Source organism: Tabrizicola sp., from assembly GCF_016792905.1.
Lineage (GTDB): Bacteria > Pseudomonadota > Alphaproteobacteria > Rhodobacterales > Rhodobacteraceae > Tabrizicola.
This window is the reverse complement of record NZ_JAEULP010000020.1, coordinates 1-53786: the sequence shown is the minus strand read 5'-3', so window position 1 is coordinate 53786 and position 53786 is coordinate 1. Positions and strand designations below refer to the sequence as shown.

Sequence of the window (53786 nt, the reverse complement as noted above, 5' to 3'; positions counted from 1 at the left end):
AAGCCGCCGAGTAGAAAATCCTGTCGGCATCCGCCAAACCGGCGGCAAAGGCGTTCACCAGGCAGTTGCCGTTGTAGCTGCGGTGGAACCGCACCTCGCCGCCCACCGTCGGCACCCCGAAGGCATTGCCGTAGGAGCCCACGCCCTCGACCACGCCCTTGACCAGATGCGCGGTCTTCGGATGGTCGGGCAAACCGAAGGACAGCGCATTCATCGCCGCAATCGGCCTCGCCCCCATCGTGAACACGTCGCGCAAGATACCGCCGACGCCCGTCGCCGCCCCCTGATGCGGCTCGATGTAGGAGGGGTGGTTGTGGCTCTCCATCTTGAAGATGACTGCCTGCCCGTCGCCGATATCGACGACACCGGCATTCTCGCCCGGCCCGCAGATCACCTGCGGCCCCGTGGTCGGCAGCTTCTTCAGATGGATTTTCGACGACTTGTAGGAACAGTGTTCGTTCCACATCGCCGAGAAGATGCCGAGTTCGGTGAACGAAGGCTGGCGCCCCAGTATGCCCAACAGCCGCACCCATTCATCGGGCTTGATCCCATGCGCGGCGACAAGTTCCGGCGTGATGGCGGGCTCGGTCATGACATCCCCTTGGGCAGGCGCTTTCGCGGCTTGGCCCGCCTCATAAGGGAAAGGGCAGGGAAGGGCAAACCGCCGCACCGCGCCCGACCCCAAAATATTTGCGAGAATCTTCGTGGCCCGTCGCGCGCAATGTCGAAATCGCCCCTCCGCGAGCGTCCTTGGCATACTCTCAACCCGAAACGGCCTGCAAAGGAGACACGCGATGCAATACATGGCCCTGATCTACACCGACCCCGCCCTGACCCCGCCGATGGGCAAGGCGATGAACGACGACTATTTCGCCTATACCCGCCGGGTGAAAGAGGCCGGGGTGATGAAGGCGGGCGATGCGCTGCAACCCGTCACGACCGCAACCTCGGTCCGCGTCCGGGACGGCAAGGTGGAAACCATCGACGGCCCCTTCGCCGACACCAAGGAACATCTGGGCGGCTACTATCTTCTCGACTGCGCCGATCTGGACGAGGCGCTGAAATGGGCGGCGCAAATCCCCGGCGCGAAATACGGCACCATCGAGGTGCGCCCCATCGTGGTCTTCGGGTGATCCGCGACACCCCAGCCAGCACCGCGCTTGACAAGGTGATGCGCGAAGACCGGGGGCGGTGTCTCGCCGCCCTCATCGCCCGCTTCGGCGACTTTCAACTGGCCGAGGATGCCTTGCAGGACGCCCTTGCCGAGGCGGCCCGGCATTGGGACCAGAGCGGCGTGCCGGACAGGCCGCTCGGATGGCTGCTGAAGGTCGCCGGGCGCAAGGCCGTCGACCGCCTGCGCCGCCGGAACCGGGAGGGGGCAGGGGCCGCAGCGCTTGCCATTCTCGCGTCCGACCCCGTGGAGGAGGAAGCAGAGATGATCCCGGACCAACGGCTTCGCCTGATCTTCACCTGCTGCCACCCGGCGCTGGAGCCGAAGACCCGCGTCGCCCTGACCCTGCGGACGCTGGGCGGTCTGACCACCTCGCAGATCGCCCGCGCCTTCCTCGACAGCGAACCCGCGATGGGCCAACGCCTGTCGCGTGCCAAAGCCAAGATCGCTGCGGCTGCAATCCCGTTCAAGCTGCCCGAACCCGAGGACCTTGCCGAACGGCTCAACTCCGTCCTGACCGTGGTCTATCTGATCTTCAATGCGGGTTACACGGCGGGCCCCGCCCTCGACCGCGATCTGTGTGACGAGGCGATTTTTCTCGCACGGCTCCTGAACCAGTTGCAGCCCGCCACGGCCGAGGTTGAAGGCGCGCTGGCGCTTCTCCTGCTCACCCACGCCCGCCGCGCCGCTCGCGTGCTCGGTGGAGCCAGCGTGGCGCTGGCCGATCAGGACCGCGCGCTCTGGGACGGGCCCATGCTGGCCGAAGGGCAGGCGCTTCTGGATCGCGCCGTCGCCCGCAGGCGCTCCGGCCCGTTCCAGATCAAGGCGGCGATTGCGGCACTGCACTCGCAGCATGCGCCGGACTGGCCCCAGATCACCGCGCTTTACGCCGGGCTCCTTTGCCACGAGCCCACGCCGGTCGTCCGCCTGAACCATGCTGTCGCTCTGGCCGAATCCGGCGCGTTGCAAGAGGCCCTGGAACGGTTGGGCGCCCTGTCCGACGCGCTGGACGGCTACCAGCCCTTCCATGCCGCCCGGGCCGAGCTTCTGGCCCGCAGCGGCCAGACAACTGCCGCCTTGGTTGCCTACGAGCGGGCGATCGCGCTGGCCTCTTCGCCCGCCGATGCCGCCTTCCTGACCCGGCGCCGCAACCGGAATCTGTCGTGAGGCCAAAAAAAAGGCCGAGCTTCCGCTCGGCCAAGTCCAACAGGGAGGTACGAAGGGGCGAGAGCACGCTCATCGCCGCTTCGAGGGTTCAATTAATGCCGCCTGCTTGCGCAAACAAGTCTGGAATGCCCGACGTTTGGGCATTGCCGTTATGCAAATGCTGCATAGCAGCATTTCAGGCCGCCGCATCCTCGGTCTGCCGCCGCCGGAAGGCCATGATCTCCTCGGTCACGAAATCCCGGAAGGCCGCGACGCGCTTGGAGTGGCGCAGTTCCTCGGGATAGGCCAGGAACACCGGCACCTCGCCGCTTTGCACATCGGGCAAGACGCGGACAAGATTGGGGAAATCGTCGGTCAGGTAATCCGGCAGCACCCCGATTCCCAGATGGTTCAAGACCGCTTGCAACACGCCGAAGTAGTTGTTCACCGTCAGCGTCGACGGAATGTCATGCGTCATGAGTTCCGCCACCAGGCTCGCCCCCGCCGCCACCTGCGGCGTGCCCGCATGTTGCGCGATCAGCCGGTGGCTGCTGAAATCGTCCATCGATTCCGGCGTGCCATGTGCCGCCAGGTACTCAGGCGTCGCGAAAAGCTGCATCCGGATGTTCATCAGCCGCTTGCGGATCAGGTCCGCCTGGCTGGGTTCCTTCATCCGGATCGCCACGTCCGCCTCGCGCATCGGCAGGTCCAGGACGCGCTCCTCCAGCATCAGGTCGATCTTCAGCGCCGGGTACTTCTCGTACAGCCGTGCCAGCCGGGGTGCGAGCCACAGCGTCCCGAACCCCATCGTCGTCGTCACGCGCAGCTCGCCGAAGACCTCGTCCTCGCTGTCCCGGATCCGCGCCGCCGTCGCATCCAGCCGCCGCACCATCTGCTGCGTCGCGTCGAACAGAAGTTCCCCCTGCTCCGTCAGGATCAGCCCCCGCGCATGGCGGTGGAACAGCGTCACCGACAGGCTCTCTTCCAGCGCGCGGATTTGGCGGCTGACCGCCGACTGCGACAGGTGCAAGACGTCCCCGGCATGGGTCAGGCTGCCCTTCTCCGCGACCGCGTGAAAGATCCTCAGCTTGTCCCAGTCCATCCCGTCACCCTCTTTCAAACCCGAAGCACATTAGCACGAGCCATGCTTCTGGTGAAAACCTGTTCTGATGTAAATGCCGTGACAGGCCGAAAAAGCCCTTCCAAGTGTCGCAGCCCTTCCGAAACCGGGCCGCCCTGCCTATGATGTGACCGACAAGCGGGCAGGATGACCCGCGGCCGGGCGAAAGGGCAGGACATGGCGGTCGGAATCTTCGATTCGGGTCTGGGCGGTCTCACGGTTCTGGACGCCGTCGCGCGGCGGCTGCCCGACGTGCCCTTCGTCTACTTCGGCGACAATGCCCATGCCCCCTACGGCGTCCGCGACAGCGACGACATCTTCCGCCTGACCTGCGCCGCCACAGAACGGCTCTGGGCCGAGGGCTGCGATCTGGTGATCCTGGCCTGCAACACCGCCTCTGCCGCCGCGCTGAAGCGGATGCAGGAAACCTGGGTACCCCCGGAAAAACGCGTCCTCGGCGTCTTCGTGCCGCTGATCGAGGCCCTGACCGAACGCCACTGGGGCGACAACACCCCGCCGCGCGAAGTGGCGGTGAAACACGTCGCTCTTTTCGCCACCCCCGCCACCGTCGCCTCCCGCGCCTTCCAGCGCGAACTGGCCTTCCGCGCGATCGGCGTCGATGTCGAGGCGCAACCCTGCGGCGGCGTTGTCGACGCCATCGAACAGGGCGACGAGATCCTGGCCGAAGCCCTGGTCCGCTCCCACGTCGAGGCCCTGAAACGCCGGATGCCGAACCCCGAGGCGGCGATCCTCGGCTGCACACATTACCCCCTGATGGAAAAGGTCTTCGCCGAAGCCCTGGGGCAGGGGGTCAAGGTGTATTCCCAGGCCAACCTCGTTGCCGAAAGCCTCGCAGACTACCTGGTCCGCCGCCCGCAATTCGCGGGCACCGGCACGCAGTCCAAGTTCCTGACCACGGGCGATCCGGCCTATGTCTCGAACAAGGCAACACAATTCCTGCGGCGAAGGATCAGCTTCGAGGCGGCGTGACCCCCGTCCCGTAGAGTGCGCTACAGCGCACCGCTCCCACACCTCCATCTTGACAATTTTCTGTAGTAACATTAAATAGACATCGAGTTCGACCTCGCCAAACGCCTTGCGACCATCGCGAACCGTGGCTTGGACATGGCGGATGCTGCCGAGGTCTTTGCGGACGCTGTTCTCACGGTCGCCGATACCCGGCTGGACTATGGCGAGGACCGTTTCATGACGGTCGGCTATCTGAAAGGTCGGATGGTCATTGTAATTTGGACGATGCGGGGAACCAGCCGCAGGATCATAAGTCTGAGGAAGGCCAATGAACGTGAACAAGACGCCTATCGTCCACCCTTACGATCCTGACACCTATGGCGACGGCGCCTTCGATCCGATTGACGACGCGCCCGACCTTTCCACGCCCTACTGGATCGAACAGTTCTCCAAGGCCAAGGTTCAGCGCGGTCGACCCAAAGAGATGCTGACAAAGGTCTCCACCACCATCCGCCTCGACCCTGCCGTGATCGCCTTTTTCAAGGCACAGGGCCCCGGCTGGCAATCCCGGATCAACGACGCGCTGAGGAAGGCTGCCGGTCTCTGAATGCTGTCCCTGACCGACCACCGTGCTGCCCGGCTGGCCGCGCTGACCGCCCCCGATGGCTGGCTGAATCTCGTCGCCCGGATTGAACTTTCCCCCGGCCGCCACGACGTCGGCAACGCGCAGGAGGTGCAGCTTCCCTCCGGTCCCGACCTCCTCGGCACGCTCGACCTCACGGCAACCGGCGCCAGTTTCGCCCGACCGGGTGAGGCTCCGCAGCCGTTTCATCCCGTCCCCGATGCCTTTCCGCAACTTCGCGTCGATCCGTTCCTCCTGGAAATCCACACGGTCGACGGCGTCCCGGCCCTTCGCGTCCGCGACCTGACCCAACAGCCGACCATCGACCTGCGCTACTTTCCGGGCGCCCCGGACTGGGTGATCCGGGCGAGATGGGAAAGCCTCGCCCCGCAATCTGCGGAAGTCACAATGAAAGACGGCTCCACTGCTCCCGTCACCGTGACCCACCGCGCCACGTTCCAGCATCAGGGCAAGACCATCACCCTGACGCCCACGCACATGAAATCCGGCAAGCCGATGTTCGTCTTCCGCGACGCGACGGCGGGCGAGACCTACCCGGCCTGCCGGTTCCTTTTCGGCGAGGACCCGTCCGAAACCGAAATCACCCTCGACTTCAACCGCGCCATCTCGCCGCCCTGTGCCTTCACCGATTTCGCCATCTGCCCGCTGCCGCCCCCCGGCAACATCCTGCCCTTCCGCATCGAGGCTGGGGAACTTGCGCCATGATCACCGGGGCCTTGGACTCACCGGAAATGTAGGTCGGGGCTTGCCCCGACTCTCTCGCCCTTACCCCCGCATTGCTCCGTAAGCAAAGCGATAGGCCAGTGCCACGCCCCCCGCGCCGCCGACGACATTGCCCAGAGTGACCCAAAGCAGGTTCGCCGCGACTCCGGCCCAACTGGCCTCGGACCCCGCCCAAAGTCCCGCCGGAAACAGGAACATGTTCGCCACCGAATGCTCCAGCCCCAGGGCCACGAATGCCGTGACCGGCCAGAGCACACCCAGAATCTTGTCCGTCGCCGACCGGGCCGCGAAACTCAGCCACACGGCGAGACAGACGAGCGCATTGCACAGCGCGCCCCGAACGAAGGCTTCGAGCGAGGGAAGTGAAGCCTTGGTGGCCGCAGCCTTCGCCGCGACCGCTCCCATCGGTCCGTCCAGAAGTCCGGCCAGGCCGAAGGCCACCGCCAGCCCGACCGCGCCAACGAGGTTGCCGAGATAGACGATCCCCCAGTTCCGAAGAAGCGCCCCCAGCGCGATCCGCCGGTCTACCGCTGCCATCACCATCAGCGCATTGCCGGTGAAAAGCTCGGCTCCGCCCACGACCACCAGGATCAGCCCGAGCGAAAAGACCGCGCCGCCCAGAACGCGATGCGGGCCAAAGCCCGGATCGGCGCCTGCCATCGCAACGCACCACAGCGCAGCGCCGAACCCGATAAAAGCCCCCGCCAGCATGGCAAGCATAGCCATCCGGTGCAGAGGCAGGGCGGCCTTCGCCACCCCCGCGGTCTCGATCAGCGCCGCGATTTCGGCGGGCTTGTAGGCGTCATGGTTCTCGGCTGGCATTCCGGCTCTCTCGTCTCGGTCGGCAGAATAGCCCGGAAACCGCCGCCGGAAAGCAAAAAGGTACGCCCTTGGGCGCGCCTCTCAATCCCTAAGAATTCATGAATGTCCGCAGCCAAGGCCTTGATTTCCTTGGCTCCGAAAATCTGTCCACCGTGGACAGTCAGTCCTTCGCCCGCTCGACGTAGCTGTCGTCGTCGGTGTTGATCACGATCCGCGTGCCCGGCCCGATATGGGGGGGAACCATGATCCGAAGCCCGTTGTCGGTCATCGCCGGCTTGTAGGACGACGAGGCCGTCTGCCCCTTCACCACCGGCTCGGTCTCGGTGATCTCGACGGTGATCTTCTGGGGAACCTCCAGCGCGATCGGAACCCCGTCGAAGGTCTTCACATAGCAGCGCATGCCTTCCTGCAGGTAGGGCTTGTTCGCCCCCATGATATCCTCGGTGACGACGACCTGTTCGTAGGTGGTCGGCTCCATGAAATGGAACCCCTCGCCGTCCTCGTAGAGGTAGTCATATTCCCGTTCGTCCACCGTGGCCTTCTCGACCATCTCGGTCGTCCGCCAGCGCTCGCTGACCTTCACCCCGTCCGAAATCCGGCGCATGTCGACGCTGGTGGTGGGGGTGCCCTTGCCGGGGTGGAAGTTCGAGGCGGTCAGGACGACGTAGAGCCTGCCGTCCATTTCGACGACGTTGCCCTTGCGCAGCGAGGAGGCGATGACTTTCAAAGGTCTGGTCCTTGTTGTATCGGGGGCGGGTCCCCCTGGACCGGCCTTTGCCCGCGCGCCCTAACCCATCCCGACCGGAATTTCCAGATGAATCCCTCCTCGCCCTGGTGGACACCCTCCCGCCACGCCGACCGCCGCCCGCTTCTCCTGACCCGCAACCGGATCCAGGCGGCGATCCGGGGCTGGCTGGCGGGGGAGGGGTTCACCGAGGTCGACCCGGCGGCGCTGGCGATCTCGCCCGGCAACGAGGCCCACCTGCACGGGTTCCGGACCGAGGCGATCGGCAACGATGGGATGCCGCGGGAGATGTACCTGCATACCTCGCCCGAGTTCGCGATGAAGAAGCTGCTGGCCGCCGGCGAGCGACGCATCCATGCCTTTTCCCATGTCTGGCGGAACCGGGAGCGGGGCGCGCTGCATTCGCCGGAGTTCACGATGCTGGAATGGTATCGGGTGGGCGAGGGCTATGAGGTGCTGATGGCCGACACGCTTGCCTTCCTGCGGCTTGCGGCGAAAGAGGCGGGAGCCTCGGTGCTTCGCTTCCGCGACCGGACCTGCGACCCGTTTCTGGAGCCCGAGCGGCTGTCGGTGGGGGAGGCTTTTCACGTCCATGCGGGGGTGGACCTGATGGCCTCGATCGGGGCGGATGGGGCGACGGATGCGGGGAGGCTCAGGGCGGAGCTGGACCGGATCGGCGTGCGGCGGGCGGCGGACGATACCTGGTCGGACATGCTGAGCCGGGTGCTGTCGGAGAAGGTGGAGCCGGAGCTGGGGCAGGGTCGGGTGACTATCCTGGATCGCTACCCCTCGGCCGAGGCGGCGCTGGCGCGGAAGGTGCCGGGGGATGCGCGGGTGGCGGAGCGGTTCGAGGTCTATGCCTGCGGGGTGGAGCTGGCGAACGGGTTCGGGGAGCTGACCGACCCGGAGGAGCAGCGGCGGCGGTTTCAGGCGGAGATGGCGGAGAAGGCGCGGGTCTATGGGGAGAGTTACCCCTTGGACGAGGATTTCCTGGCGGCGCTGGCCGGGATGCCGCCGGCGGCGGGGATCGCGATGGGGTTCGACCGGGTGGTGATGCTGGCGGCCGGGGCGCCGCGGATCGACGACGTGATGTGGACGCCGGTGCCGTGACCTGTCCACGGTGGACAGAAATTTCGAGTGAATGATTTCAATAGCTTGGTTGCGGACGTTCAGGACTTGTTAGGGTTTTGGCGCTTCCCTCCACCCCCGGCACCTCCCCATGGAGGGGAGGTGCCTCTGGCAGCGCTGCACCGAGCGGGGGTCAGTGTCGCTGGATGGGGCGGTCGTCATATTGAGCGCTGACGCGCGAAGACTCCTTGTCTCGTCGTCGGGCTTCGCCTCCTCCTCGGGATGGCTCTGGTTTTCGCCGCGCGGAGCATGGGGCGGGCGTCGGAGCCTCCGGCGGGGATATTTGCACCAGTATGAAAGGTGGGGAGGGTTGGGAGTGCAGGAGCCTCCGGCGGGGATATTTTCGGCAAGGATGAAAGGCTTGGGCGGGATTTGTGCGGGGCGGGCCGGATGGTCTTGCATTGGGGGCGTGACGGGCGCAAAGAGGGCGCGTTTCGTTTCTTGGGAGTGTCCGCCATGACCCATCGCATCGCCATCCTCGGGGCCTCGGGCTATACGGGGGCGGAGCTTGTCCGCCTGATCGCGACGCATCCCTCGATGCGCATCGTGGCGCTGTCGGCGGACCGCAAGGCGGGCATGGCGATGGCGGAGGTGTTTCCGTTCCTGCGGCATCTGGACCTGCCCCGGCTCACGAAGATCGACGAGATCGATTTTGCCAATGTTGACCTGTGCTTCTGCGCACTTCCTCATGCGACGACGCAGGAGGTTGTGGCGAAGCTGCCGCGCAATCTGAAGATCGTTGACCTGTCGGCGGACTTCCGGCTGCGCGATCCGGCGGAATACGAGAAATGGTATGGCCAGCCGCATGGCGCGCGCGAGTTGCAGAAGGAGGCGGTCTACGGGCTGACCGAATTCTATCGCGAGGAAATCAGGGCGGCGCGGCTGGTGGCGGGCACGGGGTGCAACGCGGCGACCGGGCAGTTCGCGCTGCGGCCCTTGATCGCGGCGGGGTGCATCGACCTCGATGACATCCTGATCGACCTGAAGGCCGGGGTTTCGGGGGCGGGGCGGTCGTTGAAGGAGAACCTCTTGCACGCGGAATTGTCCGGGGGGACTCACACCTATTCGGCGGGCGGCAAGCACCGGCATCTGGGCGAATTCGACCAGGAATTCTCGAAGGTCGCCGGGCGGCCGATCCGGGTGCAGTTCACGCCGCATCTGCTGCCGATGAACCGGGGCATCCTTGCGACCGTCTATGTGAAGGGCGACGCGAAGATCGTCCACCAGGTGCTTGAGAAGGCTTATGAAAGCGAGCCGTTCCTGCAGGTGTTGCCTTTCGGCGCGCTGCCGTCGACGCGCGACATCGCGGGAAGCAACTTCTGCCATCTGGGCGTGATCGGTGACCGCATTCAGGGGCGCGCGGTGGTGGTGGCTGTGCTGGACAACCTGACCAAGGGATCGAGCGGTCAGGCGATCCAGAACGCCAACCTAATGCTGGGGCTGCCGGAGACCGAAGGGCTGATGCTGGCGCCGGTCTTTCCGTAAGGGGTGCCGGTCTGAAGCCCGGCCTACGGGTCTTGCGCTTGATTCTGGTCAAGGCGGGCCCAACTTGGACGTGACATAGGCCGGGCGTCGGCAAGGGATGCAAGCGATGAGTGGCAAGCAGGAATTCCGCGGTCTGAAAGGGCTGAAGAAGCAGCGGCGCATCCAGGTGATCGCGCTGGCGGCGGTGGCTTTGCTGGGCGCCACGGGGTTGGTCGGCTATGCCATGCGCGACGGGATCAACTATTTCCGCTCTCCGTCCCAGGTGATGACCGACCCGCCGCGCGCGGGCGAGACCTTCCGGATCGGCGGGCTGGTGGTCGAGGGCTCGATCAAGCGGGGGCAGGGCACCGAGGTGGGGTTTGCCGTCACGGATACCAATGCCACGGTGCCGGTGCGCTATACCGGGGTGTTGCCGGACCTGTTCGGCGAGGGTCAGGGGATGATCGCGCTGGGGCAGATGCAGGGCGACACGTTCGTCGCGACCGAAGTGCTGGCCAAGCATGACGAGACCTACATGCCCAAGGAAGTGGTCGACGCGCTGAAGGAACAGGGCGTCTACGTCGACCCGAACGCCAAGCCCGGAAGCTGAGCGCGCGCTGTGGCAGGGCGGCGTTAACGCCGTCTTGCGAGGTTTGTGCCCCTGTGAAGGGGGGGCCTCATGCCGAATGTCCGGGACATTGCCGAAGAGATCGTCGCCCGCGAGGGTGGCTTTGTGAATGACCCGGATGATCCCGGGGGGGCGACCAATCACGGGGTGACGATCGCGACGCTGCGGCGGCTGGGGATCGACGTGAACCGCGACACGCGGATTGATGTCGCCGATGTGAAGGCGCTGACCCGGGCGCAGGCGGTCGACATCTATCTGAAGCACTACTTCGAGGCGCCGGGGATCGGGGCGCTGCCCGAGGCGGTGCAGGCGTCGGTCTTCGACATGTATGTGAATGCCGGGGGCAATGCGGTGAAGATACTGCAGCGGCTCTTGACCGACATGGGCTTTCCCTGCGAGCCGGATGGCGAGATCGGGCCGCAGACCATTCGCGCGGCGCAAGCGGCGTTCGAGGCGGCGCCGTCGCATCTGGTCGATGCCTACGGGATCGCGCGGCGGAACTACTATTACGCTTTGGCGGACCGGCGGCCGGCCAGCCGGAAGTATGCGCGGGCGAAGGACGGCGGCAAGGGGGGCTGGATCAGGCGGGCAGAGGAGTTCATCGCGCCGAAGTATCATCTGACTGCGGCGCAACATGCAGCACGGGTGGCGGCATGGGGATGATCGGCAAGCTGATCGGGTCGCCGGCGGCGGTGGGCGCGCTCGGGGAAGCGGCGGCGGGGGTGGCGGAGGTGTTCCTGCCCTCGGCGACGAAGAAGATGGAGCTGTCGGCGGAAGCGCAGATGGCGGCGCTGCGGCAGCTGGGGGAGGAGTACCAGCACCCGGCGCTGTCGTGGTTCGACCGGCTGGTGAACGGGCTGAACCGTTTGCCGCGGCCGTTCCTCGCGTTCGGGACGCTGGGGCTCTTCACCTACGCGATGGTGGACCCGGAGGCGTTCGCGACGCGGATGGTGGGGCTGAACGCGGTGCCGGAGCCCTTGTGGTGGCTTCTGGGGGCAATTGTCGCCTTCTACTTCGGGGCGCGGGAGACGCATTATTTCCGCTCGCGCGGGGTCGTATCGCCGTTTCCGGCTTCGGGGGCGGCTTCGGAGGAGAATGCAGCGCTGGAGGACTGGCGGCAGGGGTGAGGACCTGCCGATCCTTGACCTCTGATCGGGCCTCTGGCATGGCCTTGGGCATCAGAGGATGTGATCAAATGAACCTGTTCGCCGATATCCGTGAGCTTGTGGTGGCCGAGCTGGAGGCGCTGATGGCGTCGGGGGTGTTGCCCCCGGGGCTGGACCTTGCCGCCGTCGCGGTGGAGCCGCCGCGCGATGCGGGGCATGGCGAGATGGCGACGAACGCGGCGATGGTGCTGGCGAAACCGGCGGGGATGCAGCCCCGGGCGATTGCCGATGCGCTGGCGGCGCGGCTGATGGAGGACCCGCGCGTGGCCGGGGCTGATGTGGCGGGGCCGGGGTTTTTGAACCTGCGGCTTCAGCCGGTTGCCTGGCAGGGGCTGGTGCGCGAGGTGCTGGTCGAAGGGGCGCGGTATGGGCGGTCCTCGCTGGGCGCGGGGCGCAAGGTGAACGTCGAGTTTGTCAGCGCCAACCCGACGGGGCCGATGCACGTCGCCCATGCCCGGGGCGCGGTGGTGGGGGACGCGCTGGCCTCGCTGCTGGACTTTGCGGGCTATGCGGTCACGCGGGAGTATTACGTCAACGACGGGGGCGGGCAGGTCGATGTGCTGGCGCGGTCGGCCTATGAGCGCTACCGCGAGGCGAACGGGCTGTCGCCGGAGATTGCCGAGGGGCTGTATCCTGGGGATTACCTGATCCCGGTCGGCGAGGCGTTGAAGGCGATGCACGGCGACCGGCTGCTGGATGCGACGGAAAGCGAATGGCTGGCGGAGGTGCGGGTCTTTGCCACGGACATGATGATGGCGATGATCCGGCATGACCTGGCGGCGCTTGGGGTCGAGATGGATGTCTACTCCTCTGAAAAGGCGTTGTACGGGACGGGCCAGATCGAATCCGCGATTGAGCGGCTCAAGGGTCTTGGGCTGATCTATCAGGGCGTGCTGGAGCCGCCGAAGGGCAAGGCGCCGGAGGATTGGGAGGCTCGGGAGCAGACGCTGTTCCGCTCGACCGCCTTCGGGGATGACCAGGACCGGCCGGTGCAGAAGTCGGATGGCAGCTGGACCTATTTCGCGCCGGACATCGCGTATCACTGGAACAAGGTCACGCGCGGGTTCGACGAGCTGATCAACATCTTCGGAGCGGACCATTCGGGCTATGTGAAGCGGCTGAAGGCGGTTGTCAGCGCGCTGTCCGAGAACAAGGTCAGCCTCGACATCAAGCTGATCCAGCTGGTCAAGCTGCTGAAGGGCGGGCAGATCGTCAAGATGTCGAAGCGGGCGGGGACCTTCGTCACGCTGCGCGACCTGATCGACGAGGTGGGGCCGGATGTCGTCCGCTTCGTCATGCTGACCCGCAAGAACGACGTGGCGCTGGACTTCGACTTCGACAAGGTCACGGAGCAGTCGAAGGACAACCCGGTGTTCTATGTGCAATATGCCAACGCCCGGGTGAACAGTATCCTGCGGAAGGCGCGCGACGCGGGGCTGGATGTGAGCGATGCCTCGCTTTCGGCGGCGCATCTGGCGCATCTGGGGCATGAGGCGGAACTGGGAGTGATCCGCAAGCTGGGTGAGTGGCCGCGGCTGGTCGAAATTGCCGCCAAAGGGCATGAGCCGCACCGGGTGGCCTTCTACCTGTACGAACTCGCGTCGGACTTCCACGGTCTCTGGAACAAGGGCAATGATGACGACAGCTTGCGGTTCCTCCAGGGGGATACCGCAAAATCTCTGGCGAAAATCGCCCTTGCCCGGGCCGTGGGCGTTGTTATTTGCGCAGGCCTTGGTATCCTTGGCGTGACTCCGGTCGAGGAAATGCGCTGACCACAGGCGCCCCGGCCCGGGATGAGGCGTGAATGCGAGGGGCGGATCAACCACCCCGCAGGCAGGGGCAGCAGATGGCGGACGCGGACTATGACTTCGGCGGCGGCTTCTCATCCGAGAGGCAGGCTCCGCGACAGGGCGCGCGGGAGGCCGTGACGACCGAAAAGCTGCAACGCCGGATCAACCTTGCCGGGGGACTGACCTCGCTCGCCCTGGTCGTGGGGCTGGGGGTCTGGGGCTACAAGCTGGCGGTACGCGACGTGAACGGGGTGCCGGTCATTCAGGCGCTGGACGGGCCGATGCGGATTTCCCCCGCCGATCCGGGGGGCGAGATCGCCGACAACCAGGGGCTTGCCGTGAACACCGTGGCCGCCGTGGGCATCGCCGCCCCGCCGCCGGAAAAGCTGGTGCTGGCTCCGCGCCCGGTGGAACTGGCGCCCGAGGATACCGCGGGTCTGGGCGGAACGCCGATGCCGGGATTGTCAGAGGCTTCCGCCCCGGCGACGGCGCTGACGGCGGACCCGGACCTTGCCCTTGCAGCGGCTCCGGCGACCGAAAGCGCCAACCCGACCGAGGTGGCGGTTGACGCCGCGCTAGCCGAGGCGCTGGGGGAAATTCCGGGCGATGCGGCCGTGGTCGATGATGTGACGCTGGCCGAAGAGATGTCGGAGCCTGCCCCCGAGGGGGCGATCACCGTCTCTCTCCGGCCGAAGGCCCGGCCCGATGCGCGGCAGGCGGCTGCGGCACCTGCGCCGGAGGAAGCTGTGGCCTTGGCCGCGGTCAACGAGGTGGATCCCTCGACCATCGCGCCGGGCACAAGGCTGGTGCAGTTCGGCACCTTCGACACGGCGGAGGAAGCGCGGGCGGAATGGGTGCGGTTGCAGGGTCGCTTTGGCGAGCTGATGGCGGAGAAGGCGATGGTGGTGCAACCGGCGGAAAGCGGCGGGCGTACCTTCTATCGCCTGCGCGCGCATGGCTTCGAGGGCGAGGATGACGCGAGGCGGTTCTGCTCGGCGTTCGTCAACGAAAACGCCGTCTGCATTCCGGTGCCGCAGAAATGAGCGTGGGGTCCGGTGCGACGATCTTCGGCTGCGCCGGGCCGAAGCTGCTGCCGGAGGAGCGGGCGTTTTATCGCGACGCGGACCCATTCGGCTTCATCGTCTTTGCCCGCAACATCGAGGACCCGGCGCAGGTGCGCCGCCTGACCGCCGATCTGCGCGAGGCGGTGGGGCGGGATGCGCCGGTGCTGGTCGATCAGGAAGGTGGCCGGGTGCAGCGGCTGCGCGCGCCGCATTGGCGGGAATGGACGCCGCCGCTTGATACGGTGGATGGAGCGGGGTCGGTCGAGGCGGCGGAGCGGATCATGCGGTTGCGCGCCTCGGTGATGGCGGCGGAGCTTCGCGATGTGGGGATCGACGCCGACTGTATCCCGACGCTGGACGTGGTGCGCCCGGAAACGCATCCGTTCCTGATGAACCGCTGCTATGGCCGCGACCCGGTGACGGTGGCGCGGATCGGGCGGGCGGTGGCCGACGGGCTGATGGCCGGGGGCGTTCTTCCGGTGATGAAGCACATGCCGGGGCATGGGCTTTCCCATGTCGACACCCACCACGACCTGCCGACGGTGGATGTCTCGCACGAGGAATTGACGGCGGTGGATTTCGCGCCGTTCCGGGTGCTGAATGACTTGCCGATGGCGATGACCGCGCATCTGGTCTTTGCGGCGCTGGATGCGGAGCGCCCCGCCACGCAGTCACCGGAGATGATCCGGGTGATCCGCGAGGAGATCGGGTTCAAGGGACTGCTGATGTCCGACGACCTGAACATGCAGGCCCTGGCGGGGACGCTGGGCGAGCGCGCGGCGCGAACCATTGCGGCTGGGGTGGATATCGCGCTGCATTGCAAGGGCGACATGGGCGAGATGGTCGAGGTTGCGGCTGCGGCGGGAAGGATGGGACCGGCGGCGCTGGCCCGGGCCGAGGCGGCGGTCGCGGCACGGCGCGTCGGCGCGGTGGACGTCGCACAGGTGCTGGCAGAGCTCGCGCATGGCTGAGGAAGACGCCTGGGACCAGCCCGAGCGCATCTCGCCCGAGGACCGTCTCGCCGCCGAGGCGTTGATCGTCGATGTCGACGGGTTCGAGGGGCCGCTGGACCTGCTGCTGACCCTGAGCCGGACGCAGAAGGTGGACCTGCGGAAGATTTCCGTCCTGAAGCTGGCCGAGCAATACCTGGGCTTTGTCGAACGGGCGCGGACGCTGCGGATTGAACTGGCGGCGGATTACCTGGTGATGGCGGCCTGGCTCGCCTTCCTGAAGTCCCGGCTGCTGCTGCCGCCGGAGCCGGGGGAGGATGGGCCGTCGGCGGAAGACCTTGCCGCACATCTGGCGTTCCAGTTGGAGCGGTTGCAGGCGATGCGCGACGCCGCCGCCCGGCTGATGGGACGCGACCAGCTGGGGCGGGATTTCTTTGCCCGCGGGGTGCCGGAGGACCTGACGCATCACCGCAAGGTCAGCTGGACGGCGACGCTTCTGGACCTGATGCGCGCCTATGCGCAGATCCGGACCAAGGACGAGTTCCGGCCCTTTGTGCTGGACCGCGAGAACGTCTACACGATGGAGCAGGCGCTGGAGCGCATGCGGGGGCTGATCGGCTATGTCGGCGACTGGGCGACGCTGGTGAGCTTCCTGCCGGAGGGCTGGGACGCGACTCCGATGGCGCGGCGGTCGTCGCTGGCTTCGCACTTTGCCGCCGTGCTGGAAATGGCGAAGCGCGGGCAGGTGGTGCTGCGGCAGGGCGAGACCTTCGCGCCCATCGAATTGCGCCGGAAGGACGGATGATGCCCCAGGACGAGGAAGACAGCCTGTTCGACGCCCCGCCGATGGGCGAGCAGGAGCGGATGGTGGAGGCGATCCTGTTCGCTTCCGCCGAGCCGGTGACGCTGGCGGAGCTGGAGGCGCGGATGCCGCATGGCGCGGATCCGGCGGAGGCGCTGGTGCATCTGAGGCGGCGCTATGAGGGGCGGGGGGTCACTCTGGTGAAGGTGGGCGATGCCTATGCCTTCCGCACCGCCGCCGACCTGGGCTTCCTGATGCGGCGCGAGACGGTGGAGACCCGGAAGCTTTCGCGCGCGGCCATCGAGACGCTGGCTATCGTGGCCTATCACCAGCCGGTGACGCGGGCGGAGATCGAGGAAATCCGGGGGGTTGCGGTCAGCCGGGGGACGGTGGACCAGTTGATGGAACTGGAGTGGATAAGGCTGGGGCGGCGGCGGATGACGCCTGGGCGGCCGGTGACATTCGTGGTGACGGAGACCTTCCTGGATCATTTCGGGCTGGAATCCGCGCGCGACCTGCCGGGGCTGAAGGAGTTGCGGGCGGCTGGATTGCTGGACTCGCGGCCGCTGCCGGGGCAGGCTGCGACGGGGGACGAGGAGGACGAGGCCCAGGTCGGGCAAAGCGAGCTGTTCGAGGATTGAGGGGGCGGGAATGAACCTGAATGGCCTGTTCAACATGCTGGCGAAGATGCTGGTCCGCAGCGCGATGGATGCGGGCGTCAACTATGCCGCGCGGCGGGGCAAGCCCGAGGCGGAGATGACGCCGGAAGAGCGCGCGCAGGCGAAGCGGGCACGCGACCTCGCCGGGCGGGCAAAGCAGGTGCAGAAGGTCACTCGGCGGCTCTGGCGGTAAGGCCGCAGGGACGGGTGAGGCCGAGCGAGATGAGCGTTGCCGACAGGGGGGCGGGCAGGGCAAGGCCGGACTGGATGTAAAGCCCCGTCGCCAGCCGGTCATCCAGCCGGGTCAGCCAGGTGACGGTCAGGAACGGTGCGGGCGGCAGGCGCGAGACATAGGTGTCGACCGACCCCAACTTGCCCCCGACGAAGGCCTGGAGGCTGTCGGACAGCGCGTCGACCTCGGCCTGCGAGGCCCGCCAGCGCATCGGCTGGGGGTTCGGCATCCCGGCGCCCGTGACCTGCACGAGGGTAATCCAGCCGTCGTTCAGCGCCACCGAACAGAAGACCGCATGATCCGGCGAGGAATCGGGCCAGACCTCGAAAGTCAGGCGGTTGGCACAAACCTCTGATGCCGCAACCGTTACGGCGAGGCAGATCGCCAATCCCGTGGGTCCCGCATGCCGCATCGACCCCTCCCGGTCGTCCGGGCGTTGCCTGCGAGTCTAGCATGGTATTGGCTTCACGCCGACCGGAATTGCTTGGCGAGCTTGAGGCCCTGCCCCTGGTAGTTCGAAGCGATGCCCGCACCGTAGAGCGTTTCGGGGCGTTCGCTCATCCGTTCATAGACCAGACGCCCGACGACCTGACCGTGTTCGAGGACGAACGGGGCCTCGTGGCAGCGCACCTCCAGCACTCCGCGCGATCCGGCACCCCCGGCGGCGGCGTGGCCGAAGCCCGGATCGAAGAAGCCCGCGTAATGGACGCGGAATTCGCCGACCATGGCGAGGTAGGGGGCCATCTCGGCGGCGTAATCGGGGGGAATCGTCACCGCCTCGCGGCTGACGAGGATGTAGAAGGCGCCGGGATCGAGGATGATGCGGCCGTCGCGGGAATGCAGTTCCTCCCAGAAATCCGACGCCGGGTAGTGGCCGATCCTGTCCAGATCGACCAGTCCGGTGTGCGGCTTGGCGCGGTAGCCGACCAGAGTGCCTTTGGCGGGCTTCAGGTCGACCGAGAAGCCAAGGCCTTCGGAGATCACAGCCTCGCCCGAGACGAGCGGTTCGGCGGCGTGGAGGGCGGTCAGTTCGGCGTCGGTGAGGACCGCCTGTCCCCGGCGGAAGCGGATCTGGTTCAGGCGCTGGCCTTCGCGCACGAGGACCGAGAAGCTTCGCGGGCAGACCTCGGCATAGAGCGGGCCGGTATAGGCGTCGGGGATACGGTCGAATTCCGTGCCGCCATCGGTGATCGTGCGGGTCAGAAGGTCCAGCCGACCGGAAGAGCTTTTGGCGTTCGCGACCGCCGTGACGCCATGCGGCAAGGCCAGCCGTTCGGCGAGGGGAATCACATAGACGCAGTTCTTTTCCAGCACGGCCCCGCCGTCGAGGCGCACCTCGTGCATGGTGAATTCGTCCAGCCGTTCCTGCACGGTCCGGCCATGACCGGCGAGGAAGGACGCGCGGACGCGGTAGGCCACCGGGCCCAGCCGCAGGTCAAGGCTGGCGGGCTGCAACTGGTCGTCGCGGATCGCGGGGGTGGCCGCAAGCGCGCCTTGGGCAATCAACTGGCGCAGGGCCTGCGCGGGCAACACTCCGGATGTCATCGCGCCGTCCCTCCGACTGCCAGATATGAAACCGCCCGCGCTGCCATGGGGCAGGCGGGCGGGTTTTCGATGGTCGGGCCGGAGAGATTCGAACTCTCGACCTCCCGCCCCCCAGACGGACGCGCTAACCAGGCTGCGCTACGGCCCGACACGGGGCGATACATAGCGGTATTCCGGGCCGGTGCAAGCAGGAAAGCGCATGATCCGGTCAGCCGTTGCGGCCTTCGGAACGTTCGGCGAGACGCGCGCGCAAAGCGGACAGTCGGCGGGCGATCTGGGCGATCTGGGACTGGTTCCTGCGCAGTCCGCCGCGTGGCAATGCCCTGATCAGGCTGGCAAAAGTGGTATCGTTGCGCAGCGTCGGCTTCTTCGGCGGGGCGGGCACGGGTGCCGGCTCGGCCCGCGAGAGGGCCGGAGGCGTGTCGAAGAGCGGCAGGCCCGACTGCTCGACCGGGGGACGGGCGCGGGATGGTGGGGCAGGTTCGGGGTCGGCGTCCTCGATGGCGATGAACCCAGCTTCCGGCACGTCGTCCAGTGCATCGGTGGCTTCGGCTATGACAGGAGCCGGGGCGGTCAGATCGCCGACACTGACCGAATCGTCCGTCAGCCCGGCGACATGGCGCACACCATGGTCGCGCAGGATCTTCTGCACCCCGCGGATCGTCAGCCCTTCGTCATGCAGAAGTCGCTTGATCCCGGTCAGCAGCGCCACATCGGCGGGGCGATAGTAGCGCCGCCCCCCGGCCCGCTTGACCGGCTTGATCTGCGGAAACCGGCTTTCCCAGAAGCGCAGCACATGCGCGGGGGTATCCAGAACCTCGGCAACCTCGCTGATGGTGCGGAAGGCGTCGGGCGACTTGTCCATCCGCCGCCCTTAGCGCTTCTTCCCGGCGGCCACGCGATCCTTCATCAGATGCGAGGGGCGGAAGGTCAGGACGCGGCGCGGAGAAATCGGAACCTCTTCCCCGGTCTTCGGGTTGCGCCCCACCCGGGCCGTCTTCGAGCGGACCGAGAAGGTGCCGAAGGAGGAGATCTTCACCGTCTCGCCCGAGGCCAGCGCATCGGACATGTGTTGCAGGACCGCTTCGACGAGATTGGCAGATTCGTTGCGGCTGAGACCCACTTCACGAAACACCGCTTCGCTGAGGTCCATCCGGGTCAAGGTCTTCTCGCTCATCGCATCCCCCCACGAGATTTATCGCGCGAGGATGGGCCGGATGGATTTACGAGTCAATATCAACCACTTGGAACGCGCCGTTAAAGGCGATTACCAGCGCAGGACGACCGATCCCCAGGCCAGGCCGCCGCCGATGGCCTCGGTCACGACCAGGTCGCCCGGCTTGATCTGGCCGCGCGCCTTGCCGACCGAGAGCGCGAGGGGGATCGAGGCGGCGGAAGTGTTGCCGTGGTCCTGCACGGTGACGACGACGCGGTCCATCGGGACCTGCATCCGTTTCGCCGTGCCCTCGATGATGCGGATATTGGCCTGATGCGGCACGATCCAGTCGACATCCTCGCCGGACAGGCCTGCCTTCTCCAGCGCCTTGTGCGCGGTTTCGGCAAGCTTTTCAATGGCATGGCGGAAGACTTCCTTGCCTTCCATGATCAGGTGCCCGGTGGTCCCGGTCGAGGTGCCGCCGTCGACGTAGAGGATGTCCTTGTAGCGCCCGTCCGAGTTGAGGTCGGTCGAGAGGATGCCGCGGTCAGCGGTGGTGCCCTGGCCTTCGGTGGCCTCAAGCACGACAGCCCCGGCGCCGTCACCGAAAAGGACGCAGGTGCCGCGGTCCTTCCAGTTCATCAGGCGCGAGAAGGTTTCGGCGCCGATCACCAGCACCCGCGTCGCCTGGCCCGAGAGGATCAGCGCGTTGGCGTTGGCCATGGCGAAGACGAATCCGGCACAGACGGCCTGGACGTCGAAGGCGAAGCCCGAGGTCATGCCAAGCGCGTTCTGCACCATGGTTGCAACCGAGGGGAAGGTGAGGTCGGGGGTGGAGGTCGCGACGATGATCGCGTCGATCTGGGTGGCGTCCAGTCCGGCGTCCGCCAGGGCAGCCGTCGCGGCGCGGGTGGCGAGGTCGCTGGTCAGCTGGCCCTCGGCCGCGAAATGCCGCCGTTCGATGCCGGAGCGGGACCGGATCCATTCGTCCGACGTGTCGACGATGGCTTCGAATTCGGCGTTGGGGACGACGCGGTCGGGCAGGTAATGCCCGACGCCCCTGACTGCGGCGCGTATCATGCGGAAGGATTGCCTCCGGTCCCGGCCGTATCGGCCCCCACCTGCGCATCCTGCCCCGCGGCTTCGGCGGATGCAACCCGCGCTGCAAGCCGTTCCAGGAAACGCACTTGTGCCAGCTGGTAGGCAAGGCCGATGGCGGCCGCGATCCCGGTGGCATCGGCCGAGCCGTGCGACTTGACCACGGTGCCGTTGAGGCCGAGGAACACGCCGCCATTCACCCGCCGCGGGTCGATCCTGAGTTGCAGGCGTTTCAGCGCGCCCCGGGCCAGAACGGCGCCGACCTTGGCCATCAGGGTCGAGGTCAGGGTCTGGCGCAGGAGATCGCCCACCAGCCGCGCGGTGCCCTCGATGGCCTTCAGCGCGACATTGCCGGTGAAGCCGTCGGTGACGATCACGTCCACGCGGTCGGACAGGATATCGGTGCCTTCGATGAAACCGACATAGTCGAAGCTTCCGGCCTCGGTGCTGCGGGAGAGGAGCGCGTTCGCCTCTTGCAGCTCGGCCCGGCCCTTGTGCTCCTCGGTGCCGACGTTCAGGAGGCCGACGCGGGGGCGGGAGATGGCAAGGCCATTGCGGGCGTAGGATGCGCCCATGAAGGCGTATTGCAGCAGATCCTGCGGGTCCGCCTTTACGTCGGCGCCCATGTCCAGCATGACGTTCAGCTTGCCAGGAGTGGGCGTCGGGAAGAGGCTTGCGATGGCCGGTCGGTTCAGGCCGGGCAGCTTGCGCAGGCGCAGCATCGAGACCGCCATCAGCGCGCCGGTGTTGCCGCAGGACACGGCCGCTGCCGCCTCGCCGTCCCTGACCGCGTCGATGGTCGACCACATCGAGGTGCCCGCACCGTGGCGCATGACCTGTGCGGGCTTGTCCTCCATCGTCACCACGCGGTCGGCATGGCGGAGGGCGACACGCCGGGTGAGGTCGGAATGCCGGGCGAGCAGCGGCAGGAGCAGCGCCTGGTCGCCGTGCAGGATCACGTCCAGGCGGGGATGCTGGGCGATGGAATCAACCAGACCGGCAACGACGGCTGCCGGCCCGCGATCGCCACCCATGGCGTCAACCGAAATGACTACGCGCTCAGGGGCCGTGACAGACGCAGACTCGGGTCCGGTGGCCATGGGTCAATCGCGCGGGGCGTGGCTTACGCCGCGTCCTCGTCGACGTCGACTTCACGCGCCATCGAGACGACTTCGCGCGAATCGTAGTGGCCGCAGGCGCTGCACACATGGTGCGGACGCTTCAGCTCGCCACAGTTCGGGCAATCGTTCGGATTCGCGGCAACCAGGGCGTCATGCGCACGGCGCATGTTGCGGCGGGATTTCGTGGTGCGGTTCTGCGGGACAGCCATGTCTCAACCTTCGGGCAGTGGGGACATGCCCCGGATTTCCTATGTGATTCAGCACCGTTACCGCCCCTACGGGCAATACATTACCGATGCTGCTTCACAGCTTGAATGAGGCGCGGAACATACTCGGATTTCCGGTCGGCGCAAGCCCCTTTTCGCAGGTGCAAAGCGGGTGCGGACGGGACGTCACCGCTCCTCGTCCGAGCCGGATTCATCCTTGGCCTGAAGCCGTTCGGCAAGGCCTTGCAGACCGGCGAAAGGCTTCAGATCGGCATCCTTGAGCGGCGCTATTCCATCGGCCGCGTGCAGTGCCGGGGCGAACTCTGCCCCCGGCGCGCGCGGATAGAGCGGCAGGGCCAGCGACAGGGCTTCGGCGGCGACCTCGGCAAGGTCGATCACCTCGGGCATCGGCTCCACGGTGTCGTCCTCGGGCATTTCCGCCTCGTCGCCCTCGGGATCGGATAGCCCGGCGACATAGCGGCGGCGGACGGATTCGGCGATCCTGGCCGGAACCGGAACCAGGGTGACACTGCACGCCTGGTCGGCCGAGGCTGTCAGCACCGCCTCCAGCAACAGCTCGTCGCGCCCGACCGGCCTGATTTCGCCTGTCAGGTCCAGCGCATGCAGCGCGAGAAGTCCCAGATCGGAGGCGATGGCGGCACGTTCGTCACGGTCCGGACGATAGCTGAACCGGGTGGGTTTGCGCGGGCTGAGCGTGCCGGTGCGAAACCGGGTGGGGCGGGGTTCGGTGGACGGATCGGGCATCGCGGCGCTTTCGGAGGCTGGCCGTCCCTGTCAGGGTCCGGCGTTCCATTCTTGAACAAGGGGCAGATAGTCTGTTATCCGGAAAGCCAAGGGTTTTGAAGAACCCGCGTCGGCAGACGGCGTTTCAGCGGGGCATGAGGGCGGGCATGGCAGATTTCCGGTTGTCTCGGTCGTTTCGGGCGGCCCGCCAGGCTTCGCGCAAGCAGTGCCTGATGCTGGTCATGCTCGCAGCGGTTTCCGCCTGCGCGCCGGTCTACCGCAACCACGGCTATGTGCCGAGCGAGGAAGAGCTGGCGCCGGTCGAAGTGGGCACCGACACGCGCGAGACTGTGGGGCAGAAGATCGGCCGCCCCTCGACCTCTGGCCTTCTGAACGATGTCGGCTGGTTCTATGTTCAAAGCCGCTACAAGGAGTTCGGCCCGCGACAGCCGAAGGAAGTTGACCGTCAGGTCCTGGCAGTCACGTTCAACGAGGCCGGCACGGTCGAGAACATTGCCCGCTACGGGCTGGAGGACGGTCGTGTCGTCGAAATCTCGCGTCGGGTGACGGAGACCAACGTCAAGGGCATGTCCTTCATCCAGCAGATCCTGGGCAATTTCGGGCGCGTGCAGGCGAGCGACTTCCTGGGTGAATAGGCCTGGCGCCTATTCCTCTGCTTCGAACTTCAGCGCGACCCCGTTGATGCAGTAGCGCAGGCCGCCGCGGTCCCGCGGGCCGTCGGGGAAGACATGGCCCAGATGCGCGGCGCAGCGCGGGCAGTGGACTTCCGTCCGCACCATGAAATGACTGCGATCCACCTCTTCCTCAACCGCTTGCGGCGAGATCGGCGCCGTGAAGCTGGGCCAGCCGCAGCCGGAGTCGAATTTTTCTTCCTGGTCGAACAGGGGGGCGCCGCAGCAGACACAGCTGAAAGTGCCGGCCTCTTTCGGGAATCCGGGGTGCGAGAAGGCACGCTCGGTTCCGTGCTGGCGCGTCACCCGGTAGGCGCTGTCCGTGAGTTGTTCCTTCCATTCCGCATCGGTCTTGACGATCTTGTCCATGCTGGGTCTCCTTTGACCCTGTAATCTAGGCGCGGCGGGCGCGGGGGAAAAGGGCGTGGAGCCAATTCGCAAGGGCGGGATGGTGGCGAGGCTGGCGCAGGGGGCGGCGGATACGGGCCGGGTCATGGCCTTCCGGCGTGCGGCCTTTCCCCGGGCCTCGGGGGCGGAGGAGGACGCGCAGGACGGGCTTTCGGCGCATGTGATAGTCGAGGGGGAGGGCGAGATGCTGGCCTATTTCCGGGTCATGCTGTTCGGCTGGGGCGCGGGGCTGTCGCAGGGCTATGCGGCGCGGTTCTACGATGTGGGGCCACTCGCCGGCTATGCGCGGCCGATCGCCGAGGTCGGGCGGTTCTGCGTTGCGCCGGGAGGGGTGCATCCGGATGTGCTGCGGCTGGCCTGGGGGGCGATGACGCGGATCGTCGATGAGGGGCAGGCGGGGCTTCTTGTGGGCTGTTCCAGCTTTCGAGGAGCAGGGTGGGAGGCGCACCGGGCAGGGCTTGCCTTGCTGGCGGCCGAGTTCATCGGGCCTGCGGAGCACCTGCCGGGCCGGAAGGCGGGGGAGGTGGTCGACTATCCCGCGCTGGTGGGGCCGGTGACGGACCGGCGGGCCTCGCTTGCCGGGCTGCCGCCCCTCCTGCGGACCTATCTGGGGATGGGGGGCTGGGTGTCGAATCACGCGGTGGCGGACCGGGAACTGGACACGCTGCATGTCTTCACCTGCGTCGAGGTGGACCGTGTTCCGGCGGCGCGGGCCGCCAGCCTGCGGGCGGTGGCGGGGTAGTGTCCACGGTGGACAGGATTTTGGGGTGAGGGATTTCAATGGGTTGGACGCGGGCGTTAGGGTGGTGTTAGGAATTGTCCGACCGCACGCGAGGCCACTTTCGCTAGCCGCCGCTGGTCATCCGGAAGCAGATTTCGCCGCGTTGGGCGGCGTAGCAGTCGAAGCCGTCATGCAGGCCGGTCGCCTCGAACGTGCCGAATGGGTCGTGGGCATGGCTGGATCCATCCTCGCCAAAATAGACATCGGCCATGCCGCCGTCCTTGATCAGGTAGAAGAACTGGCCGTAGTGCAGTGAGCCATCGGCGTTCGTCGTGACATCATGGAGGATGAGCACGGTGGAATCGGACTGATCGGCGAAGCACGGCCCGTCCATCATGTCCTTCGCGTCGACAGTCGCGCGGCAGGTGGCGTTGGGCGGGGCGTCCTGCGCCATGGCGGCACTGGCGCCGAGCAGGGCGAGGGCGGCGGTGAGGGGGCGGAGGGTCATCGGCAGCGTCTCCAAGGATCGAAACGACGGTTGGCGGGATTGAAGCCGGGCGATCCGGCCTGTGTCAATGCGGCGAACCCTACCTCATACGAAGGGCGAACCAGGCTGAAGCCGATGGTCATTTCATCGGTCAGCGATGGCGGGCGCGGCGTCTGCGCGCAAGGGACCCGTCCGCGCGTCAATTTGGTGGCTCGCCTGTGCGCACTGGGATAGTGCTAGGATTCCATGATGATGTTCAGACCGCGAGAGTGCAGTTCAATCCCGTAGTACTGAGCAGGAGCTGCGGAATGTGGTCCAGACTGCGAAGTCTATTGGCACCCTACTGGCCAAGACACTGAAGGCCCTGATGCTTTTGGTCGCGGTAGTCGTCTGTGTGGATGTCATTGGTGCGTTGACGGTTGGCTATCCGCCGGCCCTCGCCCTTGTCCTGCACGAGTTGCCGTTCATGGGTAAGAGCTTCAGCAAAGTGGAGTGGGCAGAGGCCGGAACGGGTTGCAGAGGCTTGTCCGATTGGGAGTGCGAGGAACAGCAATCCGCCTGCCTGCGAGGGCCAATGGTCCGGGACTTGGTGCGAGCGCACATCGCTCTTGGAGAGGCAACCCGGCAGGGAGTACTGGACCTGCTTGGTCCGACAAAGGGCCGTGTCAAGATCGAAGGGCAGACCTGCGACGACTACAATCTGGGCATGTGCAGCGGGTTGGGGTGGGACTACGATTCGCTTTATGTTTGTTTCGCTGGAGATGGGACCGTTTCGGCGGCGGGGCACGTTCAGCATTGAACTTGATTGGGTCAGCCGCCGCCATGCAGCGCCTTGAGGGCAGTGCCGACGGCATAGGCCTCGCGTTCGACGGCCTCATGGTCTCGGACATAGGCACGGGCGAAGGCGTAGACGCCCCAGGCGCGAAATTGCTCGGCGTGCTTCACCTCGTGGCCCCAGAGGGCGACGTTGTTTTCGGCGTCCCAGGCGTCGGCGAAGGTTATGGTGTCGATGGTGGTGATGGCCGTCGCCTCGCCATAGCGCAGCGAGAAGGACTGGAGCGTGGCGTTGTCGGTCGCGCCGACGCGGTAGGTGATGCTGTCGAGGAGGTCGGCGGGGTAGAGGGGGAGGAGTGCGTCGCGGATGCGCGGGGGCATGGGCAGGGTGCCCGCCTGCCGCGCCTCGTCCCGGGACTGCCGGAGCGCGCTGGCGAGGGCGGAGGCCGCGAGGTCGAGGGCGGCTTCCGTTGCTGCGCCGCCGTCGAGCGGCAGGCCCAGGCCGAAGTCCTGCGCAGCGGCGGGAACGATGGCAATCAGCCAGAGAGCTGCGACGACGGGTGCCTGCATCTGTGCCTGCCTTGGTGGGGCTTGCCAGGGAAGGTGCCAAGGCTGCGGGGGCCTTGCAACCGGCGTTCCGTGCGGTGCCGGAAAGGTGAGCGGGCTGGTTGGCTGCGGGACGACTGTCAAAAGGAGCGCGTTCCGCGCGAAGTCCTTTTGTCTCGTGGTCTTGCGTGAAGGACGCAAGACCGCTCGGACGTGCCTCCGGCGGGGATATTTGAGGACAGATGAAGTTGCAGGGAAAGCAGCCCCCCCGGCTGGCGGGAGGGCAGGAAAGATCGGAGGCTTAGCCGCGACCGCGACGACCACCGCGGCGGCCGCTGGCAGCCTGGGCGGCGGCGGCGGAGGCGTCGGCGAAGCTGAGGCCGCCTTCGACGGCTTCCAGCACCTTGGCGAAGCGGATCCATTCGCCGCCGTTCGCGTCGTGGTTCATCAGGAAGTTGGCGGCGCGGATCGCCTCCATTTCCTGCTGGCGGACCGGGTTCATGATGGCGGAGGTCATGCCCGCGCCGATCGCCATGGGCAGGAAGGCGCCGTTGATGCCGTGGCGGTGCGGCAGGCCGAAGGAGATGTTCGAGGCGCCGCAGGTGGTGTTGACGCCAAGCTCTTCCCGCAGGCGGCGGACGAGGGCGAAGACCTGCTGGCCGGCCGAACCCATCGCGCCGACCGGCATCACCAGCGGATCAACGACGATGTCATGCGCGGGGATGCCGAAATCGGCGGCGCGTTCAACGATCTTCTTCGCCACGGCGAAGCGGACGTCCGGGTCCTGGCTGATGCCGGTGTCGTCGTTGGAGATGGCGACGACGGGAACGTTGTATTTCTTCACGAGCGGCAGGACGAGTTCCAGGCGCTCCTCTTCCCCGGTGACGGAGTTCAGGAGCGGGCGGCCCTCGCAGGCCTGAAGGCCCGCTTCCAGCGCACCGGGGACCGACGAGTCGATGCACAGCGGCACGTCGACAGTCTGCTGCACGATCTCGATCAATTGCTTCATCAAGGGCGGCTCGACGAAGTTGTTGTCGGCGTAGCGCGGGTCGACGGCCATCTTGTTGGTGAAGACCGCGCCGGAGTTCACGTCGAGGATCGTGGCGCCGCAGGCGACCTGTTCCAGCGCGTCCTTGATCACGGTCTCGAAATTGCCCGCTTCCATCTCGGCCGCAAGCTTCTTGCGCCCGGTGGGATTGATGCGTTCGCCGATCACGGCGAAGGGCTCGTCAAAGCCGATGATGACGGTTTTCGTTTTGGATTCAACGACAGTGCGAGTCATTTTAAACCTGTTGGTTAGGCGGTTGCGCTGGCCGGAACGCCCGAGGCGCCGCCGTTTTCAGTGACCCACTGGGCATTGGTCTTGATGCCGCCGAGGGGGAAGAAGTGGACCTGCTCGATCCCGAACGCGGGGTTGGCGGCCTTGTGGGCGGCGAGGCCTTCCAGCACTTCGGTGGGTTCATAGGGCAGGAGGAGCTTGGTCACGTCCATCGCGCGCTTTTGCAGGACACGGAGCGAGGGGCCGACACCGCAGGCGATGGCGAACTTGATGAGCGTTTGCAGCTTGGCGGGACCGGCGATGCCGATGTGGACCGGAAGCTTGACGCCCTCGGCTTGCAGGCGGTTCACCCAGTCGATCACCGGCTGGGCCTCGAAGCAGAACTGGGTGGCCATGGCCATCTGCGCGTCGGTGCGTTCCATGAAGGCGGATTTCCAGCGCGCGGCTTCCATGACCATGCGGTCGGAGCCATCGGGGTCGATGTCCTTGTTGCCTTCCGGGTGGCCCGCGACGTGGAGCCGGGTGAAGCCGGAGAAGGCACCGGATTCAAGGAGTTGCATCGAGGTGCTGAAGTCGCCCATGGGTTGCGCGACGCCGCCAGCGAGGAGGAGCCCCTGCTTGACGCCCACGTCCTTGTAGCGGGCGACCCAGTCGGTCAGAGTGGCCCTGTCCTTGATGATGCGGGCCGGGAAATGCGGCATCACGTCGAAGCCTTCGGCGCCAATGCGCTTGGCGGTCGCCACCATGTCCTTGATCGGCGTGCCCTCGATATGGGCGATGTAGACCCGCGTGCCCTTGGGCAGGAGGGCGCGGAAGTCTTCCACCTTTTCGGCGGTGCGGGGCATGACCTCGATGGAGTAGCCTTTCAGGAAGGGTTCCAGCGTGCCGGTTGCGGGAGTGGCTTCTTCCTTGCGGCGGAAATTGAACAGGGCCATCACGGTCTCCTTGAGGGTAGAAGGCGGGGGCAGGGTCATGGTCAGGCCTTGGCCCAACCTTCGGCGTCGATGAGCCGCTTCAGCGCGGCGGTGTCGAATTCGGCTTCCAGGCGGGCGGCTTCCGCGGCGGCGATGGCGTCGGGCTCGCCCTCGACCTCGCCCGACGGCGCTTTCCGCCATTCGGCGAGATAGCTGTCGGTGTCACGGGCGCCGACCTTCATGGCGCAGCGGTCTATGGCCTGTTCGAAGCGTTCGGAAAGCTGGATCTTGGCTGCGCGCCGGCCCTTGCCGACGATGACCTGGGCCGGGATGTCGCGCCAGTAGACAATGGTGACTTCGGCCATGATCCAGTGATTCCCTTGCCCGGCGTTGACCCTGTTGATAGTCGCCGATCCCCGACAGGCAGTGTCGGTTTTCGACATGGCGAGGGCGGGATGCGACCCCTGCACCCGCTCTGCCACCTTGTCGCAGATACCATGGGGATCTGCGCGGGGCGACGGGATGCGATGTGAAATATCTTCATGAACAAGGTGAACCCGGTCAGGTCCGGCGAGCGGGTCGATGGGCGCTTGCGTGGGGGGGCGAAGCCGACTACCTTCGGCCCCAACCACAGATGGAGGGCGGTCATGACGCCCGAGCGTCCCCGTAGGGCGGACGCGACTGACGCGCTGGTCGAGGCGCCTTCGGGCGTTTCCCGTGCCGATGACCCGTCAGCCCTGCCCGACTCCAGGTCGGCTCCGCTTTATGCGGCGCTGGATCTGGGAACGAACAGTTGCCGGATGCTGATTGCCCAGCCGCTGGGCAGTCAGTTTTCGATCGTCGACAGCTTCTCGAAATCGGTGCAGCTGGGCGTGGGGCTGGAGGCCTCGGGGCGGCTGTCGCGGTCTTCGATGGTCCGCACGATCCAGGCGCTGCGCATCTGCGAGAAAAAGATCGAGAAGCATGGCGTGCGCCGGATGCGGCTGGTGGCGACCGAGGCCTGCCGCCGGGCGCGCAACGCCAAGGACTTCATCCGGCAGGTGCGGCGCGAGACCGGGCTGGCGCTGGAGATCATCGCGCCCGAGGAAGAGGCGCGGCTGGCGGTGATTTCCTGCGCGCCGCTGGTCAACCCCTCGACCGAGCAGCTTCTGGTGGTGGATATCGGCGGCGGATCGACCGAGCTGGTGTGGATCGACCTGTCGGCGGTGGCGCCGGTGGACCGGCCGCGGGCGATCATGCGGCTGCACATGGGGTTCGATGCGCAGGGCGAGGGGGCCGTGGCGCGGGTGGTGGACTGGATTTCGGTGCCGCTGGGGGTGGCGACGCTGAAGGACCAGTTCATCGACGTCGATGACGACGCCGCGCGCTTCGCGCTGATGAGCTGGTTCTTCGAGGAGAACCTGGCCAGCTTCAGCCCCTACAATGCGGAAAACCCGCGGGCGGGGTTCCAGATCATCGGCACCTCCGGCACGGTGACGACGGTGGCGGCGTCGTTCCTGAACCTCAAGCGCTATGACCGGACCAAGGTGGATGGCTTCCAGATGACCTCGGACCAGATCGACCTGGTGATCCGGGACTACCTGGCGCTTGGGCCGGAGGGGCGGCGGACCGACCCGCGCATCGGGCGCGACCGCCATGCGCTGATCATGTCGGGCGCGGCGATCCTGCAGGCACTGATGCGCATCTGGCCGACGGACCGCTTGTCGGTGGCCGACAGGGGGCTTAGGGAGGGGCTTCTCTACGCGCAGATGAGCGCGGATGGCGTGCTGGCGGACGGGCCCTACACATGACGGAAAAGCCGAATTCGGGGCGCGGGCAGCGCGAGTTGCGGGTGCGGGTGAAGACCGCCAAGGGGCGGAAGCTGTCCTCGACCCTGTGGCTGGAGCGGCAGCTGAACGATCCCTATGTGATCCGGGCCAGGAAAGAGGGCTACCGGGGCCGCGCCGCCTACAAGATCCTTGAGCTGGACGACAAGTATGGTTTCCTGAGGCCGGGCGCGCGGGTGGTCGATCTTGGCTGCGCGCCGGGCGGCTGGTGCCAGGTGGCGGTGGTGCGGGTCAACGCGCAGGGGCAGAACCCGAAGAAGCCGGTGGGAACGGTCCTGGGCGTGGATCTGCAGGAAGTGGAGCCGATTTCGGGCGCCGAGATCCACCAGCTGGACTTTCTGGCCGAAGAGGCGGACGACAAGGTGAAGGGCTGGCTTGGCGGGCGGGCCGACGTGGTGATGTCGGACATGGCGGCGGCGGCGTCCGGCCACAAGGCGACCGATCACCTGCGGATCGTGGCGCTGGTCGAGGCGGCGCTGGCCTTTGCCTTCGACGTGCTGGAGGACGGCGGAACCTTCGTTGCCAAGGTGCTGGCGGGGGGCGCCGAGAACGAGATGCAGGCGATGCTGAAGAAGAACTTCAAGAAGGTGGCGAATGTGAAGCCGCCTGCGAGTCGGGCCGACAGTTCGGAAAAGTTCGTGGTGGCGATGGGGTTCCGTGGGCGTCAGGTGGACGGTGGCGCGGGGCAGGACGACCCGGAGGTGGGTCCGCTGGGCTGATGCCCTTCACCCCGGCCCTCTCTCCCCGGGGAAGGGGACGCCTTGCGCTGCTGGTAAGGCAATCGATAAAATCCAAATGAAAAAGGCGCCCGAGGGCGCCACTTTTCATCGGGGGTGCTGGCTTCAGCCGCCCCAGCTGCGGACCGGGCCGCAATCCATGTGCACGAAGTTCGAGCGTGAATACTTGCCGACGCCGCCCGAGGCACAGGCCGCTGCGGCCTTGGCCATCTGCCCGACCGAGCGCGACTGAAGCCGCAGGTCGGCCGCCTGGCCCTTCATGTGCAGCGAGTTCTTCGCCACGCCCTTCGAATGCGACCGCAGCATGGCGTTGGTCTTCGGCGACCGGTAGCCCGACAGGAGCATGTAGGGCTCGCTGACATCCATCAGCCGATGCGCAGCTGCCATGATGTCGAAATTGCGCGGGTCCATCTTGACCACGTCATCGGTGCGCCAGTCGCGCATGAAGTGGTTGATTTCAGTGACGACTTCCGGGATGTATTCGCCTTCGATCCAGTAGATCGTGTCGATGCTTTCGCCGGTCCGACCGGAATACATGCGGATTCTGCGGATGTCGCCTGCGCCCTTGAGAAGCCCGAACGCGTTGGTGTAGGTCGGTGCCGCCACCAGTGCCGTCGCCGCGAACGCACCAAGAATTCCGCGCCGCGAGACGCTGTTAAGCTGAAGGTCCGTCATTCTAACGTCTGTCCCCGTGCTGTCTTCGACTGCCGTTTCGCAGCGTTTGTGCAACTTCTTCCCCAAGTGCAGCATCCTTATTGCACAAGTCGAATCGAAGCCCAAGCGCCGATTGCCCAGCTCCGGGGGAGCACAACCTGAATCGGCAAATTTTTGCTGAACGCCCGTGAAATGCAGCCGGTGTTGTGCTTCTGCATCGGTTTTGTCGACAACTGTTGCCTTTGGGGACACAGTTCAGGGCTGGAAATCACAGGTTCGGCTTTGTGAATGGACAGGGTTTGCAGTTGTGCGCAAACATGGCAGGAAGGGTTCAAGCTATTGAGATAGAGGGTTGAATGGATTTTCCCGCCTTGCGCAGGCTGCCTTCCCGGACCCTGCCCCGGACATTGCTTGTATCGCTGTCTCTGGTTCTGACCCAAAACCTTGCCCCGATGGCTGTGGCGCAGACGGCTGCCTTCACCCAGTCGCTGGCTGCGACCGCTTCGTCCGACGAGGCGATTGCCGAATGGTACCGCAGCACGGCCTATGACACGCTGTGGACCGGCGCCGATGACGTGGCCCGCCGGTCGGCTTTCCTGACCGCGATCGCGACGGCGAAGGACCATGGCCTGCCGGTCGCACGCTATGATGCGGCGAAACTGACCCGGGCCTTGCAGAGTGCGGAAACCGAGGGCGACCGGGGCCGGGTGGAAGTGGAGATGACTCGGGCCTACCTGGCCTGGGCGCGGGACCTCACCTCGGGCGCGCTGGAGCCGAAGGAGGTCGATTCCGGGATCGTGCGAGAGATCAACCGGATTGATCCGAAGGTGCTGCTGGCCCGCATCGCAAACGGCGACCCGGAGGCCGTGCTGGCCTGGCTGGAGCCGAAGTCGGTGGAGTACCTGCAGCTGATGAAGGCCAAGCTGGGGCTGGAAGCACTGGTCGCGGCGGGAGGCTGGGGCGAGACGGTCGCCGCGTCCCCGGTACAGCCGGGCGACACGGGGCCTGCGGTGATTGCGCTGCGCGACCGGCTGGTGCGGATGGGCTACCTCGCGCCAACGGCGAGCGCGAGCTATGATCGGGCGTTGCAGGCGGCGGTCACGTCGTTCCAGCTGGACCACGGGCTGACCCCCGATGGCGCGGCGGGCGAGGGGACGGTGGCCGAGATCAACATCGGCCCGGAAGAGCGGCTGAAATCGGTGGTCGTCGCGATGGAGCGCGAGCGCTGGATGCACATCGACCGCGAGGCCAAGCATGTCTGGGTGAACCTGCCGGACTTCCGCGCCAAGATCATCGACGGTGGCAAGACCATCTTCGAGACGCGGGTGGTGATCGGGAAGAACGTGCCCGACCAGCGCAGCCCCGAGTTTTCCGACGAGATGGAGCATATGGTGATCAACCCCTCCTGGGGGGTGCCGCGGTCGATCATCGTCAAGGAATACCTGCCGCTCCTGCAGCAGAACCCCAATGCCGTGGGGCATCTGCAGGTGGTGGACGGGCGGGGCCGGGTGGTGTCGCGCGGGTCGGTCAACTTTGCCGCCTACAACGCGCGCAACTTTCCCTATGCGCTGCGCCAGCCGCCGTCGGACGGGAACGCGCTGGGGAAGGTCAAGTTCATGTTCCCGAACCCCTACAACATCTATCTGCATGACACGCCGTCGAAGTCGCTGTTCGACAAGGAAGTGCGGGCCTACAGCCATGGCTGCATCCGCGTGGCGGATCCGTTCGACCTGGCGCATGAGCTTCTGTCCTGGCAGACCGACAATGCCGAGGCCGAGTTCGAGGCGGCACTGAAGACGGGGCGCGAGACGACGGTGAAGCTGAAGCAGTCGTTGCCGGTGCATCTGGTCTATTTCACCGCCTATCCGGACCAGAAGGGGCGGATGACCTATCGCCGCGACATCTATGGGCGGGATGCGGCGCTGTGGGGCGCGTTGCAGGCGGCCGGGGTGGAACTGGCGGGCGTTCAGGGCTAACACTGGGCCTGACGCTGCCGGGGGAGCCATGGGCCACAGGATCGGTGACATTGCGAAGGCGCTCGGGGCCGAGGCCGAGGGCGACCTGGACCTGGTGGTCACGGGCGCATCCGAGCCGCAGGCGGCGGGACCGGACAGGTTGGCGCTGGCGATGGACCCGCGCTATGCCGACGGGATCGGCAAGGGCCGGGCGCTGGCGGCGGTGGTCTGGCCGGGCGCGGACTGGCAGGCCATGGGACTGAAGGCGGCGATCTTCGCACCGAGAGGCCGTCTGGCGATGGCGGGGCTGACGCGGCTGATGGACCAAGGCCCGGCGATTGCGCCCGGTGTGCATCCTTTGGCGGTGGTGGACCCGTCGGCGCGGCTGGGCGAGGGGGCGGCAATCGGGCCCTTCGTGGTGATCGGTGCGGGGGTGGTGATCGGAGCGCGGGCGCGGATCGCCTCACATGTCTCGATTGCGGAAGGCGCGCGGATCGGGGCCGGGGCGCTGATCCTGCAGGGCGCACGGATCGGGGCGCGGGTCGCGATCGGCGAGCGTTTCATCTGCCAGCCGGGCGCGGTGATCGGAGCGGACGGGTTCAGCTTCGTGACGCCGGAAAAGTCCGGGGTCGAGGAGATCCGCGAGACCCTGGGAAGCCGCGCCGAGATCAGGGACCAGAGCTGGACGCGGATACATTCACTTGGGGCCGTAACCATTGGGGATGACGTGGAAATCGGCGCGAATGTGTGCATCGACCGGGGCACGATACGGGATACGGTTATTGGTTCGGGAACCAAGCTCGACAACCTTGTCCACATTGGCCACAACGTGCAGGTCGGGCGGGATTGCCTGTTGTGCGGGCAGGTCGGGATCGCCGGCTCGGCCCGGATCGGCGACCGAGTGGTGCTGGCCGGACAGGTGGGCGTCAATGACAATATCTTCGTCGGCAATGACGTGATCGCGGGCGGCGGGACGAAGATCTTCACCAACGCCCCGGCGGGGCGGGTGCTTCTGGGCTATCCCGCGGTCAAGATGGAAACGCATGTCGAGATCCAGAAGGCCTTGCGCCGGTTACCGCGGCTGGCGGGGCGGGTGGCGGCGCTGGAAAATGGTGGCCCGGAGCGCGAGCGGTGAGCGCGTCGCGGGCAGAGATCGAGGCGGCGGTGGTGGCCATCCTGGCGAAACAGCTGCTGCTTTCGCCCGGCGAGGTTGCGGCGGATGCGCGGGTCGACGAGATGGGCCTGGATTCGCTCGGCAAGGTCGAGGCGATCTTCGGGCTGGAGGAACGGTTCGGAATCGCGATCCCGTTCAACGCCAACGAGCCGGACCAGCCGGATTTCGACTTTTCCTCGGTCCCGAGCATCGTGGCGGGCGTCGAACGGCTGATCGCGCAGAAAACCGCATGAGGCGGGTTGTCGTCACCGGCTTTGGCACGGTGAACGCGCTGGCGCTGGACGGGCCGGGAACCTTGCAGGCCTTCCGCGAAGGACGCTGCGGGATCGGGCAGCTTGGGTTTCGCGATGCGGAGCGGCTGACGATCCGGATCGGGGCCGAAGTGAAGGGCTGGTGGGGCGAGAACCATTTCCTCGTGAAGGACCTGCCGCTTTACGACCGGGTTGCACAATACGCGCTGGTCGCCGGGGCCGAGGCGATGGCGATGGCCGGTCTTCCCCAGGGGTTGGGGCCGCGGGGCGGCGTGATCCTGGGCACGGCGGCGGGGGGGATCCGGACCTGGGAGGACAGCTATCGCGCGGTGTTCGCCGAGGGGCGGAACCGGGTGTCGCCACTGGTGGTGCCGCGGCTGATGCACAACGCCCCGGCGTCGCACCTGTCGATCCGCTTCGGGCTGCAGGGGCCGGTGCTGGCGGTCTCTTCGGCCTGTGCCAGCGCCAACCATGCAATGGGGCTTGCGTTTCAGCAGATCAGGGCGGGCGCTGCGGATGTCATGCTGACCGGGGGCGCGGAGGCGATGCTGTGCTTTGGCGGGATCAAGGCCTGGGAGGGCCTGCGGGTGCTGGCGCCCGATGCGTGCCGACCGTTCTCGCTGGGCCGCAAGGGGATGGTCATCGGCGATGGCGCCGGGGTGCTGGTCTTCGAGGCGGAGGAGCACGCCCGGGCGCGCGGGGCACGGGTGCTGGCCGAAGTGGCGGGCGTCGGGATGACGGCCGATTCCGGAGATATTGTCGCGCCCTCCGCGGATGGCGCCGCGCGGGCGATGCGGGCGGCATTGCAGGACGCCGGGATGGCGGTCGGAGACGTCGACTATATCAATGCGCATGGCACCGGGACGCTGGCGAACGACCGGGCGGAAACTGCGGCGATCCGGGAGGTGTTCGGCGATGCGCCGCCGCCGGTGTCGTCGACCAAGTCCATGCATGGCCATGCCATCGGGGCGACGGGCGCGCTTGAGGCGATTGCCTGCCTGATGGCGCTCACCGAGGGGCTTTTGCCACCGACGCTGGGCTATCTGGCGGCCGACCCCGACTGCCCGCTGGATGTGGTGCCAAACGTGGCTCGGCCGGCGCGGGTGCGGGCAACGCTGTCGAATGCCTTCGCCTTTGGCGGGTTGAATGCGGTGCTTGCGTTCCGGGCCGCCTGAACAGCGCGGGCCGATCCTTGCGGACCGGCCCGGCTGCCTATCTTATGCGGAATGCGCGCCGCTTCAGGGTGCGGCGGGAGCGGCACCTTCGGTAGCGGGAGCATCGCCGGTGGCCGCGCCGGCCGCCACGGCAGCGGCATCGGCCTTGTCGTTGGCGGCGATGACCGCCTCAAGCCCGGCGGTGAAGCCCTTGAGCGACATCGTCAGTTCGACCCGTTCGTCGGGCGCAACAAAGGGAACGATCGAGATCTTCGCGTTTCCGCCGGATTTCATCGCCTCGATCTCCTCGGCGGTGAAGCCGATGCGGGAAATGCAGCCGATCTGGGCGCAGAAGGTGAAGGGGTAGGCCTTGCCCTTGCCGTCGTCGATCTGCAGCGTCATGCCGCCCGGCAGGAAGGTCTCAAGCGGGGCGATGAAGGTTGCGCCGGCGACCGCGGGGCCTTCCGTGCCCTTCGGCAGGTTGAAGATGGTGAACTCGGCGACCGAATTGCCGTCCTTGTCCTTGAGGAGAAGGTAGAGCTGGCAGGGGTCGACACCGGATTCGGTACGGACGCATCTTTGTTCCCAGGCTTCGAAATTCGCCACGGTGTAGGTGCTGCCCGGGCCATCCTTGGCGCCCACTTCCTGGCCCATGGCCAGTCCGTCGGCAATGGCTGCATCGGCGGCGGCGGCCTCGTCGGTCTTGGGCGCCTCTTCCGTCGTCTGCGCCATCAGCGGGGCGGCGACAAGTGCCAGGATCAGGGCAAGCGCGGTGCTCGTGGTCTTTGCCATTTTCGACATTTCCTTTGGTCGGTCGATTGTCTGGCGGGTCTCTAGCACGGGCCTCGGGCCAAGTCAGGTGAGAAAAACGTGTGCGGCAGGGTTCTGCCCCGAGCCGCGAACGGCACATGAAAAAGGGCCGGAAGACCGGCCCTTTTCGGATATTGTTCTTTGCTCCCTGTCGGACTGGCCGACTTCATGGGTTGGGACGCTACGGTGGAAAGTCCGGTCCGTCAACGGGTTCTTTTGCGGAACACGACAGAAAAAACCGCGCCTTTTCAAGGGCGCGGCCAGTTGACAGGGAGGAAGTCACCGCCAGCCCCGACAGAACGGCGGGGCGGGCCTCTTGAGTCTGGCAGATTGAAGTTAACACTGTATGGTTGGGACGATCGGTGTCGGGAGACGGGTCGCTTGGGCGGCTCAACCCAGGGTTATGAGAGGCCAAGGTGACGGAACAGGCGACGGCAGTGGACAGCATTTTCGTGGGTGGCGGCGGCGAGGACTATTCGGTCCCGCAGCGACTTCTGCTCAAGTACGGCAACCGGCACGGGCTGATCGCGGGGGCGACCGGCACCGGCAAGACGGTGACGCTGCAAGTGCTGGCCGAAGGGTTTTCTGCCTCGGGCGTGCCGGTGTTCATGGCGGATGTGAAAGGCGACCTCGCAGGGATCGCGGCGGCGGGGTCGGTAGACGGCAAGTTGCATGAGGCCTTCACCAAGCGGTCGGCGCAGATCGGGTTCGACCTGCAATACCGGGCGTTTCCGGTGATCTTCTGGGATCTCTTCGGCGAGAAGGGCCATCCGGTGCGGGCGACGGTGGCGGAGATGGGGCCGCTTCTGCTGTCGCGTCTGCTGGAACTGTCCGAGCCGCAGGAAGGCGTCTTGAACGTGGCCTTCCGGCTGTCGGACGAGGAAGCACTGCCGCTTCTGGACCTGAAGGACCTGCAGGCGCTGCTGACTTTCGTGGCCGAGAATGCCGAGGAAATCTCGGGCCGCTACGGGCTGGTGTCGAAGGAATCGGTCGGCGCGATCCAGCGGCGGCTTCTGGTGCTGGAAAACGAGGGCGGAGGCGGCCTCTTCGGCGAGCCGGCGCTGGACCTGATGGACCTGATGACGGTTGACGCAAGCGGAGCCGGGCGGATCAGCATCCTGGCGGCGGACAAGCTGATGAACTCGCCCCGGCTTTATGCGACGTTCCTGTTGTGGCTGTTGTCGGAACTGTTCGAACTGCTGCCCGAGGTGGGCGACCCGGACAAGCCGAAGTTGGTGTTCTTCTTTGACGAGGCTCACCTTCTGTTCACCGACGCCCCGAAGGCGCTGATCTCCAAGGTGGAACAGGTGGCGCGGCTGATCCGGTCGAAGGGGGTGGGAGTGTATTTCATCACCCAGAACCCGGCCGACGTGCCGGACACGATCCTGGGGCAGCTCGGCAACCGGGTGCAGCACGCGCTGCGGGCCTTCACCGCGAAGGACCAGAAGGACCTGGCCAAGGCGGCCGAGACCTACCGGCCGAACCCGCGGTTCCAGATCGACGAGGCGATCCGGGATGTCGGCACCGGGGAAGCCGTGACCTCGCTCTTGGAAGCCAAGGGCGTGCCCGGCATTGCCGAGCGGACGCTGGTCAGGCCGCCCTCCAGTCAGCTCGGGCCGCTGGATCCGGCGGCGCGGGCGGCGGTGATGGCGGGCTCGCCGGTGAAGGGGAAGTACGACCAGGTGCTGGACCGCGAAAGCGCCTTCGAGAAGCTGCGGGCCAAGGCCGATGCGGCGGCGAAGGATGCAGCCGAGCTGGAGGAAAAGCAGGCCGAGGAGAAGCGCGAGTTCGAACGGGCCCGGCGCTATGATGCGGATGGCTACAGCGCGGACAAGCCAAGGAAGACGGCCTCGGCGGGCCGGTCGGATTCGATCGGTACGGCTTTCGCGAAAAGCTTCGCCCGGCAGTTGGGAACCAAATCGGGCCAGGCTCTGGTGCGCGGCATCCTTGGGTCGATCTTCGGGAAAAGATGACCGAACAGCGTTGAGTAGGGCTGTGCAATCGTTATAAATGCCTCGAACACGCGAGGAGGCAGCGATGAAACGGTCACGCATCAACCAGATCATGCGGGCGGCGGATGATCTGATCCGGCACCACGGCTTTGTGCTGCCGCCCTTTGCCAACTGGTCCCCGGATCAGTTCAGGGCGCGGACGGATGTTCGTTCGATCATCGACGCGCGCTGCGGCTGGGATATCACCGACTACGGCGAGGGCGGCTTCGACGAGATGGGATTGTTCCTGTTCACCCTGCGCAACGGGCGGCTTGCGGACCTGCAACGCGGCGGGGGCATGTGCTATGCCGAGAAGCTGCTGATTTCCCGCCAGGACCAGCTGTCGCCGATGCATACCCATGTGATCAAGGCCGAGGACATCATCAACCGCGGCGGCGCGACGCTGGTGGTGGAGTTGTACGGGTCGGACGACAAGGGAAATTTCGCCTGGGACCGGGGCGGAATGGTGCGCTGCGACGGGATCGAGACGCCCTATGGACCGGGGACCAAGCTGAAGCTTGCGCCGGGGGAAAGCGTCACGCTGATGCCCGGCGACTGGCATGCGTTCTGGGGCGAGGGTGGTGACGTGCTGATCGGCGAGGTCTCGACCGTGAATGACGACCTGACCGACAACATCTTCCGGGAGCCGATCGGGCGCTTTGCCGACATCGAGGAGGATGAGGCACCCTGGCACCTTCTGGTCAGCGACTACGACCGCTGGCTGAAATGACAAAGGGGGCGCAGAGGCGCCCCCTTCGCGTTCGGGTCTTGTCGTCCTAGTTGCCGGGAGGGCAGACGCCGTTCACGAGCGCGACCGTGCAGGCCGGAGCCGTGGTGGCCGGGGCCGTCGTGGTTGCGGCAGGTGCAGGGGTGGTGGTTGGCGCGGTCGCTGCCGGAGTGACGGCGGGCGTACCGGTGGCAATCGACGGCGTCGGCAGGACTTTCAGTGTGGGGACTGCACCGGCGGGCACCACGACCTCGGCCTTGGGCGCGGCCTTGGCGGCAACCTTGGGTGCAACCGGGGCCGGGATGTGCAGGCCCTTCGGCATCTCGCCCGCGGCGGTCAGGACGATCACCTTCTCGCCGCCCTTGACGCGGCTGTAGAGGTCGAGGACGTCCTGGTTGATCATCCGGATGCAGCCCGACGAGGCGTTGCGGCCGATGGACTGCCATTCCGGGGTGCCGTGGATGCGGTAGCCGTAGTCGCGCCCGCCGGAGGTAAGGTAGATGGCGCGCGCACCGAGGGGGTTGGTCGGGCCGCCGGGTTGGCCGACCTCGTCGAACTTCGCAAGCTCGGGGCGCCGGGCAATCATTTCCTTCGGCGGGATCCAGGTCGGCCAGGTCTTCTTCTCGGCGACGATGGCCTCGCCCGACCATTCGAACCCGGCCTTGCCGACGGCGATGCCGTAGCGGATCGCCTTGTTCTTGCCGAGGACGTAGTACAGGAGCTTGGTCTTCGGGTTGATGATGATGGTGCCGGGGGCCTGGTCGGTTTCATAGGCAACGACCTGGCGCCGGTGGCTTTCGGGGATCTTTTCGACCGGGAGCGCAGGGATCTCGATCCCGGCATCCATGGTCGCGACGTAGACATTCTCTCCCGCCTTCGGCAATGGCTGGGTCGAGGCGGTGGGTCCGGCAGCCGGATCGACGCAGGCGGCCAGAAGCGCGGCGGCGAGGATGGCAGGGCTCAGGCGGAGGAAGCGACGGGAGGTCTGCAGCATAAGTTCATCCACACTTTTTCCGACCCGTCGACAGAATGTCGCAGGTCCGTCAGGGCGCACGCTATCCGAGCGCCAAGGACAGGTCAAACCGCACAGGGTTTTGAAAGCGATCACGGGCCTGTGAAAATGGCTGATTTCCAAGGCATTGTTGCCCGCGCGCCGCAGATTTGGGCGCGCGGGACTGTCAGGATCAGAGCGTGGTGCGCACAGACCAAAGCTCGGGGAAGAGTTCGACGTCAAGCATCCGCCGCAGGTAGGAGATGCCGGAGGTGCCCCCGGTACCGCGCTTGATGCCGATGACGCGGGCCACGGTCGTCAGGTGATTGAAACGCCAGCGGCGGAAGTAATCCTCGAAATCCACGAGCTTCTCGGCCAGTTCATAGGCCTGCCAATGCGCGGTCGGGTCGCGGTAGATCACTTCCCACATCGCCTGCACGCCCTCATGCGGGGTCCAGGCCTGGCGGAGGTCGCGGGTCAGCACGTCCTGCGGGACGGGCAGGCCCTGCCGGGCGAGATGGCGCAGCGCCTCGTCATAAAGCGTGGGGCGGGCGAGTTCGGCTTCAAGCTTTGCCATCAGGTCGGGCCGGTGCGCGTGGGGCTTCAGCATGGCGAGGTTGCGGTTGCCGACCGAATATTCGATCAGCCGGTACTGCCAGGACTGGAAGCCCGAGGACTGGCCCAGCGTCTCGCGGAAGGTGGTGTAGTCCGAAGGCGTCATGGTGCGCAGGACGTCCCAGGCGTTGTTCAACTGTTCGAAGATGCGGGCCACGCGGGCCAGCATCTTGAAGGCCTCTTGCGCACGGTCGGCGGCGATCATCCTGCGCGCAGCGTCGATCTCGTGCAGGGCAAGGCGCATCCAGAGTTCGGAGGTCTGGTGCTGGATGATGAACAGCATCTCGTCATGCGCAGCGCTGAGCGGCGTCTGGGCGGTGAGGATCTGGTCGATGTGCAGGTAGTCGCCGTAGGACATCCGGCCATCGAAGGCCATCTGGGCGCCGTCCTCGGCGGGATTGTAGGGTTGGGTGGTCATGTCTCTCTCCGATGTTGAAAAGGGTTTTCAGGGAAAGAGGTGGGTCTTGCGGTCGAGGACGGAGAGGTTGCCGATCCGCCGCCAGAGGGCGACCCAGGCGGCGGGGCGGCAGAGCGCGGGCAGGGTCATTTGCCGCATGGCAGGCCCAGGGCGGCGCAGGTTTCCGGGGACAGGCGCCGGTCGGGGTCGTCAGGGGCTGCGACGCCCATGCCACCGGACCAGCTGAGGACGGCCCAACCCATGCCCGCGTCCTCCGCGGCCTTGCGCTTGTCGGCAAGGAAGCCGTGATACCATTCCGGCGGCTGGGAGACGCCGTCAACGGTGTGCAGCGCGCCGAATTCACCCAGGAGGATCTGGCTGCGCGGGATGCCGTGCGTATCCGCCCAGCGGGCGGCAACGGCAATCTCTTCGGCGACGGCGGTGTCGGGGGTGTCCTTGTACTCCAGCACCGCTTGGGCGATGGCCTCGGTATCCGCACTGCCTTCGGCGGCCGTCATCCGGGCCTCGGCCGCGGCAGTGACCTGCGCGGCGATTTCGGGGGTCATCAGCGAGGGGGGATAGGGCAGGTCGAGAAGATACTTGAGCGGCGCCCCGATCCAGCCTGCACCCTGGTGCGTGTAGGCAAAGGGCGCGTAGCTGTGAAAGGTCCAAAGGACGTTGTCATCGGCGATGAGGCCCGGGTCGAGCGAGGCGAGCGCATTGGCCTGCGACCAGCAGGCGCCGGTAAGGATGATCGGCAGATTGGGTGCGGCGGTGCGCGCGGCGGCATGAAGTTCGGCCTGCATCGCGGGCCATTTCGGCGGTTCACCGGCGTAGACGCCTTCGCAGTCGAAGGCCGGTTCGTTCAGAAGTTCAAGGACGGTGCGGTCGGCGGGCAGGTCGGCCAGGCGCGCGCCGATGCGACCGACAAGCGCGACGTAGTCGGGAAAATGGTCGCCGACGATGCTTTCGGCGCCGCCGATCTCGTCTCCGCGCGGCAGGGGGTGGAGGTCCACGATGACCTTGAGCCCCGCGTCGAGTCCCATCCGGGCAGCCGCGTGCATCCCGTCAATCAGGCGATCCTGGTCGGGCCCCGGGCCGTAGGCAAGGGCGGGACCCGGGTCGATGGGAAGGCGGATGAAATCGAAGCCTTCCTCGGCAAGGGCCTCGAACATCTGCGGCGTCACATTCCGGCGCCAGTCGGGGAAGACGGCCAGCGCCTCGGGGTCGGCACGCAGGTCGGCAATCGAACCCCAGTTGTTCCAGAGGTCACCATTCACACCGCGCTTCAGCGACAGCGGCTCTGCCCCGACGCCGCCATTTGCGAGCGCAAGGGCCATGGCGAGAGCAAGGGAAAGGCGCATCGAGGTCTCCTTCAGGTCACGCGGGCGCGGGCCTTGAATTCCGGCCTGTCCCAGCTGCCGTAGTCCATGATCTTCGCCAGAACGCTGACCGCGCGGGCCACGTCGTCTTCGTCGATATAGAGCGGCGTGAAGCCGAAGCGCAGGATGTCGGGGGCGCGGAAATCGCCGATCACGCCTTCGGCGATCAGGGCCTGCATGATGGCATAGCCTTCCGGGTGGCGGAAGCTGACCTGGCTGCCGCGCATCAGATGCGAGCGGGGCGTGGCCAGTTGCAGCATCGGCGCGCGGGATTCGATGCCCTTGATGAACTGGTCCTGGAGACGGAGCGACTGGCGGTGGACCTCGGCCAGGTCGACGCCATCCCAGACGTCGAGGGCTGCGTCAAGCGCGGCCATCTGCAGGATCGGCGGCGTACCGACGCGCATCCGCTCGATCCCCGCGCCGGGGCGGTAGGTGAGGTCGAAGGCGAAGGGCGCCTCATGCCCGAGCCAGCCGGAAAGGGCCGGGCGGGCGGTGTCGGCGTGTTTTGGGGCCACATAGATGAAGGCCGGTCCGCCGGGGCCGGAGTTGAGGTACTTGTAGGTGCAGCCGACGGCGAAATCGGCTTTCGCCTTCGTCAGGTCCACCGGCAGGGCGCCGGCACTGTGGGCCAGATCCCAGACGGTCAGCGCCCCCATCTCATGCGCGCGCTTGGTGATGTCTGCCATGTCGTGACGGCGGCCGGTGCGGTAGTCGACCTCGGTGATCATCGTCACGGCGACGCTGTCGTCGATGGCGGACATCACCTCTTCGGGCGCAACGGTTTTCAGGCGGTACTGCCCACCGAGAGTGCGGCACAGGCCCTCGGCCATGTAGAGGTCGGAGGGGAAGTTGCCGGTGTCGGACAGGATCACCCGGCGCTTGGGGTTCATTTCCAGCGCCGAGGCGAGGGCCTGATAGACCTTGATCGAGAGCGTGTCGCCCAGAACCACCGTGCCCGCGGGCGCGCCGATCAGCTTGCCGATCCGGCCGCCCAATAGCGCGGGCTGCACCATCCAACCGGCCTTGTTCCAGCCGCGGATCAGCATCTCGGCCCATTCGTCCCGCATCACCCGCTCCATCCGGGCGGGGGCGGATTTCACCATCGGGCCAAGCGAGTTGCCGTCGAGGTAGATCACGCCCTCGGGCAGGTGGAACCGGGCTTTTGTGGCTGCGAAGTCGATGGTCATGGGGGCGTCCTTGCGGGTTTGTCGAGTTATGCGGCGGCGGGTCATAAATTTCAAGCTTGAAATTGTTGCGGCCAAGTGGTGCCGTCTCCCGTTGAAAGAATGCCGCAACGGAATATTTCCCAAGCTGGATGCCTTGCAGCCGGGGGGCGCAGCGTCTAGAGGGGCCGGAAAGGAGGCCCCCGGTTGCGTTCCTTGGCCCGCGAGATCGACATCCCACCAACGTGGCTGGCGCTGCACCTTGGTGCGGCATGGGTGGTGTCGTTTGTCTCGCCAGCAGTCTTTGCTGACGTCGGGCGGGTCGTCGGGCAGGGGCTGGTCGTGCTGGGCGCGCTGCTCATGGGCGCGGCGGTGGTGCAGATGTCCCTGGCACGGACCACGGTGATCCCGCGCCGCAGCCCCTCGGCCCTGGTGACTTCGGGCCTTTTCAGCCTGTCGAGGAACCCGATCTATCTCGGCGATGGCCTGATCCTGACCGGAGCGATCCTCTGGCTGGATGCGGTGCTTGCACTTCCCCTGCTTTTCAGTTTCGTCTGGCTGATCCAGACCCGCTTCATCCGCGACGAGGAAACCCGTCTGACCGAGGCCTTCGGACCGGAGTTCGACCTCTGGGCCGCGCATACCCGGCGCTGGGTCGGTCGGAAATGACGTGGCGAAGGGCGAATAAAGTAGGGTTTGAAATATTGTTGCGTGATGGTAGATGCGATGGGTCAGTTTATGACCTTCGGGCAGAGGAGCGGAGACCAGGGTGAAGATAGGCGCTTTGACTGAGGTGTTTCCCGGCGAGAACCGGGTGGCGATGACGCCGGATTCGGCCACGCAACTGGCCAAGCTCGGCCATTCCAGCGTGATCCAGTCGGGTGCCGGGGCGAAGGCCGGGTTCTCGGATGCGGCCTACGCCGCGGCGGGGGTCGAAGTGCTGCCGGATGCGGCTGCGGTGATCGCGGCGGCGGACGTCATCGTCAAGGTGCGCGGCCCGGATGCGGCAGAGCTGGCGACGCTGGGCGATGGCCAGACGCTGATCAGCTTCTTCTGGCCCGCGCAGAACGCGGAGCTTCTGGAAGCGGCGGCGAAGAAGAACCTGACCGTGGTCGCGATGGACATGGTGCCGCGGATTTCCCGCGCGCAGAAGATGGATGCGCTGTCCTCGATGGCGAACATCGCGGGCTACCGCGCGGTGATCGAGGCCGGGGCGAACTTTGGCCGCTTCTTCACCGGCCAGGTGACGGCGGCGGGCAAGGTGCCCCCGGCCAAGGTGCTGGTGGTAGGCGCCGGCGTGGCGGGTCTGGCGGCGGTCGGCACGGCGACCTCGCTGGGCGCCATCGTCCATGCTTTCGACGTGCGCCCCGAGGTTGCCGAACAGATTGAATCGATGGGGGCGAGTTTCGTCTTCCTCGACTTTGCCGAACAACAGACCGACGGCGCGGCGACCGGGGGCTATGCGGCGCCCTCGTCCCCGGAATTCCGCGAAGCACAGCTGAAGAAGTTCCGGGAACTCGCGCCCGAGATGGACATCGTCATCACGACCGCGCTGATCCCGGGCCGCCCTGCGCCGAAGCTCTGGACCGAGGACATGGTCCGGATGATGAAGCCCGGTTCGGTCATCGTCGACCTTGCGGCCGAACGCGGCGGCAACTGCGACCTGACGGTGCCGGACCAGAAGATCGTCACCGACAACGGCGTGACCGTGGTCGGCTACACCGATTTCCCCAGCCGGATGGCCGCGCAGGCCTCGACGCTCTACTCGACCAACATCCGTCACATGCTGACCGACCTCACGCCCAAGAAGGACGGGGTCATCCAGCACAACATGGAGGATGACGTGATCCGCGGCGCGACGGTGGCGCATGTCGGCGCCGTCACCTACCCGCCGCCGCCGCCGAAGGTGGCCGCGATCGCGGTGCAGAAGCCGAAGGAAAAGGCCAAGGAACTGACGCCCGAGGAACGCCGGGCGCAGGAAGTCGCGGCCTTCAGGTCGCAGACGCGGAGCCAGGTCGGGATGCTCGCCATCGGCGGCGGGCTGATGCTTCTGGCGGGGTTCTACGCTCCGTCCAGCTTCATGAGCCACTTCATCGTCTTCGTGCTGGCGGTCTTCGTGGGCTTCCAGGTGATCTGGAACGTCTCGCATTCGCTGCACACGCCCTTGATGGCGGTCACGAACGCGATCTCGTCGATCATCATCCTGGGCGCGCTGATGCAGATCGGGTCGGGGTCGTTCCTCGTGATCCTGCTTGCCGCACTGTCGGTCTTCATGGCCGGGATCAACATCTTCGGCGGCTTCATGGTGACGCGCCGGATGCTCGCCATGTTCCAGAAGTCGTAAGGGGGCCGTCATGGAATTCGGATTTACTACGGCGGCCTATGTCGTTGCAGCGGTCCTGTTCATCCTGTCGCTCGGCGGGTTGTCGGGGCAGGAAAGCGCCAAACGGGCGGTCTGGTACGGGATTGTCGGCATGGCGCTGGCGGTTGCCGCCACGCTGTACGGGCCGGGCATGGGCCTCTGGTGGCTGTCCGCCCTGCTGATCGCGGGCGGCGGGGCCATCGGCTGGGTCGTCGCGCAGCGGGTCCAGATGACCGAGATGCCGCAACTGGTGGCCGCGATGCACTCGCTGGTCGGTCTCGCGGCGGTGTTCATCGGCTACAACACCCATATCGAGCTGGTGCATGTCCAGGGCATGGACGAAGCCGCGCGGGCGGTGGTGACGGGTTTTGCACAGACTCTGGTCCACAAGCTGGAGGACCCGCAGGCAGGCGCGCTGATCTCGATCCTGCGGGTCGAGACATTCCTCGGCGTCTTCATCGGGGCGGTGACGTTCACCGGCTCGGTCATCGCCTTCGGCAAGCTGGCGGGGCGGGTCGACGGCAAGGCGAAGAAGCTGCCCGGCGGGCATCTTCTGAACGCGACGGCGGCGATTATCTCGGTCGTGCTGCTGGTGGTCTACCTGCAATCCGGGGCGACGCTGGCGCTGATCGGCATGACCTTGGCCGCGCTCTTCATCGGCTATCACCTGATCATGGGGATCGGCGGGGCGGACATGCCGGTCGTCGTGTCGATGCTGAACAGCTATTCCGGCTGGGCGGCGGCGGCGATCGGGTTTTCGTTGTCGAATGACCTCCTCATCGTCGTCGGCGCGCTGGTGGGTTCGTCGGGTGCGATCCTGAGCTACATCATGTGCAAGGCGATGAACCGGAGCTTTATTTCCGTGATCCTCGGCGGCTTCGGCGGCACCACGGGACCGGCGATGGAGGTCACCGGCGAGCAGATCGCCATCGATGCCGAAGGAGTGGCTGCCGCGCTGAACGATGCCGACAGTATCATCATCATCCCCGGCTATGGCATGGCGGTGGCGCAGGCGCAGCAGTCGGTTTCCGAACTGACCCGCAAGCTGCGGGCCAAGGGCAAGACTGTCCGCTTCGCGATCCACCCGGTCGCGGGGCGGTTGCCGGGGCACATGAACGTGCTTCTGGCCGAGGCGAAGGTGCCCTACGACATCGTGCTGGAGATGGACGAGATCAACGAGGACTTCCCGGAGACCGACGTCGCCATCGTGATCGGGTCGAACGACATCGTGAACCCGGCGGCGCAGGAGGACCCGAACTCGCCCATCGCGGGGATGCCGGTCTTGGAATGCTGGAAGGCGAAGCAGGTCTTCGTGTCGAAGCGGGGGCAGGGGACCGGGTATTCCGGGATCGAGAACCCGCTCTTCTACAAGGAGAACACCCGGATGTTCTACGGGGACGCGAAGAAGTCTCTCGACAGCCTGTTGCCGATGATCGACTGACCTGCAAAGGGGCTGGGCGAGCTTTGCCCGCCCCGCCAACCCGCGGGTGTCCACGGTGGACAGATTTTTCGAGTGTGGAAAATCAAGGGCTTGCCTGCGGGCGTTAGGGACTTGTTAGGATCCGCCCACCGCGTCGGATCTTGCTTTTGCGCCCTGAATTGCAGTGCGGCGCGCCAACCGGGATTGGCCTTTGGGCAACACCTGTGCGGCATACCCCGGTATTCCGGTATTCTTCTGGCGTCGGCTTCGGGGTGGACCTACCTCTCGGCCCTGAAGCCACCCGAGACCTCTGATGCCGATCCCTGACCATCCGCTGCGCTATGCCACCGTGAACGAACTGCACGCGCGACCGTTTCCGGCGCTGGAGGTGCCCGCGACGGCGGTCTATGTCGCGATCAAGGAGCCGGTGCAGGCGCAGAACCGCGACCGGGGGGCGGACCTTGCGCATCTCCTGGCGATTCTGGACCGGCACGGGTCGCCGCATCCGCAGCCCGGGGCCACCCATTTCTCCGGCCCGATCGGGCGGGCGGAGCTGAAATGGGAGAGCCATACCGAGTTCGTCACCTACTCGGCGTTTACCAGGGGCGTCTCGGCCCGGCCCTTCGATCCGGCGGAAGCGGAGGTACTGCCCGAGGACTGGCTGGCCACGGCGCCGGGGACGCGGCTGACCTCGGTGCTGATCCGGGTCGAGCCGATGCCAGCGAGTGAAGAAGAGCTTCTGCGGCGACTGGATGACTGGTTCGTGCCGGAAAGCCTTGCCGTCAGCCGCGTGGTGGACGGCGCGGCGGTGGTGGCGGGGGATTTCCGGATCGATCCGGCGGGGCACATGCGCTTTGCGGTCTTCGTCGCGCCCGGCACCGGCCCGCGCCGGGTGGGGCGGATCGTGCAGCGGCTGTGCGAGATCGAGACTTACCGGGCGATGTCGATGCTGGGGCTGATGCGGTCGCGCGACCTGTCGGGGCGGCTGAATGCGCTGGACCCGAAGCTTTCGGCGCTGGTCTCGGGGCTGGACAGTGCCGAACCCGCACCGGAGGCGGCGCTGCATGAGTTGCTGACGATCTCGGCCGAGCTGGAAAGCCTGGCGGTGCAGTTCTCCTTCCGTTTCGGGGCGACGGCGGCCTATGAGGCCATTGTCACCCAGCGGATCGAGGTTCTCCGCGAGGTGCGGATCGAGGGGCGGCAGACCTTCGGCGAGTTCATGATGCGCCGCTATGACCCGGCAATGCGCACGGTGAAATCGGCAGAGAGCCGGTTGCAGGCGATGGCGGAACGGGCGGAACGGGCGGCGGAACTGTTGCGGACGCGGGTCGACGTGGAGCGGTCGGCGCAGAACCAGCGGCTTCTGGAGAGCATGGACCGGCGGGCGGACCTGGCGCTTCGGTTGCAGCACACGGTCGAGGGGCTGTCGGTGGTGGCGATCAGCTATTACGCGGTGAGCCTTGCCTCATACCTTCTGAAGCCCGCGGCCCATGCGATGCATATCGGCCCGGAGGTGCTGCTGGCCGGGCTGGTGCCGGTCGTGGTGCTGGGCGTCTGGTGGATGGTGCGGCGGATCAAGAACCGGCTGCACTGATCAACGGCCCCGGATGCGGGGATCGAGCGCGTCGCGCAATCCGTCGCCGATGTAGTTCACCGACAGCACGGTGAGCGAGATGGCAAGGCCCGGCCAGACCACCCGTTCGGGGTAGACCTGCATGTATTGCAGCCCGTCGTAGAGAAGCCGCCCCCAGGTGGGGAAGTCGGGTGGAAAGCCGAGGCCGAGGAAGCTGAGCACGGATTCGGTGATGATCGCCTCGGCCACGCCGAGGGTGGCGGCGACCATGACGGGCGAGACCACGTTCGGCAGGATGTGGCGGCGGATGATCCGGCTGGGCCGCGCGCCGATGGAGCGGGAGGCGAGCACATATTCGCGTTCCTTCAGCGTCAGCACCTCGCCCCGGACGATGCGGGCGGTGGCCATCCAGGAGGTGATGCCGATGGCAAAGACGATGAGGGTGAAGGCGCCAAGCTCTGGCCCGATCATCCCGGCGATGCGGTCGCGGAACAGCATCACCATGACGAGGAGGAGCGGGATCAGCGGCAGGGCGAGGAACATGTCGGTGATGCGCATCAAGGGGCCGTCAAGGCGGCGGAAATAGCCCGCGAGGATGCCGATGAAGGCGCCGAAGACGATGGCGATGCCCATCGCGACAAGGCCCACGGCGAGCGAGACCTTGCCCGCCTGCATCATGCGCAGGAGGAGGTCGCGGCCAAGCTGGTCGGTTCCGAACGGCGCCCGCAGCGAGGGCCCCTGGTTCTTCATCTTGATCGTGTCGGAGAGCCGTTGCGGCGGGTCCCAGAGCAGCGGGCCGAAGACGACGAACAGGACCAGCAAGGTCAGGACGATAAGCCCGAAGAGCGCGCCCTTGTGGGTGCGGAACTGCTGCCAGATCTCGCGGCGCGGGCTGGCGGGCTTGGGAGGGGCCGAGGTTGCGTCAGTCATAGCGAATCCGGGGATCGAGGAGGCCGTAAAGGACGTCGGCGATCAGGTTGAAGAGCACGATCAGCACGGCGAAGATGAAGGCGAGGGTCTGGACCATCGGGATGTCGTTGGCGTGGATCGCCCCGATCAGGGCCGCGCCGATGCCGTTCACGCCGAAAAGGTTCTCGGTGATGATGGCGCCGCCGAAGATCGCCGGAATACCAAGCGCGATGACGGTGACGACGGGGATCAGCGAGTTCCGCAGGACGTGCTTCAGGACGACGGTGCGTTCGGTCATGCCCTTGGCGCGGGCGGTGCGGACGTAGTCCATCCCCATGTTGTCGAGCATGGAGGAGCGCATGTAGCGGCTGATCGCGGCGGCATTGGCGAGGCCCAGGGTCATGACCGGCAGGGCCATCTGCTTGACCTGCTGGAGGAAGCTGGCCCAGCTGGTGACGTGAAGCTGGGTGTCGTACTTGGTGGGGAACCAGCCGAGCCAGACGGCGAAGATGATGATCAGGAGCGTGCCGGAGAAGAAGGTGGGCACGGAGAAGCCGATCATCGCGAAAAGGGTGCCGGCCTGGTCGAACCAGGAATACTGGCGGTAGGCGGAATAGATGCCGATCGGGACGGCGATCAGGATGCCCACCAGGTAGGCGGTGCCGATCACGGTCAGGGTCTGGGGAATGCGCTGGCCGATGATGGTGAAGACCGGGCTGCGCGACTGCCACGAGAGGATGCGCTGTTCGCCCTCGGCCCAGTGGGTGCCGAACCAGCCGTCGAACAGATAGGCGGGCTCGACCCAGAAGAACTGCCGCAGCCAGAGGAAGTAGCGGAAGATCACCGGCTGGTCGGCGCCGAGCGCCTCGATCATCTTCTGGCGGGTCTCGGGCGGGACGGTCAGGGGAATTTCGGACATGGGCGAGCCGGGGGCGAGGTCCACGAGCAGGAAGATCACCAGGCTGATGACCAGGAGCGTCGGGATGGCCAGCAGAAGCCTGCGAAGCGTGAAGGTGAGCATGGCGGCGTGGCCCCGGATCGGTGGGAAGGAAGCTGCGGGGCCGGATCGCTCGGGCCCCGCAACGGGTCAGGTCACTTGACGCGGAACCAGTCGGCGACGTTCCACAGTTCGCTGTCCCAGGCGTTGATCTGCACGCCGCCAAGCGCGTTCGAATGCGCCGAGAGGGTGCCGCGATGGACCAGCGGAACCACGATCATGGAGTCCTTCGTCACCATGTCGTTCAGCTTCTTGGCGATGTCCTGCCGTGCGGCGAGATCGGTCGTGGTGGCGAGCGAGGCGTAGAGCGCGTCGTATTCCGGGGTGCAGAAGCGGTTGATGTTCTCACCCTGCCACTGGCTTTCCGGGGTCGGCGCGTTCTTGCACTGGTACTGGCCCAGGTAGCTTTCCGGGTCTGGGCTTTCCGAGTTGTTGGCATACATCTCGACGTCGGCATAGAATTTCTGGAAGGTGTCGGGCGAGCCCGGGTCCCCGCCGAAGAACACGCCCGGGTCGATGGCTTTCAGTTCCACCTCGACGCCGAGTTCCGTCCACCAGTCCTTGATCAGCGCCTGGAAGTCCTGGCGGATCGGGTTGACGGTGGTCTGGTAGAGGATGTGCAGCTTCTTGCCATCCTTGTCGCGGATGCCGTCGCCGTCGCTGTCCTTCCAGCCAGCTTCATCCAGAAGCGCCTTCGCGCCTTCCATGTCCTGCGCGATGCAGCCCTCGTTGTCGGAGGCCCAGCCTTCCGGCCCGGGGATCACGTTGCAGGTGGGCTTGCCGCCCGCGCCGTAGCCGACCTCGACCAGCACCGAACGGTCGATGGCTTTCGACAGCGCGGTCCGGACCTTGATGTCCGACAGGATCGGGTGGGGGTGCTTGGCGGTCGCACGCTCGCCTTCCGGCAGGGCCGGGTCGGGGTCGGTCGTGTTCATTTCCAGCCGCTCGACCAGGGTGCCGAAGGCGACGACGAATTCGCCCTTGCCGGCGGCCTTCATCGATTCCTGGGTTTCGGGAGGAATCTGGGTGTTCCAGGCGTAGTCGAATTCGCCCGTCTCCATCACCGCGCGGGCCGAGCCTTCGGCATCGCCGCCGCCCTTGATCACGGCGGTTGCGAAGGCAGGCTTGGCCGGGTCACGGTAGTTCTCGTTCGCGGCCATCGACACGGTGTCGTTCACCGTGAAGCCCGTCACCTTGAACGGGCCGGTGCCGACTGGCATGTTGTTGGCGTCGGTGCAGGTGGGCGCCGCGGCGCCGAGGCAGGCTTCGAACTGCTTCTTCTGGATCACGGGCGACAGCGCAGAGACGAAGGCGGTATAGGGGTTCGCCTTCGGCCCGGTGAACGTCACCTTGATGGTTCCGGGATCGACCGCCTCGACCGAGGCGATGCCTTCGAACTTGGTCGCCTGCGAGCAGCCGCCTTCCGGGTGGGTGCAGTACTGCCAGGTGAAGACCGCGTCATCGGCCGTCACGGCAGAGCCGTCCGACCATTTCAGGTCCGGCAGCAGCTTCCAAGTGATCGAGGTCATGTCGGCCGAGATGCCGCCGTTGTCCAGCGTCGGGATTTCGGCAGCCATTTTCGGCACCAGAACGCCTTCGGGCGTCAGGCCGGCGAGGGGTTCCAGCACCATGGACGAGGCGTAGATGTCCTTGGTCCCGCCCGAGAGGTAGGGGTTCATGATCGACACGGCCTGCGGGAAGGTGAGCTTCACCTCGCCGTCGGTGCCGCGATCGGCAAAGGCCGCGGGGGCAAGCCCCATCACGGCCACTGCGCCCAGAAGG

The 53786-nt window shown here is 66.4% G+C and carries 59 protein-coding genes and 1 tRNA gene (1 of these 60 running past the window's edge); 32 read left to right on the top strand and 28 right to left on the bottom strand.

All coding sequences use genetic code 11. From position 1 onward, the window contains the following. Positions 1-592 carry the 5' portion of a phosphoribosylformylglycinamidine synthase subunit PurL gene (gene purL / locus JNL31_RS03590; RefSeq protein WP_294970081.1) on the bottom strand. It extends 1562 nt beyond the left edge of the window, so 592 of the gene's 2154 nt are visible here — the first part of the coding sequence; it begins with the start codon at positions 590-592; the stop codon falls past the left edge of the window. 202 nt (positions 593-794) lie between these two features. Here purL and JNL31_RS03585 point away from each other — a divergent pair, with 202 nt between their 5' ends. Further along, positions 795-1133: a YciI family protein gene (locus JNL31_RS03585; protein ID WP_294970078.1), complete on the top strand. Its 339-nt coding sequence runs from the start codon at positions 795-797 to the stop codon at positions 1131-1133. After that, on the top strand, positions 1130-2338 hold the full coding sequence (locus JNL31_RS03580) for a DUF6596 domain-containing protein (RefSeq protein ID WP_294970076.1): 1209 nt from the start codon (positions 1130-1132) through the stop codon (positions 2336-2338). Before JNL31_RS03585 ends, JNL31_RS03580 begins: the two co-directional genes overlap by 4 nt. A 175-nt stretch (positions 2339-2513) precedes the next feature. Here the strand turns inward: JNL31_RS03580 and JNL31_RS03575 are convergent, their stop codons facing one another. Then, the gene (locus tag JNL31_RS03575) at positions 2514-3419 is read right to left on the bottom strand and encodes a LysR family transcriptional regulator (RefSeq protein WP_294970074.1); all 906 of its coding nucleotides are present in this window, start codon (positions 3417-3419) and stop codon (positions 2514-2516) included. 195 nt (positions 3420-3614) lie between these two features. On the opposite strand from JNL31_RS03575, the gene murI reads away from it, so the two are divergent. The 4 genes from murI (at position 3615) to JNL31_RS03555 (ending at position 5754) form a co-directional block, all read left to right on the top strand. Next, positions 3615-4427 carry a glutamate racemase gene (gene murI, locus JNL31_RS03570; RefSeq protein WP_294970071.1) on the top strand — a complete coding sequence of 271 codons (813 nt, stop codon included), beginning with the start codon at positions 3615-3617 and terminating at the stop codon, positions 4425-4427. A gap of 135 nt (positions 4428-4562) precedes the next feature. Next, positions 4563-4778: a BrnT family toxin gene (locus tag JNL31_RS03565; RefSeq protein ID WP_294970068.1), complete on the top strand. Its 216-nt coding sequence runs from the start codon at positions 4563-4565 to the stop codon at positions 4776-4778. Continuing rightward, positions 4735-5013 carry a BrnA antitoxin family protein gene (locus JNL31_RS03560; protein ID WP_294970065.1) on the top strand — a complete coding sequence of 93 codons (279 nt, stop codon included), beginning with the start codon at positions 4735-4737 and terminating at the stop codon, positions 5011-5013. The genes JNL31_RS03565 and JNL31_RS03560 overlap by 44 nt, the downstream gene beginning before the upstream one ends. Continuing rightward, positions 5014-5754 (top strand): DUF1684 domain-containing protein, encoded by a 741-nt coding sequence (locus JNL31_RS03555; RefSeq protein WP_294970062.1) that lies wholly within the window; start codon positions 5014-5016, stop codon positions 5752-5754. Between the two features lie 60 nt (positions 5755-5814). Here JNL31_RS03555 and JNL31_RS03550 read toward each other — a convergent pair whose 3' ends face one another. Next, a complete protein-coding gene (locus tag JNL31_RS03550; protein WP_294970059.1) occupies positions 5815-6594 on the bottom strand; it encodes a formate/nitrite transporter family protein in 780 nt (259 codons plus the stop codon). A gap of 160 nt (positions 6595-6754) precedes the next feature. Then, on the bottom strand, positions 6755-7321 hold the full coding sequence (efp, locus tag JNL31_RS03545; protein ID WP_294970056.1) for an elongation factor P: 567 nt from the start codon (positions 7319-7321) through the stop codon (positions 6755-6757). A gap of 87 nt (positions 7322-7408) precedes the next feature. Here efp and epmA point away from each other — a divergent pair, with 87 nt between their 5' ends. From epmA to JNL31_RS03490, 11 genes are all read left to right on the top strand, one after another. Beyond that, positions 7409-8449 carry an EF-P lysine aminoacylase EpmA gene (gene epmA, locus JNL31_RS03540; RefSeq protein WP_294970053.1) on the top strand — a complete coding sequence of 347 codons (1041 nt, stop codon included), beginning with the start codon at positions 7409-7411 and terminating at the stop codon, positions 8447-8449. A 474-nt stretch (positions 8450-8923) separates the two neighbouring features. Next, complete coding sequence (argC, locus tag JNL31_RS03535; protein ID WP_294970050.1) at positions 8924-9952, top strand: N-acetyl-gamma-glutamyl-phosphate reductase; 1029 nt, start codon at positions 8924-8926, stop codon at positions 9950-9952. A gap of 133 nt (positions 9953-10085) precedes the next feature. Beyond that, a complete protein-coding gene (gene ccmE / locus JNL31_RS03530) occupies positions 10086-10541 on the top strand; it encodes a cytochrome c maturation protein CcmE (protein ID WP_294970300.1) in 456 nt (151 codons plus the stop codon). Positions 10542-10610: 69 nt separating this feature from the next. Then, positions 10611-11222: a holin-associated N-acetylmuramidase gene (locus JNL31_RS03525; RefSeq protein WP_294970047.1), complete on the top strand. Its 612-nt coding sequence runs from the start codon at positions 10611-10613 to the stop codon at positions 11220-11222. Then, the gene (locus JNL31_RS03520; RefSeq protein ID WP_294970045.1) at positions 11213-11686 is read left to right on the top strand and encodes a holin family protein; all 474 of its coding nucleotides are present in this window, start codon (positions 11213-11215) and stop codon (positions 11684-11686) included. The genes JNL31_RS03525 and JNL31_RS03520 overlap by 10 nt, the downstream gene beginning before the upstream one ends. A gap of 68 nt (positions 11687-11754) precedes the next feature. After that, complete coding sequence (argS, locus tag JNL31_RS03515; RefSeq protein WP_294970042.1) at positions 11755-13497, top strand: arginine--tRNA ligase; 1743 nt, start codon at positions 11755-11757, stop codon at positions 13495-13497. A gap of 74 nt (positions 13498-13571) precedes the next feature. After that, positions 13572-14558, top strand: coding sequence for an SPOR domain-containing protein (locus tag JNL31_RS03510; RefSeq protein ID WP_294970039.1), 987 nt, complete (start codon positions 13572-13574; stop codon positions 14556-14558). Next, positions 14555-15550: a glycoside hydrolase family 3 protein gene (locus tag JNL31_RS03505; protein WP_294970037.1), complete on the top strand. Its 996-nt coding sequence runs from the start codon at positions 14555-14557 to the stop codon at positions 15548-15550. Before JNL31_RS03510 ends, JNL31_RS03505 begins: the two co-directional genes overlap by 4 nt. Further along, positions 15543-16334, top strand: coding sequence for a ScpA family protein (locus JNL31_RS03500; protein ID WP_294970034.1), 792 nt, complete (start codon positions 15543-15545; stop codon positions 16332-16334). The genes JNL31_RS03505 and JNL31_RS03500 overlap by 8 nt, the downstream gene beginning before the upstream one ends. Beyond that, positions 16334-16972, top strand: a complete 639-nt coding sequence (gene scpB / locus JNL31_RS03495; RefSeq protein WP_294970031.1) for an SMC-Scp complex subunit ScpB — start codon at positions 16334-16336, stop codon at positions 16970-16972. Before JNL31_RS03500 ends, scpB begins: the two co-directional genes overlap by 1 nt. A 10-nt stretch (positions 16973-16982) precedes the next feature. Then, on the top strand, positions 16983-17183 hold the full coding sequence (locus tag JNL31_RS03490; RefSeq protein WP_294970028.1) for a hypothetical protein: 201 nt from the start codon (positions 16983-16985) through the stop codon (positions 17181-17183). Here JNL31_RS03490 and JNL31_RS03485 read toward each other — a convergent pair. The 9 genes from JNL31_RS03485 to JNL31_RS03445 all read right to left on the bottom strand — a co-directional run bounded on the left by JNL31_RS03485 (position 17161) and on the right by JNL31_RS03445 (position 23113). Next, positions 17161-17634, bottom strand: a complete 474-nt coding sequence (locus JNL31_RS03485; protein WP_294970025.1) for a hypothetical protein — start codon at positions 17632-17634, stop codon at positions 17161-17163. The two genes, JNL31_RS03490 and JNL31_RS03485, sit on opposite strands and share 23 nt — an antisense overlap. Positions 17635-17687: 53 nt before the next feature. Continuing rightward, complete coding sequence (locus JNL31_RS03480) at positions 17688-18767, bottom strand: 2'-deoxycytidine 5'-triphosphate deaminase (protein WP_294970022.1); 1080 nt, start codon at positions 18765-18767, stop codon at positions 17688-17690. Between the two features lie 70 nt (positions 18768-18837). Further along, positions 18838-18915: transfer RNA gene (locus JNL31_RS03475), tRNA-Pro, on the bottom strand. A gap of 60 nt (positions 18916-18975) precedes the next feature. Continuing rightward, positions 18976-19632: a MerR family transcriptional regulator gene (locus JNL31_RS03470; RefSeq protein WP_294970018.1), complete on the bottom strand. Its 657-nt coding sequence runs from the start codon at positions 19630-19632 to the stop codon at positions 18976-18978. Positions 19633-19641: 9 nt separating this feature from the next. After that, complete coding sequence (gene ihfA / locus JNL31_RS03465) at positions 19642-19944, bottom strand: integration host factor subunit alpha (RefSeq protein ID WP_137112158.1); 303 nt, start codon at positions 19942-19944, stop codon at positions 19642-19644. Positions 19945-20034: 90 nt separating this feature from the next. Then, complete coding sequence (locus tag JNL31_RS03460; protein WP_294970013.1) at positions 20035-21003, bottom strand: beta-ketoacyl-ACP synthase III; 969 nt, start codon at positions 21001-21003, stop codon at positions 20035-20037. Further along, positions 21000-22121 carry a phosphate acyltransferase PlsX gene (gene plsX / locus JNL31_RS03455; RefSeq protein ID WP_294970010.1) on the bottom strand — a complete coding sequence of 374 codons (1122 nt, stop codon included), beginning with the start codon at positions 22119-22121 and terminating at the stop codon, positions 21000-21002. Before plsX ends, JNL31_RS03460 begins: the two co-directional genes overlap by 4 nt. Before the next feature lie 23 nt (positions 22122-22144). Further along, complete coding sequence (gene rpmF / locus JNL31_RS03450; RefSeq protein ID WP_294970007.1) at positions 22145-22351, bottom strand: 50S ribosomal protein L32; 207 nt, start codon at positions 22349-22351, stop codon at positions 22145-22147. 183 nt (positions 22352-22534) lie between these two features. After that, positions 22535-23113, bottom strand: coding sequence for a DUF177 domain-containing protein (locus JNL31_RS03445; RefSeq protein ID WP_294970005.1), 579 nt, complete (start codon positions 23111-23113; stop codon positions 22535-22537). Positions 23114-23325: 212 nt separating this feature from the next. On the opposite strand from JNL31_RS03445, the gene bamE reads away from it, so the two are divergent. Continuing rightward, positions 23326-23748 (top strand): outer membrane protein assembly factor BamE, encoded by a 423-nt coding sequence (gene bamE, locus JNL31_RS03440; RefSeq protein ID WP_294970002.1) that lies wholly within the window; start codon positions 23326-23328, stop codon positions 23746-23748. A gap of 9 nt (positions 23749-23757) precedes the next feature. Here bamE and msrB read toward each other — a convergent pair whose 3' ends face one another. Further along, positions 23758-24153: a peptide-methionine (R)-S-oxide reductase MsrB gene (msrB, locus tag JNL31_RS03435; RefSeq protein ID WP_294970000.1), complete on the bottom strand. Its 396-nt coding sequence runs from the start codon at positions 24151-24153 to the stop codon at positions 23758-23760. A gap of 55 nt (positions 24154-24208) precedes the next feature. On the opposite strand from msrB, the gene JNL31_RS03430 reads away from it, so the two are divergent. Beyond that, positions 24209-24934: a GNAT family N-acyltransferase gene (locus JNL31_RS03430; protein ID WP_294969998.1), complete on the top strand. Its 726-nt coding sequence runs from the start codon at positions 24209-24211 to the stop codon at positions 24932-24934. Positions 24935-25037: 103 nt separating this feature from the next. Here JNL31_RS03430 and JNL31_RS03425 read toward each other — a convergent pair whose 3' ends face one another. After that, a complete protein-coding gene (locus tag JNL31_RS03425; RefSeq protein ID WP_294969995.1) occupies positions 25038-25421 on the bottom strand; it encodes a hypothetical protein in 384 nt (127 codons plus the stop codon). A 346-nt stretch (positions 25422-25767) separates the two neighbouring features. On the opposite strand from JNL31_RS03425, the gene JNL31_RS03420 reads away from it, so the two are divergent. Beyond that, positions 25768-26199, top strand: a complete 432-nt coding sequence (locus JNL31_RS03420; RefSeq protein WP_294969992.1) for a hypothetical protein — start codon at positions 25768-25770, stop codon at positions 26197-26199. A gap of 11 nt (positions 26200-26210) precedes the next feature. Here the strand turns inward: JNL31_RS03420 and JNL31_RS03415 are convergent, their stop codons facing one another. From JNL31_RS03415 to JNL31_RS03400, 4 genes are all read right to left on the bottom strand, one after another. After that, complete coding sequence (locus tag JNL31_RS03415; RefSeq protein WP_294969989.1) at positions 26211-26744, bottom strand: DUF4157 domain-containing protein; 534 nt, start codon at positions 26742-26744, stop codon at positions 26211-26213. A gap of 277 nt (positions 26745-27021) precedes the next feature. Further along, entirely contained in the window at positions 27022-28002 is a 981-nt protein-coding gene (locus JNL31_RS03410) for a methyltetrahydrofolate cobalamin methyltransferase (RefSeq protein WP_294969986.1), read from the bottom strand. A 14-nt stretch (positions 28003-28016) separates the two neighbouring features. After that, positions 28017-28934: a methylenetetrahydrofolate reductase gene (locus tag JNL31_RS03405; RefSeq protein WP_294969983.1), complete on the bottom strand. Its 918-nt coding sequence runs from the start codon at positions 28932-28934 to the stop codon at positions 28017-28019. Positions 28935-28975: 41 nt separating this feature from the next. Next, entirely contained in the window at positions 28976-29278 is a 303-nt protein-coding gene (locus JNL31_RS03400) for a virulence factor (protein WP_294969981.1), read from the bottom strand. A gap of 282 nt (positions 29279-29560) precedes the next feature. On the opposite strand from JNL31_RS03400, the gene JNL31_RS03395 reads away from it, so the two are divergent. After that, positions 29561-30703 (top strand): Ppx/GppA phosphatase family protein, encoded by a 1143-nt coding sequence (locus tag JNL31_RS03395; protein ID WP_294969978.1) that lies wholly within the window; start codon positions 29561-29563, stop codon positions 30701-30703. After that, complete coding sequence (locus tag JNL31_RS03390; RefSeq protein ID WP_294969975.1) at positions 30700-31458, top strand: RlmE family RNA methyltransferase; 759 nt, start codon at positions 30700-30702, stop codon at positions 31456-31458. Before JNL31_RS03395 ends, JNL31_RS03390 begins: the two co-directional genes overlap by 4 nt. 123 nt (positions 31459-31581) lie before the next feature. On the opposite strand, the gene JNL31_RS03385 is transcribed toward JNL31_RS03390, so the two are convergent. Further along, positions 31582-32151: a DUF882 domain-containing protein gene (locus JNL31_RS03385; protein WP_294969972.1), complete on the bottom strand. Its 570-nt coding sequence runs from the start codon at positions 32149-32151 to the stop codon at positions 31582-31584. Positions 32152-32582: 431 nt separating this feature from the next. Between JNL31_RS03385 and JNL31_RS03380 the strand changes: the two genes are divergently transcribed. The 4 genes from JNL31_RS03380 to JNL31_RS03365 are packed head-to-tail and all read left to right on the top strand — an operon-like array spanning position 32583 to position 36685. Further along, positions 32583-34106: a L,D-transpeptidase family protein gene (locus JNL31_RS03380; protein WP_294969969.1), complete on the top strand. Its 1524-nt coding sequence runs from the start codon at positions 32583-32585 to the stop codon at positions 34104-34106. Between the two features lie 28 nt (positions 34107-34134). Beyond that, the gene (locus tag JNL31_RS03375) at positions 34135-35220 is read left to right on the top strand and encodes a UDP-3-O-(3-hydroxymyristoyl)glucosamine N-acyltransferase (RefSeq protein ID WP_294969966.1); all 1086 of its coding nucleotides are present in this window, start codon (positions 34135-34137) and stop codon (positions 35218-35220) included. Further along, the gene (locus tag JNL31_RS03370; RefSeq protein WP_294969963.1) at positions 35217-35492 is read left to right on the top strand and encodes an acyl carrier protein; all 276 of its coding nucleotides are present in this window, start codon (positions 35217-35219) and stop codon (positions 35490-35492) included. Before JNL31_RS03375 ends, JNL31_RS03370 begins: the two co-directional genes overlap by 4 nt. After that, a complete protein-coding gene (locus JNL31_RS03365; protein ID WP_294969960.1) occupies positions 35489-36685 on the top strand; it encodes a beta-ketoacyl synthase in 1197 nt (398 codons plus the stop codon). Before JNL31_RS03370 ends, JNL31_RS03365 begins: the two co-directional genes overlap by 4 nt. Before the next feature lie 63 nt (positions 36686-36748). Here the strand turns inward: JNL31_RS03365 and JNL31_RS03360 are convergent, their stop codons facing one another. Further along, on the bottom strand, positions 36749-37456 hold the full coding sequence (locus tag JNL31_RS03360; protein ID WP_294969957.1) for an invasion associated locus B family protein: 708 nt from the start codon (positions 37454-37456) through the stop codon (positions 36749-36751). A 455-nt stretch (positions 37457-37911) separates the two neighbouring features. Between JNL31_RS03360 and JNL31_RS03355 the strand changes: the two genes are divergently transcribed. Beyond that, complete coding sequence (locus tag JNL31_RS03355; protein ID WP_294969954.1) at positions 37912-39447, top strand: helicase HerA-like domain-containing protein; 1536 nt, start codon at positions 37912-37914, stop codon at positions 39445-39447. Positions 39448-39511: 64 nt separating this feature from the next. Beyond that, entirely contained in the window at positions 39512-40195 is a 684-nt protein-coding gene (locus tag JNL31_RS03350; RefSeq protein WP_294969952.1) for a D-lyxose/D-mannose family sugar isomerase, read from the top strand. A gap of 46 nt (positions 40196-40241) precedes the next feature. On the opposite strand, the gene JNL31_RS03345 is transcribed toward JNL31_RS03350, so the two are convergent. From JNL31_RS03345 to kynU, 4 genes are all read right to left on the bottom strand, one after another. Beyond that, positions 40242-41186, bottom strand: coding sequence for a L,D-transpeptidase (locus JNL31_RS03345; RefSeq protein ID WP_294969950.1), 945 nt, complete (start codon positions 41184-41186; stop codon positions 40242-40244). A 190-nt stretch (positions 41187-41376) separates the two neighbouring features. Continuing rightward, complete coding sequence (kynA, locus tag JNL31_RS03340; RefSeq protein ID WP_294969948.1) at positions 41377-42216, bottom strand: tryptophan 2,3-dioxygenase; 840 nt, start codon at positions 42214-42216, stop codon at positions 41377-41379. A gap of 125 nt (positions 42217-42341) precedes the next feature. Next, positions 42342-43559: a cellulase family glycosylhydrolase gene (locus JNL31_RS03335; RefSeq protein ID WP_294969945.1), complete on the bottom strand. Its 1218-nt coding sequence runs from the start codon at positions 43557-43559 to the stop codon at positions 42342-42344. An 11-nt stretch (positions 43560-43570) separates the two neighbouring features. After that, positions 43571-44767 carry a kynureninase gene (gene kynU / locus JNL31_RS03330; RefSeq protein ID WP_294969943.1) on the bottom strand — a complete coding sequence of 399 codons (1197 nt, stop codon included), beginning with the start codon at positions 44765-44767 and terminating at the stop codon, positions 43571-43573. A 183-nt stretch (positions 44768-44950) separates the two neighbouring features. Between kynU and JNL31_RS03325 the strand changes: the two genes are divergently transcribed. The 4 genes from JNL31_RS03325 (at position 44951) to JNL31_RS03310 (ending at position 50119) form a co-directional block, all read left to right on the top strand. Continuing rightward, on the top strand, positions 44951-45412 hold the full coding sequence (locus JNL31_RS03325; RefSeq protein WP_294969940.1) for an isoprenylcysteine carboxylmethyltransferase family protein: 462 nt from the start codon (positions 44951-44953) through the stop codon (positions 45410-45412). A 100-nt stretch (positions 45413-45512) separates the two neighbouring features. After that, on the top strand, positions 45513-47087 hold the full coding sequence (locus JNL31_RS03320) for a Re/Si-specific NAD(P)(+) transhydrogenase subunit alpha (protein ID WP_294969938.1): 1575 nt from the start codon (positions 45513-45515) through the stop codon (positions 47085-47087). A 10-nt stretch (positions 47088-47097) separates the two neighbouring features. Next, positions 47098-48546, top strand: a complete 1449-nt coding sequence (locus JNL31_RS03315; RefSeq protein WP_294969934.1) for an NAD(P)(+) transhydrogenase (Re/Si-specific) subunit beta — start codon at positions 47098-47100, stop codon at positions 48544-48546. A gap of 289 nt (positions 48547-48835) precedes the next feature. Beyond that, positions 48836-50119: a DUF3422 family protein gene (locus tag JNL31_RS03310; protein WP_294970297.1), complete on the top strand. Its 1284-nt coding sequence runs from the start codon at positions 48836-48838 to the stop codon at positions 50117-50119. Here the strand turns inward: JNL31_RS03310 and JNL31_RS03305 are convergent, their stop codons facing one another. The 3 genes from JNL31_RS03305 to JNL31_RS03295 form a co-directional block, all read right to left on the bottom strand. Continuing rightward, on the bottom strand, positions 50120-51028 hold the full coding sequence (locus JNL31_RS03305; RefSeq protein ID WP_294969932.1) for an ABC transporter permease: 909 nt from the start codon (positions 51026-51028) through the stop codon (positions 50120-50122). Continuing rightward, a complete protein-coding gene (locus JNL31_RS03300; RefSeq protein ID WP_294969929.1) occupies positions 51021-52028 on the bottom strand; it encodes an ABC transporter permease in 1008 nt (335 codons plus the stop codon). Before JNL31_RS03300 ends, JNL31_RS03305 begins: the two co-directional genes overlap by 8 nt. Positions 52029-52099: 71 nt before the next feature. Then, positions 52100-53786: peptide ABC transporter substrate-binding protein (locus tag JNL31_RS03295; protein WP_294969926.1), on the bottom strand; the 1687-nt coding region annotated here is incomplete at its 5' end.

Bases quoted from the DNA above. Each gene is read 5' to 3' on its own strand.
- scpB (WP_294970031.1), top strand. From the start codon at position 16,334: ATGCCCCAGGACGAGGAAGACAGCCTGTTCGACGCCCCGCCGATGGGC.
- JNL31_RS03380 (WP_294969969.1), top strand. From the start codon at position 32,583: ATGGCTGTGGCGCAGACGGCTGCCTTCACCCAGTCGCTGGCTGCGACC.
- JNL31_RS03505 (WP_294970037.1), top strand. From the start codon at position 14,555: ATGAGCGTGGGGTCCGGTGCGACGATCTTCGGCTGCGCCGGGCCGAAG.
- JNL31_RS03485 (WP_294970025.1), bottom strand. From the start codon at position 17,634: ATGCGGCATGCGGGACCCACGGGATTGGCGATCTGCCTCGCCGTAACG.
- JNL31_RS03385 (WP_294969972.1), bottom strand. From the start codon at position 32,151: ATGACGGACCTTCAGCTTAACAGCGTCTCGCGGCGCGGAATTCTTGGT.
- JNL31_RS03365 (WP_294969960.1), top strand. From the start codon at position 35,489: ATGAGGCGGGTTGTCGTCACCGGCTTTGGCACGGTGAACGCGCTGGCG.
- JNL31_RS03560 (WP_294970065.1), top strand. From the start codon at position 4,735: ATGAACGTGAACAAGACGCCTATCGTCCACCCTTACGATCCTGACACC.
- JNL31_RS03305 (WP_294969932.1), bottom strand. From the start codon at position 51,028: ATGACTGACGCAACCTCGGCCCCTCCCAAGCCCGCCAGCCCGCGCCGC.
- bamE (WP_294970002.1), top strand. From the start codon at position 23,326: ATGCTGGTCATGCTCGCAGCGGTTTCCGCCTGCGCGCCGGTCTACCGC.
- JNL31_RS03300 (WP_294969929.1), bottom strand. From the start codon at position 52,028: ATGCTCACCTTCACGCTTCGCAGGCTTCTGCTGGCCATCCCGACGCTC.
- JNL31_RS03315 (WP_294969934.1), top strand. From the start codon at position 47,098: ATGGAATTCGGATTTACTACGGCGGCCTATGTCGTTGCAGCGGTCCTG.
- JNL31_RS03555 (WP_294970062.1), top strand. From the start codon at position 5,014: ATGCTGTCCCTGACCGACCACCGTGCTGCCCGGCTGGCCGCGCTGACC.
- JNL31_RS03420 (WP_294969992.1), top strand. From the start codon at position 25,768: ATGCTTTTGGTCGCGGTAGTCGTCTGTGTGGATGTCATTGGTGCGTTG.
- JNL31_RS03360 (WP_294969957.1), bottom strand. From the start codon at position 37,456: ATGGCAAAGACCACGAGCACCGCGCTTGCCCTGATCCTGGCACTTGTC.
- JNL31_RS03390 (WP_294969975.1), top strand. From the start codon at position 30,700: ATGACGGAAAAGCCGAATTCGGGGCGCGGGCAGCGCGAGTTGCGGGTG.
- JNL31_RS03510 (WP_294970039.1), top strand. From the start codon at position 13,572: ATGGCGGACGCGGACTATGACTTCGGCGGCGGCTTCTCATCCGAGAGG.
- JNL31_RS03395 (WP_294969978.1), top strand. From the start codon at position 29,561: ATGACGCCCGAGCGTCCCCGTAGGGCGGACGCGACTGACGCGCTGGTC.
- JNL31_RS03350 (WP_294969952.1), top strand. From the start codon at position 39,512: ATGAAACGGTCACGCATCAACCAGATCATGCGGGCGGCGGATGATCTG.
- JNL31_RS03575 (WP_294970074.1), bottom strand. From the start codon at position 3,419: ATGGACTGGGACAAGCTGAGGATCTTTCACGCGGTCGCGGAGAAGGGC.
- JNL31_RS03345 (WP_294969950.1), bottom strand. From the start codon at position 41,186: ATGCTGCAGACCTCCCGTCGCTTCCTCCGCCTGAGCCCTGCCATCCTC.
- ihfA (WP_137112158.1), bottom strand. From the start codon at position 19,944: ATGAGCGAGAAGACCTTGACCCGGATGGACCTCAGCGAAGCGGTGTTT.
- JNL31_RS03405 (WP_294969983.1), bottom strand. From the start codon at position 28,934: ATGGCCCTGTTCAATTTCCGCCGCAAGGAAGAAGCCACTCCCGCAACC.
- JNL31_RS03400 (WP_294969981.1), bottom strand. From the start codon at position 29,278: ATGGCCGAAGTCACCATTGTCTACTGGCGCGACATCCCGGCCCAGGTC.
- JNL31_RS03520 (WP_294970045.1), top strand. From the start codon at position 11,213: ATGGGGATGATCGGCAAGCTGATCGGGTCGCCGGCGGCGGTGGGCGCG.
- plsX (WP_294970010.1), bottom strand. From the start codon at position 22,121: ATGGCCACCGGACCCGAGTCTGCGTCTGTCACGGCCCCTGAGCGCGTA.
- kynU (WP_294969943.1), bottom strand. From the start codon at position 44,767: ATGACCATCGACTTCGCAGCCACAAAAGCCCGGTTCCACCTGCCCGAG.
- JNL31_RS03425 (WP_294969995.1), bottom strand. From the start codon at position 25,421: ATGACCCTCCGCCCCCTCACCGCCGCCCTCGCCCTGCTCGGCGCCAGT.
- epmA (WP_294970053.1), top strand. From the start codon at position 7,409: ATGAATCCCTCCTCGCCCTGGTGGACACCCTCCCGCCACGCCGACCGC.
- JNL31_RS03410 (WP_294969986.1), bottom strand. From the start codon at position 28,002: ATGACTCGCACTGTCGTTGAATCCAAAACGAAAACCGTCATCATCGGC.
- JNL31_RS03445 (WP_294970005.1), bottom strand. From the start codon at position 23,113: ATGCCCGATCCGTCCACCGAACCCCGCCCCACCCGGTTTCGCACCGGC.
- kynA (WP_294969948.1), bottom strand. From the start codon at position 42,216: ATGACCACCCAACCCTACAATCCCGCCGAGGACGGCGCCCAGATGGCC.
- JNL31_RS03415 (WP_294969989.1), bottom strand. From the start codon at position 26,744: ATGCAGGCACCCGTCGTCGCAGCTCTCTGGCTGATTGCCATCGTTCCC.
- murI (WP_294970071.1), top strand. From the start codon at position 3,615: ATGGCGGTCGGAATCTTCGATTCGGGTCTGGGCGGTCTCACGGTTCTG.
- JNL31_RS03375 (WP_294969966.1), top strand. From the start codon at position 34,135: ATGGGCCACAGGATCGGTGACATTGCGAAGGCGCTCGGGGCCGAGGCC.
- JNL31_RS03490 (WP_294970028.1), top strand. From the start codon at position 16,983: ATGAACCTGAATGGCCTGTTCAACATGCTGGCGAAGATGCTGGTCCGC.
- JNL31_RS03335 (WP_294969945.1), bottom strand. From the start codon at position 43,559: ATGCGCCTTTCCCTTGCTCTCGCCATGGCCCTTGCGCTCGCAAATGGC.
- JNL31_RS03565 (WP_294970068.1), top strand. From the start codon at position 4,563: ATGGCGGATGCTGCCGAGGTCTTTGCGGACGCTGTTCTCACGGTCGCC.
- JNL31_RS03550 (WP_294970059.1), bottom strand. From the start codon at position 6,594: ATGCCAGCCGAGAACCATGACGCCTACAAGCCCGCCGAAATCGCGGCG.
- JNL31_RS03460 (WP_294970013.1), bottom strand. From the start codon at position 21,003: ATGATACGCGCCGCAGTCAGGGGCGTCGGGCATTACCTGCCCGACCGC.
- JNL31_RS03470 (WP_294970018.1), bottom strand. From the start codon at position 19,632: ATGGACAAGTCGCCCGACGCCTTCCGCACCATCAGCGAGGTTGCCGAG.
- JNL31_RS03480 (WP_294970022.1), bottom strand. From the start codon at position 18,767: ATGACATCCGGAGTGTTGCCCGCGCAGGCCCTGCGCCAGTTGATTGCC.
- argS (WP_294970042.1), top strand. From the start codon at position 11,755: ATGAACCTGTTCGCCGATATCCGTGAGCTTGTGGTGGCCGAGCTGGAG.
- JNL31_RS03500 (WP_294970034.1), top strand. From the start codon at position 15,543: ATGGCTGAGGAAGACGCCTGGGACCAGCCCGAGCGCATCTCGCCCGAG.
- msrB (WP_294970000.1), bottom strand. From the start codon at position 24,153: ATGGACAAGATCGTCAAGACCGATGCGGAATGGAAGGAACAACTCACG.
- argC (WP_294970050.1), top strand. From the start codon at position 8,924: ATGACCCATCGCATCGCCATCCTCGGGGCCTCGGGCTATACGGGGGCG.
- rpmF (WP_294970007.1), bottom strand. From the start codon at position 22,351: ATGGCTGTCCCGCAGAACCGCACCACGAAATCCCGCCGCAACATGCGC.
- JNL31_RS03525 (WP_294970047.1), top strand. From the start codon at position 10,611: ATGCCGAATGTCCGGGACATTGCCGAAGAGATCGTCGCCCGCGAGGGT.
- JNL31_RS03585 (WP_294970078.1), top strand. From the start codon at position 795: ATGCAATACATGGCCCTGATCTACACCGACCCCGCCCTGACCCCGCCG.